Raw genomic sequence first — 55,350 nt, 5'->3', positions numbered from 1 at the left:
AGGCACCGCCTTGCCGACAAGAGTGGAGGTAACGACGCCGAGCACGACCAGCCCGCCCGCAGCGAACAGGTCCATACCCTGCAGCGTCACGCTGTCGGCTTCGGTCAGCCGCATTCCGAGCACCGCGGCAATCGGAGCGGTGCCCGCAAACAGATGCCGCAGCCGCGGTCCGATGGTCGGCGAGACTTTCGCCACCGTGGCGCTGAGCCCGGCGGACATCGCGGCATAGGATGCAGCGAGAAATATGGCGTTGTCGAACATGGCGGTGCGATCCTCCCTTGCAACGTCCCTCTGCCACATCTGCCCCGGACGGCAATGCCCAAAGGGGGCAGGAGGCCTATATCACTCTGCCAACGGCAACGCTTGGCCCCGCCGCGCGTAGGAAGGCCATGAACATCGACGATTGCATCATCGTGGGCGCAGGCCCCGCCGGGCTGACCGCGGCAATCTACCTTGCGCGCTACCACCTCTCGATTCGCATGTTCGATTGCGGCACCAGTCGGGCGGGCTGGATCCCGCGCACGCGCAATCATGCCGGCTTTCCCGACGGCATAAGTGGCGAGGAGTTGCTCGAGCGGATGCGCGACCAGGCGGCCAGATATGGTGCGCTACGCGAACCCAGGCGGGTATCCGACCTGAAACGCGACGGCGACCACTTCACCGTGCGCTGCGACGAGGAGGAATATCGTGCACGCACCGTCCTGCTCGCTACCGGTGTGGTCAACAACCGCCCCGACGGGATCGACGAGCCGTTGCACGGTGAGGCGCTGAGCCGCGGGCTGATCCGCTACTGCCCCGTGTGCGACGGATACGAGGTGACCGACAAGCGGGTGGCGGTCATTGGCAGCGGGGATCACGGCACGGCGGAGGCCCAGTTCATCCGCAGCTACACGCGCGATCTGACGCTGGTATCGCCGCATGGCGATCACGACCTGTCCCCGCAGTGCACCCGTGTACTCGATGATGCGGGAGTGGACCGCGTGGCGGGGCCCTGCGGGAACTTCGCAATCGAGAACGACCGGATCGCCTTCGATACCGCAGAGGGACGGATGGCGTTCGACAGCATCTATCCCGCGCTGGGATCGGTCATCCGGTCGGGCCTCGCCGTATCGGCGGGTGCCCGCGTCAGCGATGAAGGCTGCGTGCTGGTCGACGACCACCTCGAGACGAGCATTCCGGGCCTGTTTGCCGCGGGAGACGTGGTGCTCGGCCTGGATCAGATCAGCCATGCGATGGGACAGGCCGGTGTCGCCGCAACCACGATCCGCAACCACCTCGCCGCGCAGACCCCGCTGCGTCGCTAGCCGCCGCATCCTCCGCAACCGCCGCCGCAGCCGCTGTCGCTGCCGCCCGATCCGTCCGAGCTGTCCGAGCCGTCGGCGGCATATCCGCCCGACCCGTCGCCGCGCGCCGCCTCGCGCATGGCATGCAGTTCCGCATAGGGCGTTCCCGCGAGAATTGCCGTCCCGAACAGTGCCACACCATAACCCACCTCGGGCGTCGTCGGCGCGGTCTTGAGCCGCTTGCTGATGTTGCGCGCATTCGCCACCGCTGCGATCCCGCCGCGTGTCCGCGGGTCGAGTTTGACGAAGCGGATCAACGCGAAGATCGCCGCCACCACCATCAGCGCAGTGAGGTATCCGACAGGCTCTCCCTCGGCCACGCCGGCAGCGCGGCGATGCCAGCCGATCCCCAGCACCACCAGATAGGGCAGCACCGAGACGATCCGTAGCGGCATGCGCTGGCTGCCGGCAAGCAGCAGCCCCTGCCCGATCAGTCGCTGTTTTATGTCCGCGATATGCGGTTCGATCGCCTTGTAGGTTTCGGTCAGGCCGAAAGGCAGTGGCTTGCGCAGCAAGGTTTTCTCGAGCGGGTGTTTCGCTGCCGTTTCACGGATAACGCGGACCTTGCGTTCGCCGGATGGTGCAAGCGCGTCTTCTGCGAGCAATTGCGCCAGCGCGGTCTCGGCGACGCGTTTCCCGCCTCCTGCCAGAAAGGCAGCCTCGTAGCGGTCCTGCACACTACACTCGGCCCCGTCCGCACGCAGCAGCGTGGGCACCCACACGCCCGCCACGATCGCTGCGACGACCAGCAAAGCGTAGAACAACAGGAAATCGCTTCCCGAATAGGTGGAGAAGCCCTCTATCACCGGCACTACCCTCCCCAGATCAATGCCGCCACCGCCGCAGCCAACGCCAGACCGGCCGCGATACCTGCAAACCGGACCGCGCCACGCGGCAATATCACTACATCGTGCGGGTTAACGCGGAAAGACAGCGGGTCGATAACAAAACGGCGGTGCGCCGTGGGCCAGATATCGTCTGGCGGCGGCTCTCCGAAAGCGATCTCGTAACTCGCGAGCGTGGCGGCATATTGGTCGTAATAGCGCGTGCGCTCGGTGCTGCCACCCGCGGTCGGGCCGTGATGCAGTTCGGCTCCGAGGATGTCGGGGCAGAAGCGCTGCCAGTAATCGCGGCTATAGGTGAGATGGAGATGCCACGCCTGGTCGACAGCGTCGGAGGGAGTGACCGGATGCCCCGCAGTCTTCGCGAGATAGCAGAACCTTTTGTATTCGGTGAGCACCCGCGCGGCATGGGCGGCGGACCAGCGGTTTTCGCGTGCAAGCCGCTGCGAGAAAGTAAACGCGCCATCACGGGGACCGACCTCGTAGGCGGCCAGCTTTTGCCACAGGTCTGTCGCAAACGCGCTCATTGCGCGTCTACCTATCCCAGAACCCTTCCGCGATCGTCAATGTCCGCTCGTCCCAGCCGGGCACGGCCTGCTTGGTCAGCGGGACCATGAACTTTTTGCCGTCGGGCTTTTCGATCTCGACGATGTCGGTGGCGCCGAAATTCTCCACTGCGCAGACGCGGCCGACCGCGTCGCCCGTATCGGTGACCACTGCGAGGTCGAGCAGGTCGGAGAAATAGAACTCGTCTGCGTCCAGCGTGGGCAAGGCCTCGCGGGAAACAGAAAGGGCGGTGCCGCGCAGCTGCTCTGCCGCGGTGCGATCCTTCACCTCGGCAAAGCGCGCGACGGCACCGCCCTTGTTGTCGCTGCGGATTTTCCTGAGAGTCAGCGTACCCTCGTTGAAGCTGGCAATGGCCTTGAGTGCATCGACGCCCTCGCCAAACAGCTTCAGTCGGACTTCGCCCGACACGCCATGCGCACCGGTGACGGCAGCCAGCGTGAGGGGCTTGTCCGACATGGGCGCGATTACTCGCCCTTGTCTTCGGTAGCTTCTTCTGCAGCAGCCTCTTCAGCCGGAGCGTCTTCGGTCGCTGCTTCTTCAGCCGGTGCATTGGCTTCTTCCGCGGCAGCCTTGGCGGCTTCTTCGGCTTCAGCGATCTTGGCGGCCTTTTCCTCGGCGCGTTCCTTGGCGGCTTCGCCCGGCTCGGCCTTCTTGGGGTTGTTGCGCGGCGCGCGCTCGAGGATGCCGGCGGCATCGAGGAAGCGGTGGACGCGGTCGCTCGGCTTCGCGCCGACCGACAGCCAGTGGCGCGCACGGTCTTCGTTGAGCTTCACGCGCTCACCCGAATCCTTGGGCAGCATCGGGTTGTAGGTACCGATCTGCTCGAGATACTTGCCGTCACGCGCCGAGCGCGAGTCAGCGACAACGATGCGGTAGTAGGGGCGCTTCTTGGCACCACCACGCGAAAGACGGATTGCAACTGCCATTTGGTATTACCTTTCGAATGTAAACGTCTGAAACTTATTTCTTCTTGAGCATGTCCTGCAGGTCGGGCGGGAGCGTGTTCATATCCACGCCTGGGCCCTTGCCGGCGCCCATTCCGGGCATGCCGCCAGCAGCACCGCCGGGCCCTCCGAGGCCGGGCATGGCGGCACCCATGCCGCCCTTGCCGAACAGCGCGCCGAGCCCCTTGAGGCCGCCCATCTTCTTGATCTGCTTCATCGCGCGGCCCATCTCCTGGTGCATTTTCAGCACCTTGTTGACGGTCTGCACGTCGGTACCCGAACCCGCCGCAACGCGCTTCTTGCGCTTGGCGTTCATCAATGCGGGGTTCTTGCGTTCCTTGGGGGTCATCGAACCGATGATCGCATCCATGTGGACGAGCACCTTGTCGTCCATGCTCGAGGCGGCCATCGCCGCCTTGGCTTTCTTCATGCCCGGCAGCATTCCCGCCAGCATGCCCAGCCCGCCCATGCTCTGCATCTGCTTCAATTGCATGCGCAGGTCTTCGAGATCGAACTGGCCTTTCGCCATTTTCTTGGCGAGCGCCTCGGCCTCGTCGGCCTTGATCGTCTCGGCGGCCTTCTCGACGAGGCTGACGACGTCGCCCATGCCGAGGATTCGGCCGGCCACGCGCTTGGGATCGAACGCCTCGATCGCATCGAGCTTCTCGCCCGTACCGGCAAACTTGATAGGCTTGCCCGTGACATAGCGCATCGACAGCGCCGCACCGCCACGCGCATCGCCGTCCATGCGGGTCAGCACCACGCCGGTCAGCGGCACTTCGCCGGTGAAGCTCTGCGCCACATTGACCGCGTCCTGGCCGGTCAGGCTGTCGACCACCAGCAGCACTTCGGTCGGCGCCGATACGCCTGCGATGGCCTTCATCTCGGCCATCAGCGCTTCATCGACATGGAGGCGGCCCGCGGTATCGAGCAGCAGCACGTCGGCCGATTGCAGCTTGGCGCTTTCCATCGCCCGGCGCGCGATATCGACCGGCTGCTGGCCCTCGACGATCGGGAGTGTCGCCACATCGACCTGCTCGCCCAGCACCTTGAGCTGTTCCTGCGCGGCCGGACGGTTGACGTCCAGCGAGGCCATCATGGCCTTCTTGCCGTGCTTTTCCTTGAGCAGCTTGCCCAGCTTGGCGGTGGTGGTGGTCTTACCCGAACCCTGCAGGCCGACCATCATGATCACGACCGGCGGCTTGGCGGCGAAATTGAGCTCGCGATCCTTGGGGTCGGCATCTCCGCCCCCGCCAAGCATGGCGACAAGTTCATCGTCGACGATCTTGACGACCTGCTGGCCGGGCGTGACCGACTTGAGCACGTCCTGACCGATCGCCTTCTCGGTCACCGCGTCGATGAAACGGCGGACAACCGGCAGCGCGACATCGGCCTCGAGCAACGCGATGCGTATCTCGCGCATCGCTTCGCGCACGTCGTTTTCCGACAGCGCGCCGCGCCCCTTGAGGCGATCGAACACATTGCCGAGGCGGTCGGACAGATTGTCGAACATGACTGCCTAAACTCCTTATCGAACCATGACCGGCCCGATTAAACGCGAAAAACGCCGGCGGACGAGAACTCGTCGGCCAGCGTGGGGAATTCCCCGATGAAACCCAAACTCAAGCCCGGGTGTGGTGGAAGCAAGCCGCAGCCGTCGCCACGGCCTGCTACCAACAAATCCGGTGAAATGGTGGAGCCTAGCGGGATCGAACCGCTGACCTCTACAATGCCATTGTAGCGCTCTCCCAGCTGAGCTAAGGCCCCGAACCATTTTCAAAGGAGCGTCCTGGGAGGCGCTCCAGCCTTGCGGAGGCAGCCCTTTATGAGGCCACCTCGCGCAACGCAAGAGAAAAAATCAGCTTTCGTCGGCGTCGTCGTCATCGCCCTTCGACTTGGTTTCCACGCCGAGGTCGTCATCGCCGCCGAGGTCCACCTCGTTATCGGGCGAATCGCCGTCTTCGTCGATGTCGATGTCGAGATCGTCCTCGTCGTCGTCACCGCCCAGATCGCTGTCGGCCTCGGCGTCCTTCTTCTTCTTGGACTCTTCCTCGGCAAGGATCGGCTGCTTCGATTTGAGCACCGGCTCCGGCGTCCATTCCTCACCGCATTCGATGCAGGTGACGGGATCTTCCTTGTTCAGATCGTAGAAGCGGGTGCCACAGTTCGGGCAGGTCCGCTTGGTGCCCCATTCCGGTTTGACCATGTGTAATCCTTGAGTCTGCCGCCCCGGGCATCGTGCCGCGGAGCCGTGAATTCGTAATCGTATTGATGGGAACCTGCCATGCAGGAATCAACAGCGCGCGCGCCTTGCCAGAACGCATTGCCACTGTCAAAGCGCCGCCTTCCACCACCTTGGCCAATGGGACAATCGCTTGACCGCCCACCGCTTCATGCCCGCCGGACCGCTGACCGGACGAATCCGCGTTCCCGGCGACAAGTCGATCAGCCACCGCGCCCTGATGTTCGGCGCACTGGCAGTCGGGCGCAGCCGGATCAAGGGCCTGCTCGAGGGCGAGGACGTGCTGGCCACCGCCGCCGCTCTGCGCGCGATGGGGGCCGCGATCGCTCGCGATGGTGACGAATGGATCGTCGACGGCGTCGGTGTGGGCGGACTGCTGCAACCGCCGCAAGCGCTCGACATGGGCAATTCGGGCACCTCGACCCGCCTGCTCATGGGCCTCCTGGCCAGCCACGGCATCACCGCCGCCTTCACCGGCGATGCCAGCCTGTCCAGGCGCCCGATGGGCCGCGTCATCGACCCGCTGTCGACGATGGGCGCGTCCTTCACCCCCTCCCCCGGTGGCACGCTGCCGCTGATGATGGAAGGGATGCAACCCGCGGTCCCGATCAGCTATCGCCTCCCCGTCGCCAGCGCGCAGGTCAAGAGCGCGGTGCTGCTGGCAGGTCTCAACACGCCGGGCATCACCAGCGTGATCGAACCCGTGCCCACGCGCGACCATACCGAACGCATGCTGCGCGGTTTCGGTGCCGAACTGACGGTCGAGGAAGAAAACGGGGAACGAATAATCCGGATCCAAGGCCCCGCCGACCTCAAACCCTGCGACATCGACGTCCCGGGTGATCCATCGTCGGCCGCCTTCTTCGCGGTCGCCGCCAGCATCGTCCCCGAAAGCGATCTCGTGATCGAGAATGTCGGGCTCAACCCGACGCGCGACGGCATCTTCCGGGTGCTCGAACAGATGGGCGCAGCGATCGAGAGGCTCGACCCGCGCGAAGTCGGCGGCGAGCCGGTGGCAGATCTGCGCATCCGCCATGCGCCGCTGAACGGCATCGAGGTCGATCCCGCCATCGCTCCGAGCATGATCGACGAATTTCCCGTTCTCTTTGTGGCCGCGACGCTCGCCAAGGGGACCACGGTCACCCGCGGACTCGAGGAATTGCGCGTCAAGGAAAGCGACCGCCTGGCGGCCATGGCCAGCGCGCTGCGTGTCGCGGGCGCGCAGGTGGAAGAGGACGAAGATGGTCTCACCATCGAAGGTTCGGGTGGCACGCCGCTGGCGGGTGGCGGCATCGTCGCCACCCATCTCGACCATCGCATCGCCATGAGCATGGCGGTCGCTGGGATCGCCAGCGAGGCCGGAGTCGAGATCGACAGTGCCGAACCGATCGCCACCAGCTTCCCCAATTTCCTCGACCTCCTCGCCGAGGCGGCGTCGTGAACGGGCTCGACTGGGCCAGCTACGTGGGCTTCTGCGGGACCGCCTGCATCATCGCCGCCTATGCCTATCTGACCTTCAGGGACGAACCCAATCCGTTCATCCTGCACGGAACCAATCTGATGGGCGCGGCGCTGTTGACCGTTTCGCTGGTGTTCCACACCAATTGGCCCAGCCTCGTGCTCGAAGGCTTCTGGGCTTCGATCGCGATCTACGGCATCGTCAAGGCATTGCGCAGCGGCCGCACGACACGGGAGCGTGAAGCATGATCATCGCCGTCGACGGCCCCACCGCTTCGGGCAAGGGCACCATCGCCAAGGCACTCGCCAGGCATTACGGGCTGCCGCATCTCGATACCGGGCTGCTCTATCGCGCGGTCGGCCGTCAGGTATTTCTCGACGGCGGCGACCCGGACGATCCGGGCGATGCTCTGGGCGCAACCGCCTTCCCCGATCACCTGCTCGACGATCCGCAATTGCGCGATGAACAGACCGGCGGGCTGGCGAGCCGCGTGTCGGTCCATCCCGCGGTCCGGCAGGCGCTGTTCGAACGGCAACGCAATTTCGCCACGCAAGCGGGCGGCGCCGTGCTCGACGGGCGCGACATCGGCACGGTGATCGCGCCCGAGGCTCAGGCCAAGCTGTTTGTCACCGCCAGCGTGGAAGCGCGCGCGCAACGCCGCTTCCTCGAAATGCGCGAGCGTGGTGCGGGCGTGAACCTGCTCGAGATCCAGGATGATCTGCGGCGCCGCGACGAACGCGACCGCAACCGCGCAGTGGCCCCGCTGGTCCCCGCCGACGATGCCCGCGTGATCGACACCAGCGCACTCGACCGCGAGGAAGCGATCGCCGCTGCGATCGAGGCGGTCGACCTCGCCATGCGTTGAGCGGCGTTTGTCAGGCGGCGAGAGTGCCGGGTGTCGCGCAGGTCCAATCGGCACTGCGCAGGTTCGCCTCCTCGCAGTCCTCGGCGCGAATCCCGAAATCTGCGGGATCGACCGGAGCGGTAATGCGGCAGTTGCCCCGCGCTTTGCCGATCGGGACTTCGACTGCCGGTAATGCGCTGCGCGTTGCAGTCGAGAAAAAAACCAGCAGACGCGAGCGATGGGCGGCGCTTCTGGGTTCGAGCACCAGCGCGAGTTGGTCGTCATCCAGCGCAAGCACCATGCCGGTCGGGAACACGCCGATGCTGTGCATGAAGGCAAACAGCAAATCGCGATCGAACTGCCCGTCCCAGCCCCACATTGCGGTCACGGCATCGACAGGGGACCAGGCGCTCTTGTAGGCCCGGTCGGAGGTCAGCGCGTCATAGACGTCGCAGATGGCGCCGAGCCGGGCGACCTCGGACAGTGCCTCCCCTGCGAGGCCGAAAGGATAACCCTTGCCGTCGGGACGTTCGTGATGGTGGAGGCAGACATCGAGCGCGGCGTCGGGAAGTCCCGGTGTGGCTCGGAGAATATCGAAGCCGTCCTGCGGATGCGCACGGACAAGGTCGAATTCCTCGGCGCTGAGGCTACCTTCCTTGCCGAGGATCGCATCGTCGACGCGGACCTTGCCGATATCGTGGAACAGCCCGGCAAGGCCGTATTCGTAGACCTCTTGCTCGCTGCGCCCGAGCTGGCGTGCGACATTCACCATCAGCGTCGCGACCGCGACCGAATGCAGATGGGTGTACTCGTCCTTCTGCTTGAGGCGGATCGTCTCGATCAGCGTGCGCGGGCAATGCCCTGCGGTGGACACGATGTCGCCGACGAGTTCCTCGAAAGTACCCAGTTCGATGGTGCGCCCCGCACGGATCCGTGCGAAAGTGTCGCGCATGATCCGAAGCGAACGCGCCACCAGCGTTCTGGTCTGCGCCTTCGCGTCGTTGCGTGCCCGCGAACCGGACCCGGAGGGTATCCTACGCTTGCCCGGATTGCCTCCCCCGGCACGACCATGGGATCGTGTGTTCTTCGGGCGGACCTCGCATATCTCCGCTGCGCGAGGCGCGATCGGCGCCTGCGATGCGCTTGTCGGGCCAATGCCGCGCTCGTCATCGATCACGATATAGGGTACGTCTGCCGCTTGCAGTCGCGCGAGATGCCTTGCCTTGACGGCGAACCGGGCGAACCAGAATGGATGGTCGAGCCAACTTCCCCCGAATCCGCGCACGAACATGCCGACCCTGACATCCTCCGGCGCAATCCTGTATTCCATTCGGTTCGATCCCGTTCGCGCAACGCTCGCATCACGCCGCCCATGCCCCCCTCGGTTATCGCGCCAACCGGAAAGAAAGTGCTAATGCGGTCAGCGTGCCACAACGCAGCATTTGCTTGCCTTTGGCGTAACTTTCGACTAGGCGCGCGCCCGTTCTCTCAATCCCCGATTGAAAGGACTTCCGCGCTGGCATCCGGCCTCGCGGGAGATAGCGGCCCTCTTGCCCCGTTGGCCTGCGTAATGGTGCGCAGAGACGGGTAAAGACCCCGGTAAAACCGGTGGCCGGTAGCAAACGTAAGTTAGGACTACACACACATGGCAACTGCAGCCAATCCCACGCGCGATGATTTCGCGAAAATGCTCGACGAGCAGCTCGGCGGCGCCGATGACGGCGGCTTCGAAGGCCGCGTCGTCAAGGGCACCGTCACCGCCATCGAAAACGGCATGGCGCACATCGATGTCGGCCTGAAGAGCGAAGGCCGCGTCGACCTCAAGGAATTCCAGCGTTCGGAAAGCGAAACCGCTCCCGGCGTCGGCGATGAAGTCGAAGTCTATGTCGACCGCGTCGAGAACGCCGAAGGCGAAGCAATGCTCAGCCGCGACCGCGCCCGCCGCGAAGCCGCTTGGGACAAGCTCGAGAACGAATTCGGCGAAGGCAAGCGCGTCGAAGGCCGCATCTTCGGCCGCGTCAAGGGCGGCTTCACCGTCGACCTCGACGGCGCCGTGGCCTTCCTGCCCGGCAGCCAGGTCGACATCCGCCCCGTGCGCGATGTCACCCCGCTGATGGACATGGCCCAGCCTTTCCAGATCCTCAAGATGGACCGTCGTCGCGGCAACATCGTCGTGTCGCGCCGCGCCGTGCTTGAAGAAACCCGCGCCGAACAGCGCAGCGAGCTGATCGACAAGTTGGCCGAAGGCCAGGTGATCGACGGCGTCGTCAAGAACATCACCGATTACGGCGCTTTCGTCGACCTCGGCGGTATCGACGGCCTGCTCCACGTCACCGACATGAGCTACAAGCGCGTCAACCACCCCAGCGAGATGATCGAGATCGGCCAGACCGTTACCGTCCAGATCATCCGCATCAACGAAGAAACCCAGCGCATCAGCCTCGGCATGAAGCAGCTGGAATCGGATCCGTGGGATGGCGTTTCGGCAAAGTACCCGGTCGGCATGAAGATGACCGGTACCGTCACCAACATCACCGAATACGGCGCCTTCGTCGAAATCGAGCCGGGCATCGAAGGCCTGGTCCACGTTTCGGAAATGAGCTGGACCAAGAAGAACGTCCACCCGGGCAAGATCGTCTCGACCTCGCAGGAAGTCGAGGTCATGGTTCTCGAGGTCGACAGCGAGAAGCGTCGCATCAGCCTCGGCCTCAAGCAGGCCCAGCGCAATCCGTGGGAAGAGTTCGCCGAGAAGCACCCGGTTGGCTCGAAGGTCGAAGGCGAAGTCAAGAACGCCACCGAATTCGGCCTGTTCATCGGCCTCGACGGCGACGTCGACGGCATGGTCCACATGTCGGACATCGCCTGGGGCATCTCGGGTGAAGACGCGCTTGCCCTGCACCGCAAGGGCGAGCAGGTCGAAGCCGTCGTGCTCGACGTCGACACCGACAAGGAGCGCATCAGCCTCGGCATGAAGCAGCTCGAAAAGGGTGCACCGACCGAAGCCGGCGCCGCGGGCACCGTCCGCAAGGGCGAAACCGTCACCGTCACCATCCTCGAAGTCCGCGATGGCGGTCTCGAAGTGCAGGTCGGTGAAGACGGCGCCACCGGCTTCATCAAGCGCAGCGACCTCGGCCGCGATCGCGACGAACAGCGTCCCGACCGCTTCCAGGTCGGCGGCAAGGTCGATGCACTGGTCATCGGCTTCGACCGTTCGAAGAAGCCCAACTTCTCGATCAAGGCGCGTCAGATCGCCGAAGAGAAGGAAGCGGTTGCACAGTTCGGTTCGTCGGACTCGGGTGCCTCGCTCGGCGACATCCTCGGCGAAGCGCTGAAGAAGAAGGAAGACTAAGCTCTTCCACCCTTCTCAAGGGTATTCAGGAAGGCCCGCTTGCCACTCCGGCAGGCGGGCCTTTCCCTTTGGCGCATGGATGCCTAATCTCCCCTCATGCTCCAAGTTCACCAGTTTCCCTGCCTGACCGACAATTACGGTTTCCTGCTCCACGATCCCGACAGCGGCGAGACCGCGGCGATCGATACGCCCGACGGGGCAGAATACCTGAAGCAAGCCGAAGCCAGGGGATGGCGGATCACGCAAATCTGGAACACGCACTGGCATCCCGACCATGCGGGCGGGAACAAGGCGATCGCAGAGGCGACCGGTGCCACCGTGGTCGCGCCGCAGGAGGTGGAGAAGCTGACCCCGATCGACCGCGTGGTCGGCAATGGCGACAGCGTCGCGCTCGGCAAGTGGAACGCACGCGTGATCGATGTGTCGGGCCACACGAACGGGCACGTCGCCTATCATCTTGCCGAGGCCGACATGGCCTTCGTCGGCGACAGCGTCTTCGCGCTCGGTTGCGGTCGCATGTTCGAAGGCGAGCCGGAGCAGTTCTGGAACAGTCTGGACCGTATCCGGCAATTGCCCGATAATACCGTCCTCTATTGCGCGCATGAATACACGCAGGCGAATGCGCAATTCGCGCTCCATGCCGATCCGGACAATCCCGAACTCAGGCTCTACGCCGCACGCATCGACGAGAAGCGCGCGAAAGGCGAACCGACCGTTCCCACGCTGCTCTCACGCGAACTGGCGACCAACCCCTTCCTGCGCGCCGATAAGCCGGACCTGCGCGATCGCTGGGGCGGGACAAGCCCCGCCGAAACCTTCGCCGCGCTGCGTACGGCCAAGGACAATTTCTGAAGCCATGAAAGCGCTCGTCGTTTCGCGGCTTTCACCCGATCTTTCCGGTGTCGCACTCCGCCAAACCGACCAACCGCGGGGCGAGGTTCTGATCCGCGTGCGCGCGGCATCGCTCAATTACCCCGACCTGCTGATGACGCAGGGCAAGTACCAGTTTAAACCCGAGCCGCCTTTCGTATCGGGTCTCGAAATGGCAGGCGAAATTGTCGAGGCCGGAGCAGACAGCGGATTTGTAGCCGGTGACGCCGTTATGGGGGGAGCGAAGACCGGTGCCTTCGCCGATTATGTCGCCCTCCCCGCCGCCTCGCTGCGCAAGATCCCGCAAGGGCTCGACTTCGCGCAGGCCGCTGCGATGGGAGCGGCCTATCACACCGCCTATGTCGCGCTGGTCGAAATCGGCGGGCTTGAGGCGGGGCAGACGGTGCTTGTCCACGGCGCGAGCGGAGGCGTCGGACTCGCCGCCTGCGATCTCGCGCGCGCACTCGGTGCAAAGGTGATTGCCGCCACGCATCGCGAAGACAAGATCGAGGCGCTCGAACGCGTCGCCCGGCCTGACGCTGTCATCGTCAATACCGGCCGGTTCCGCGACGATATCGCGGAACTGACCGATGGCCGGCTGTGCGATCTGGTCTATGACCCCATCGGCGGCGATGTTTTCCATGAGAGCACCCGCTGCGTAGCGTTCGGCGGCAAGCTGCTGGTGATCGGCTTCGTTTCAGGCCGCATCCCCGAAATTGCAGTGAACATTCCGCTGATCAAAGGCTTTTCGGTGGTCGGCGTGCGCGCGGGTGAATATGCGCGACGCTTTCCCGCGCGCGGTGCGCGGGTGGCCGAAGCGATCGATGAACTCGCTACGGGGAAGCGCATCGCCCCGCATGTCGACCGCGTTCTTCCGCTCGATCGCTGGCGCGAGGCGTTCGATGCCATGGCCAATGGAGACATCATCGGGAAGCTCGTGCTCGAGCCCTGATACGAAAAGGGCGGCCCCTAGGGACCGCCCTCTCGATTGCCTCGAGATCGCCGAATATCAGATCCCGGCGATGACCTGGTCGGCCAGCGCCTTGTCGGCTTCGGCATCGTGCTTGTCGGCAATCAGCTTGCGGCTCGCGGTGGTGGCCGCATTCACCGCGCGATTGCGCACGTCTTCGACCGCTTCGCGCTCAGCTGCGGCGATCTTGTCTTCGGCCATGCGCTTGCGGCGCTCGACCATCGCCTTGCTGTCGGCTTCGGCCTTCTCGAGGATGGCGTCGGCTTCATGCTGCGCATTGGCGAGCATGGCTTCGGCATCCTTTTCGGCACCGGCGATCTTGTCGGCATATTCCTGGCGAAGCGCTTCGGCTTCTGCCCGCAGCTGCTTGGCTTCTTCGAGCTGGTCCTTGATCGCGGCGATCTTGCCGTCGATCCCGGCGCCCAACGACTTGTGGACCTTGGCACCGAAGAAGGCGAACAGCAGAAGGACAAGCATCGAGATCGAGACGATCTGGAACGGCGCAAGGCCCCACAGTTCGGGTTCGACATGGACCGGTGCGCCGCCATTGCCATCGTCGACCATGGTCTGCGCGGCTTCGGTAGCGAACACTTCGGGGGCGGGACTAGCCATGGCTCATGGCCTCCTTGACGGCCTTGGTGGCGGCGGGCTTGGTCACCTTCACGCCGGCAAGCCGGGTGACGATGTCCTGCGCGGCCTCGACCGCGACCGATTCCACTTCGGTAAGAGCGGCGTTGCGCGCTTCTGCGATCCGCGTTTCGGCTTCGGCCAGCTTCTTGTCGAGCCGGGTTTGCGCTGCCTTGAGCTTGGATTCGGACTTGGCCGCGGCCTCGTCCTTAGCCTTGGCGACGATCGCCTGCGCAGCCGCACGGTTCTCGTTCTCGCGAACCCGCCAGGCCTCTTCCTGCTCGTCGGCTGCGTCGCGCGCAGCCTTGGCAGCTGCGAGGTCGGCAGCGATCTGGCCGTCACGCTGGGCGACGGTTTCCATCACCTTGGGCACCATGCCACGGCCGATGACGAAGAAGGTGATGCCGAAGAAGACCAGTAGCCAGAAGACCTGGCTGGACCATGTATCGGCAAGCTGTGCTATCTGGGGCATGGCAGCTCTCGAAAGGCGGGTACGATAAAATCACGGCACCGGCCGGGCGAAGCTCCGGCCGGTGCAATTTCGGCAGTCGTGCTTAGGCGACGAAGATCAGGATCATCGCGACGACGAAGGCCAGCAGGCCGAGAAGTTCGGCTGCGGCGAAGCCGATGAACAGGCGGCCCTGCTGACCGTCTGCGGCACCCGGGTTGCGCAGCGCGCCTTCGAGATACTTGGCGAAGACGTTACCGACACCCAGCGAGGCGAGACCGGCACCAACAGCGGCGAGACCGGCTCCGAGCAGCTTTGCAGCTTCAGCTTCCATTTCAAACTCCTTTGGAAAAACGCTAAATTAAAACGATTAGTGAAGGTTCTCGGCGTCGTTGATGTACAGCGACGTCAGAAGAGCGAAGACATAGGCCTGGATCCCGGCCACGAGCAGTTCCAGCGCGCAGATGCCGATCATCAGGATGAAGGCCGGAAGGCCGACCATGAGGCCGAAGGTCGCGCCGGCATTGGTACCGTCGATCACGAAGCTCGACAGGACTTCGAGCAGGACGTGACCGGCCATCATGGCCACGAACAGACGCAGGCCGAGGCTGAACGGACGCACCATGAACGAGATGAACTCGATCGGCGCGAGAATGGGGATCATCGGCAGCGGCGTGCCTTCGGGCACGAACAACGAGAAGAAGTGCAGCCCGTGCTTCCAGAACCCGACCAGCAGGACGATCGAGAAGCTGATGATCGCCAGTACGCCGGTGACGGTGAAGTGGCTGGTGAAGGTAAACGGGTGCAGCCCGACGACGCCGAGCGGCAGCAGGCCGAGCAGGTTGGCGAACAGGATGAACATGAACAGGCTGAAGACATAGGGCACGTACTTGCGCCCCGCCTTGCCGATGTTCGCTTCCAGCATGTCGTCGATAAAGCCGGTGAAGAACTCCACCACCATCTGCCAGCGGCCGGGCACGAGCTCGCGCTTCATGCCACCCAGCACGAACAGGAACAGCACGACAGTGGTGATCAGCATCCACAATGCGCTGTTGGTGAATGCAATGTTGTAGCCTGCGAGTTCCCAGGCGCCCGAACCGGCAAGCGGCTCGATCGTGAACTGGTACATCGGGTCGACTTTGGCCTGTTCGGCTGCCACGTCTCTTACGCCCCTAAATCCTGTAACGAACGCCCCGCAAACCCTTCAGATTGAAGGATCATTCGTCGGGGCGCCGGTTTGCCGCGCGGATGATGTTCCTGAAGGCCACGACTATTCCGAGGAACAGCCCGACCAACAGACCCCACGGGTTGGTACCGGTAAAGAAGCCAATGGCATAACCGATCACCGAACCACCGAGAAGCCCGCCGAGGAGGTCCGCCAGGACCCGGTTGCCACTGCGATAGTTCGCATCGGCTCCGGACACCTGAGGACGGTTGCGCTCCTCTTCGCGCTGCTGGGCGGCTGCAAGCCGCTTCTCCAGCGCATCGATCCGCGCATCCTCCTGTAGAGGCTCTCGTGCGGGTTCGTCGTCGCTCATGCCATGCTCCTTTTCAGGGGGTTGCGCGGCACGGGCACGGACTTGCCCGCCGAGGGCGCCGCCCCCTTAGAAGGGGGGTGGTGGCGAGTCAACACGGACAGGGCCATGCCGCGACCATTCTGTTGCTAAAAATGCAGCCCGCGTTGCAGCGGCGCCGCAGCTCGCATTCGGGTAGACGCGAAGACGTCGAAGCGGAGCGCTTGTCAGCGCCCGCACCGAACGGTCAGGGACACCGCGGATCGCGCAGCGGGGCGCTGGCCCCACGGGTCTGCCAGCTGCCATCGGGAGCCTGGTACTTTTCGCCCGACACGGTTGCCAGGATAGCCTGGCAGCCAGCCGTGAAGGCATATTCCTCGATCGTGGCATTGGTCGCCTTGGCGCGCTCGGAATAGACCGCACGGCGCTTGATGTTGATGTCGTTGACGATCCGGCGGAGCGCGGGCGTTTCCGCCACGACGATCCCGAGATAGCCATCCATGCGTTCACCCACCTGCCCGGCCGAGCGGGCGGCGGCGTAGGCGGGGTCGCGCTGCGCAAAGGCCGGGGTCGCAAGACCGCCGATCGCAGTGGCCGCCGCGGCAATCGCCAGAACCGTTTTCGTCACGCTGTTCATATTCCTACCCATCAGAAGATATCCGCATTGTCTTCGATCGTGTTGCCCGCATCTTCCGCGAGCCGATAGATCACTTCCTGGCGGATGTTGACGTTCAGCTCGATCACGATCGGCTCTTCCGGCGCGTTGACGGTAATGCAACCGCCAAGCGCGACCGTGCCGAACATGGCTGCCGCCATCCTTCCGCTCACTTTGCCATGGTTCATAGCCCTCACCTGCTTTCCTGCTCCTGAATGGGGTTGCCCTCGGGGACGATGTCCTCGGGGTCGATATCGGGTTCGGCCTCTTCGCCGGTAATCGAGCGGCGCAGCAGCCGCGTGCCATCATCCGACAGCAGCCCCAGTTCGCGCGGATCGCGCACCGAGGCGGGATCGTAGAGCGATTTGAGGTTGGTCAGCAATTGGTAGAACTGCGCCTTGATGTTGATGCGGAACTGCAAGGGAAGCGCGGCCAGGCGGCGAGTGACGAAATTGGACTTCGTCCCCTCGCCCTGCCGCACGCCGTCGAACCGCACGCGCGTCACGATTTCGCCGGTGAGCGGCCCTTCCATGATCACCCGCATCTGCGAATAATCGAGACTCTTGAGCGCATCGAATGCGAAATTGGCGAGCGGCGAGAGGTCTTCATAGGTCAGTTCGCCGACGTAGGAGACGGTTCCGCCCGGAGGCCGCGAAATGAGCACCCCCGTATCGATGCGCCCGTTCCCATTCGCATCGAAGACGATCGGCACGGCACCGTCGAACAGGCCTGTCGCCGAAATGTTCTCGAGGTCCATCTCGGTCACGAATGTGCCTGCGTCGAGCCCGACGATCTCGAAAATATAGCGTCGCTCCTCGCTGACCCCCAGATTGAGGTCGACCGCGCGCAGGATCAGTTCGCCGCCCATGAAAGGCCAGCTTCCGCCCGTAACCGCGAGCACCTCGCCATTGCGCAGCTCGAAACCGACCTCGCCGTCGGCCACTTCGATGCCGGGGTTGACCGAGGCCACACGCAGCGTCTGGCCGGGGGCGGTGGTCAACCCCAGCAGATCGGTGAATTCGATCGTGCCGCTGGCGCCCCGGACCGGCCCGAATGCCGCCGCGAAATCGATGCTCTCGCTGGAGAATTGCCCCGTGCTGGTCACTTCGCCGTCGGGCGACCAGACGATCCGCCCCTGTCCGGTAACGACGCCCTCCGCATTCGCCACCACGCCCTTGGCCAGCAGCGACAACTCCAGCGGCTGCAAAGCCTCATCGAATCGCACGCCGGGGATATCGAGATCGGCGCGCCCTGCGCCGCTCGCAAGATCGTGCCGAACCTCGACATCAGTGACCAGCCGGTCGCTCGCGGGATTGCGCAGCGCGGCCTGCGCGGTGATGCGGTTGTCGACCAGGGCCAGCTCGGCATTGCGCGCCAGCAAGGGTTCGAACCGCGCGGGCGATTCGCGATCGCGCAGCAAGAAGCTGCCGTTGTCGAGCAGGAGCCGCCCATCGACAAAACGCCATTCGCCGCTGGCTTCCTGCAGATCGAGCGGGACCGCCGCCAGCGCGATATCGGCGCCGGAGAAGGTCCCCGAAAGCGGGCCTCCAAGGCGCGCCTGCAGATCGGATAGAGTGAATCGGCTGGCGCTTTCTTCCGGCCCGAGGGCTATGTCGAGAGAGCGCGCCTTCATGACGCCGGGATAAGCGAAACCGACCGGGCCGGAACGGATCCGGATCGGCGTGTCACCGAGCGAACCCGCGAGATCGAGGCCGCTGGTACCCGCCGCAATCCGGGTGCCGTCCGGACCGGTTGCGAGGATGGGCTGCCCGCGTGCGGGACACAGCTTTACCGACCGGTTCTCGAATGCGAGATCGGCGAAGGAAAGCCGATCGAAACGGATGTCGGCGCACGAACGCCATAGCGCCAGCCGTCCCGCGCCATAACGTCCTTCGACCGGTAGCAGGAGATTGGTCGCCGATCCGCCGGGCAGCGGCCCGCTGGCGAGCACGCGTCCGGAGAAACCGATTGCCCCGCCCTCGCCCTGCGCGACGACCACCTGCGGTATCGCCAGTTCGCTGTCGCCAGCGGCATAGCGCTGCATCGAGAGACGGAAGATCGACCCTCCCGATTCGCTGCGCTCCATGCGACCGGTGATCCGTGGCATATTAGCGCCCCCGGTGGCGATATTGCCCGCGATCCGAGGTGCCTTGCCTTCTTCGACTGCGATCTCAAGCCGCGAGAGCGATACCAGACGCGCACCGCTTCCGCCCCGCAATTCGGCGCGCGGGGCGAGCACCGAATAGCCCTTCGCATCGCGGCGCAGCCGGATATCGGCGTCGAGCGCGCTGCCGCGGGTTTCGGATTGGAGCGCGCGCGCCAACTTGCGGGTCAGCGGAGCGATGAAAGTCCCCTCGCCGGCACTCGCGAGCGTTTCGACCGATCCTACCATCTCGCGCCCGAGGCGAAGTCCATTGCCTTCGAGATTGCCATCCAGTTGCACCCGCGAGAAATCGTCGTCCGCGCGGATCTGACCCTCGGCCGTGAGCACTGCCGCGAGCGCCTGCGGCGTTTCCACCCCCCGCGCTGCCAGCGAGAACCTGGCGGTAGTCAGCGGCCCACGGGTTTGCGCGCGGATCGTGCCGGTCAGCGCAGCGGCGCTGTTCGCGGCCAGAATGCTGTCACCACCTTCGATACGCGCTTCGATGGTGGCATCGGTAAGCTCGTCATTCCCCAGCAGGTCGAGATCGACCGCATAGTCGGCGAGTGATATCCCCGTCTCCTCGCAGACGAGCGACGCCAGGCGCAGCGGGCCGGAGAAAGCCGGCTCGCCCGAAGTGGTGCGAACATCGCCGAAAGCGCTGACACGTCCGGCAGCGCATCCGGGAAACGCAAGTGACGGTGCTGCTGCGGCAAGCTGCCCCCGCCACCCATGGCTGAGCAAGCCCTCCCCATTAACCGCCACCCCGACCGGACCATAATCGGTTTCTATCAGTCCACGTCCATCGCGCACGGCCAGCTTGCTATTGGGTAGCCCCGCCGGTCCCGATTCTTGCCCGAACACCAGCGGATCGAGACTGCCGAGGCTGAATTCACCCGCATGGTAGCTGCCATAAAGTCGCGGGCGGACCAGCTCCACGCCGCCGATTTCGGGCACGCCGAAGCGATGACGCAAGGTGACGACGATACGCTGCGCGGTGAAATCGGGCCGGGCCGGGTCGCCGAGGACGACATCAGTAAGCACCTGCGTCTGCGCGCCAACGCGTTCGATAGTGTATTGCGCCGGGATCGAATGGGCTTCGAACTGATCGCGGATGATGTCGTCGACAATCCGTTCGCGCGAGAACCACAGCGCCAAGCCGCCCGCAACCACGAGGGCGAGCGCGGCGAGCGCAAAAAGCCGCCACCGCCTGCCACGCCAGCGGGCCTGCCGGACGGAATCGTCGGCCGTCATGGTGTTGTCGCTCGCGGCCCGCTCCATCGATCCCACACTTGCGCGATATGCCTGCTAAAGGCAATGCAAGTGGCTGAAACGCGGCGCATGGGGGATTGGTTGCCGGGCGATGCGAAAAAATCTGCGCCGCAGGCTGGCGCTGGCCATCGTCAGCGGCTGCGCCAACGCCTGCTGAACGGTGGCGCGGAGGCGCTGGCCGATTACGAATTGCTCGAATTCCTCCTCTTCGCCGCCATCCGGCAAGGCGATACCAAGCCGCTGGCCAAGGATTTGATCGCGCATTTCGGATCGTTCTCGGCCGTGCTTGCGGCGGATCCGCAGGCATGGCGCCAGGTTCACGGCATGGGCGAAGCAAGCGCGGCCGCGCTCTACGCCTCGGCTCTCGCGGCACGGCGCATGGCCCGCGGGGCGGTGCAGGACCGACCCGTGCTGGGCAGCTGGCAGGCACTGCTGGACTATCTTTCGATAGACATGGCCCATCTCACGCATGAGCGCGTGCGGGGCCTTTATCTCGACACGCAGAACCGCCTTATCCTCGATCACCTGCTCGCGGAAGGATCGGTCGACGAAGCCGCAATCCACCCACGCGAGGTGATCCGCAAGGCCTTCGATATCGGTGCCACAGCGCTGATTCTCGTGCACAACCATCCCAGCGGCAATCCCGAACCCAGTCGCGCCGACATCGCGATTACCGCGCGCATCGCCGAGGCTGGCCGACTGCTTGGCGTGACCGTGCACGATCACGTCATCATCGGCCGCGAAGGCAATGTCTCGCTTCGGGCCAAGGGCCTGATCTGATCAGTCGGGCATGAGCCCGTACCCTTCGTAGCGGCGGGCGATTTCGGGATTGATCCGCTGTGCATGCAGCAGATCGTCTCGCCCGCGACGGTCGCCTCCTTCGAGCCGGATCAACCCGCGCAGATAGAGGCTGGAAGCCTGCCCCGGCTCTTTCGCAAGGGCTGCATCCAGATCGGCCATTGCCTCTTCCTTCCGGTTCATCCGGTAGAAGGCGAGCGCGCGGCTATCGAGTACGCTCGCCGAATTTCCCGACACCGCGACTGCCCGGTTGCAGACCTCTTCGGCCAGTTCGACCTGGAAATCCCAGATGCCCGCTGTCCAGCATTGCGAATTGAGCAGCACGGCTTCATCGGGCCGCTCATCGAGCCATATCTGCAGGCGGTCCCATGCTTCTGCCGTACGATCGGCATGGCCCGAGATTTCCGTCCAGACGACTTCAGCGTCGACCCCCTGGTCGCCCGACAGGCCCAGCTGGTCGATCAATTCGAGTGCTTCTTCGGCGCGGCCCGCACGCGCGAGGCGGAAACCGTAGGCAGTGGCGTACTGAAGGTCGCCCTGCAGTTCGAACGCCATCTGCGCATCGGCCAGCGCTGCATCGTGATCGCCAACGGCATCGTATGCATCGGCGCGCTTTAGGGCGAAAGCTATGCGTTCCTAGGCAGATCTGCCGGGATGTTGGTTCTCGGTCGTAGAATGTCCGGTCTCCGTCAACGTATCGTATACCCCTACGCGGGAAATTCCGCAGTTGGCGCTTATCCCAAAGACCAGCGCCTCAATGGACATGTTCTATGCTGACTTGCCCATGCCTGCTTCTATGGATGATGCGCTCGACCATTCTTGGTCTGGACGCTTGAGGCTATCGCAGACCACCATAATAAGGGAGCGGAAATGGATGATCCTCGAGCAGTAATAGCAAGGCCAGTTAGCCGCAGATATAGCTATGGCGTGTTCAGCATCCAAGCATCCAAAATGCTTAACTAAGCAAGTCCGATTAATGATGGAGCCAACCCCGTCAGCCACGCCTTGCAGGACGGAGGCTAGGATCTTCGCTCGGGTGGGAAAGCTTCCCAGCGATAAAACGCAATAGCAATGGATGTTGCCAAAATGGTGCAAGCGATTGCATAGCTCCCATCCTCAATTTCATCCATCACATCGTTCAGGATTATTAGGGGGCTCATGCAGTACCAGCCACACATAGATGGCCTAAGGACAGTTGCTGTTCTACCGGTGTTGATTTTTCATCTAGGTAGTCCGCTACTCCCCGGCGGCTATGTGGGCGTCGACGTGTTCTTCGTGATCAGCGGCTTCCTGATCACCGGGATACTGCTGAAAGACATGGAGGTCGATCGCTACTCTTTGTTGGAGTTTTACAAGCGGCGGATTCTTAGAATCCTTCCCGCTCTGGCAGTGGTTTTATTAGCAACATTTCTCGGATCCGGACTTATCTTCTTCGAGACTGAACGCGTAGAAACCGGAAAATCCATTGCAGCCGCCGCAGGCTTTATATCCAATCTGTATTTTTGGAATGACGCGGGCTATTTCACAGCCCCTGCCGAAACGAAGCCGTTACTGCACACATGGTCACTTGCGGTTGAAGAGCAATTCTACATCGTCTTCCCGCCGTTGCTTTTTCTTACCTTCAAGTATGCCCGTCGCAATCTGCTTGCGATTGTTGCGGCGCTGAGTGTTGCTTCGCTCGTGGGATGCATTGTCATTACCACCATACACCAGCCCTCAGCATTCTATCTCCTCCCGTTCCGGGCATGGGAGCTAGGCGTGGGTGCCGCACTGGCGATTGTCGCGGCGCGTGGTCCGATAGTACAGGAAGGCGCATTCCGGCATTTGGGACCGCTCGGGCTCGTCTTGACTGTTGCGCCGATGTTTCTTCTCACAAGCGAGTCTGCTTTTCCTGGGTGGAACGCGATTGCACCAGTCGTTGGTGCAATGTTGCTAATTGGTTGGGGCAGCGGCGGCGTGGTTGGCAAGTTTCTCTCATCACGCCCCTTTGTGGAAGTCGGAAAGATTAGCTACAGTCTATACCTTTGGCATTGGCCTGTAATCGTTTTCTGGAAAGCGTATTCGGGCCACGACCTATGGGTCGGCGAAATGATCGCACTTTTTGGTGTCTCCTGCCTCCTTGGGGCTGTTTCAACCCATCTAATTGAACGCCCTTTTCGCACCCCTGCCGCCCGCTCGCTTTCAGCGCCCCGAGTAGCTGCAGCCGGTGGAGCCGTATTAGTAGGCTTCGCTTGCACTGGTATCGTCGCGGCTTACACGAATGTCGGAGCATTCCGCACATTTCCAGAAAGCGTGACGCAAATCGCAGCGACAGTCGAATACAGGTCTTCCGATGACTATCGGGCGCAATTCAGAAAGGGAACTTGCTTTATCGGAATGGATGAGGGCACGTTTGCAGCATATGATCGAGAGCGATGTGCTGCTCCATCAGCGACCAAATACAACGTACTTTTGATTGGAGACAGTCACTCAGCACAGTATTGGGGCGCGCTGCAGGAAGCGATGCCCAACGCCCATGTAATGCAGGCAAACTCATCTGGCTGCCGCGCCCTGCTTGACGCCGGTGGAGAACGCAGATGCACTGACATGCGTAATTGGATCTTTGACGAGTTCCTCGCAGCAAATCGAGTGGATATGGTGATACTCGGGGGCCGCTGGCATGAGAACGAGATCCAGTTCGTTGGCGCTACCCTCGAAGAACTGAGGAAATTAGCCAGTTCAATAGTCGTGATCGGACCAACCGTCGAATACGATGGGGTATTCCCCGAACTACTAGCGCGCAGCAAACTTACGGGTGATGAGTTCGATGTCAGCGCAAAAAGAAAGGCAGGATTAGGCCGTGTGAACGATATAATGAGAAGCACGGTTGAAGAGCATGGTATTGTTTATGTCGATGCCCTTTTGACAATCTGCCCAACCGAGGCTTGCAAACTTTTTGCCCCAGACGGCATACCCATGCACTTCGATTATGGTCACCTAACCTTATCTGGAGCGCGGTATGTCATCGATCAAAACTTGGGCGATATAGTGTCTGCCATGTAGCTTTGCGCGGTTGGGAACGTGTCGGAGGATACACAGCCGAACTTGCCCCGGCCCGACCTTGCTATTCGGTCGCGCCCGGCCTAGCGGCTGCCACGTTTCCGCCCACAACCGCTATTCGGAGCTTACCATGGTCCCCCGCTACGCCCGTCCCGAAATGACCGCTCTGTGGGAGCCCGAAGCGAAGTATCGCATCTGGTTCGAGATCGAGGCGCACGCGACCGAGAAGCTCGGCGAATTGGGCGTCGTGCCCGAGAGCGCCGCCAAGGCCCTGTGGGACTGGTGGGCGACCGATCCGAAGATCGATGTCGAGGCGATCGACGCGATCGAAGCGGTCACCAAGCACGACGTGATCGCCTTCCTTACCTGGGTCGCGGAGAACGTGGGCGACGAGGCGCGCTTCATGCACCAGGGCATGACCAGTTCGGACGTGCTCGACACCACGCTCGCGGTCCAGCTGATGCGCTCGGCCGACATCCTGCTGGCCGATCTCGACGCGCTGCTGGCGGCCATCAAGCGCCGCGCGGAAGAGCACAAATACACCCCGACGATCGGGCGCAGCCACGGCATTCATGCCGAACCGGTGACCTTCGGGCTCAAGCTCGCGCAGGCCTATGCCGAGTTCGACCGCTGCAGGACGCGGCTGGTCGCGGCGCGCGCGGAAATCGCCACCTGCGCCATCTCGGGCGCGGTCGGGACCTTCGCCAATATCGACCCGCAGGTCGAAGAGCATGTCGCGGAGAAGCTCGGTCTCGCGGTCGAGCCGGTGTCGACGCAGGTCATTCCGCGCGATCGGCACGCGATGTTCTTCTCAACGCTGGCGGTGATCGCGGGTTCGATCGAACGGCTGGCGGTCGAGGTTCGGCACCTCCAGCGTACCGAAGTGCTCGAGGCGGAGGAATATTTCTCGCCCGGCCAGAAGGGGTCCAGCGCGATGCCGCACAAGCGCAACCCGATCCTCACCGAGAACCTCACCGGCCAGGCACGCATGATCCGCGCCTACGCGCTGCCCGCGCTGGAAAACGTGGCGCTGTGGCACGAGCGCGATATCTCGCATTCCTCGGTCGAACGCTTCATCGGCCCCGATGCTTGCATCACGCTCGATTTCGCGCTCGCGCGGCTGACCGGCGTGGTCGACAAGCTGCTGGTCTATCCCGAACGCATGCAGGCGAACATGGACCGCATGGGCGGGCTGATCCATTCGCAGCGCGTGTTGCTGGCGCTCACCCAGAACGGGGTCAGCCGCGAGGACGCCTATCGGCTCGTCCAGCGCAACGCGATGAAGGTCTGGGAATCGGACGGCAAGCTGATGCTGCTCGACCTCCTCAAGCAGGACGAGGAAGTCACCGCGGCGCTCAGCCCCGAACAGCTGGAAGAGAAATTCGACCTCGAATACCACTTCAAGCAGGTGGATACGATCTTCGCGCGGGTCTTCGGCTAGACGCGGCATCGTCCGCGGCCTAGCATCGGATCGAACGAGACAAGAGGGGGCTTCACGCCATGCAGATCGTGCGCACAATCGGTTGGGTCCTGCTGCTGTTTTCGCTGCTCGCATTCAGCTTCTTCAACTGGAAGCCGGTCGAGGTTCAGATCTGGTCGAACCTCGTGCTCGAAACCAAGCTGCCCGCGCTGGTGGTGGTGTCCTTCCTGCTCGGCCTGGTCCCGATGTGGCTGGTCCATCGCGCCAGCAAATGGCGCGCGACGCGCCGGATCAATGCGCTCGAAACCGCGACCAACCGTCTGGCGACGCCAGCTCCCGCGCCTGCCGCGGCTGCGGCCCCCGCCAGCGCCGCGGCTGCAACGCCCGCCCCGCCCAGCCCCGACCTTCCCCCCGAACCGGCCAATCCGGTCGAACCGGAGCCTTCGAAACCCGCATGACCAACCCGATCTATCTCGCACTCGACGTTCCGCACCTGCGCGACGGCCTCGACCTTGCGAAGAAGGTCAAGGGGCATGTCGGCGGCATCAAGCTGGGGCTCGAATTTTTCTGCGCCCACGGCGCACACGGGGTGCACATGATCGGGCAGCTCGGCCTGCCGATCTTCCTCGACCTCAAGCTGTACGATATTCCCAACACCGTTGCCGGCGCAATGCAGGCGATCCACGTGCTCGAGCCGAGCATCGTCACCGTCCATGCCAGCGGCGGTCGCGCCATGATGGAAGATGCCAAGGCCGCGGCCAGCGAGAACACCAAGGTAGTCGGCGTCACCATGCTCACCAGCATGGATGATCAGGACCTGACGCGCACCGGTATCGACGGCAGCGCGCATGACCATGTGATGCGCCTGACCGATCTTTCGCGCGAAGCCGGGCTCGACGGGATTGTCTGCTCGGGCCAGGAAGTCAAATCGGTGCATGATCGCTGGAAGGACGGTTTCTTCGTCGTGCCCGGCCTGCGCCCCGCAGGCAGCGCGGTCGGCGACCAGAAGCGGGTCGTCACCCCCCGGCAGGCGCGCGACGACGGCGCGAGCGTGCTGGTCATCGGGCGACCGATCAGCAGGGCAGCCGATCCGGCGCAGGCCGCGCGCGACATCGAGGCAACGCTGTAGGCTTCCCATGAGTGTCGCAATCAAGATCTGCGGGCTTTCGACGCCCGAAACCGTCGACGCCGCGATCGCGGCCGGCGCCACGCATATCGGACTGGTGCATTTCGAACCCTCGCCGCGCCATGTCCCGCTAGACCTGGCGCGGGAACTGCGCGAGCAGGCCCGCGGCAAGGCCAAGGTGGTGCTGCTGATGGTCAATGCCGATCCCGAACTGACCGGGCGCGCGCTCAACGCGATCAAGCCCGACATCATCCAGTTTCATGGCAGTGAAACGCCCGAATGGATCGGCGGCATCCGCCGCAGCCTGCCCTATGAAGTGTGGAAGGCCGTTGGCCTCAAGGATGCGGGCACGCTGACGCGCAGCAGGAAATACATCGGCAAGGTCGATCGCCTGCTGTTCGACGCCCCGGCAAAAAAACTGCCGGGCGGCAATGGCATCGCCTTCGACTGGTCGCTGCTCGCCGGTCACGAGCATGAGATCGACTGGGCGCTGGCGGGCGGCCTCACCCCCGACAACGTCGCGCAGGCGATCCGCGAAACCGGCGCGCCGCTGGTGGATACGAGTTCGGGCGTCGAATCCGCGCCCGGCGTCAAGGATACGGCACTTATCGCCGCATTCTGCCGGGCCGCACTGGCCGCCTGACCCTGCCGCGGGCCGCCTGACCCCGCCGCCTGCCGCGCGCGTTTCGCAGTCCTGATCACCTGCGAAGAAGCAAAGCTGTCTCGACTTCGCCGCGCGGCATGGGCATGGGGATGGCGATGACCGAGACCAACCCCAATTCCTTCCGCAACCAGCCCGACGACCGCGGCCATTTTGGCGATTATGGCGGCCGCTATGTCGCAGAAACGCTCATGCCGTTGGTGCTCGAACTCGAGCGCGAATACCGCAAGGCGCAGGCGGACCCCGAATTCCAGCGCGAATTCGACGATTTGCTCGAACACTATGTCGGCCGGCCCTCGCCGCTTTACCATGCCGAGCGGCTGACCGAGGCGCTGGGCGGCGCGCAGGTCTGGTTCAAGCGCGACGAGCTCAATCACACTGGGGCGCACAAGATCAACAATTGCATCGGCCAGATCCTGCTGGCGATCCGCATGGGCAAGACGCGCATCATCGCGGAAACCGGGGCGGGCCAGCACGGCGTCGCCACCGCTACCGTATGCGCACGCTTCGGCCTGCCCTGCGTAATCTACATGGGCGCAGAGGATGTGCGGCGCCAGTCGCCCAATGTCTTCCGCATGAAGTTGCTCGGCGCGGAAATCGTCCCTGTGACCAGCGGGCGCGGCACGCTGAAAGACGCGATGAACGAAGGGCTGCGCGACTGGGTCGCGAATGTGCACGACACTTTCTACATCATCGGCACCGCTGCCGGGCCGCACCCCTACCCCGAGCTTGTCCGCGACTTCCAGAGCGTGATCGGCCGCGAGGCGCGCCAGCAGATGCAGGACCGGATCGGTCGCCTGCCCGATTTGCTGGTCGCAGCGATCGGCGGTGGCTCGAACGCGCTCGGCCTGTTCCACCCCTTCCTCGACGATCCCGACGTGAAGATGCTCGGCGTGGAGGCGGCAGGTCACGGCCTCGACGGCGACGAACACGCGGCCAGCCTCCTCGGCGGCTTCCCCGGCGTGCTCCACGGCAACAAGACCTATCTGCTTCAGGACGAGGATGGCCAGATCACCGAAGGCCATTCGATCAGCGCCGGGCTCGACTATCCCGGCATCGGCCCCGAGCATGCATGGCTCAAGGATTCGGGCCGGGTCGAATACACTGCAGTGACCGATGAAGAGGCGCTGGAGGCGTTCCAGCTGCTTTGCCGCACCGAGGGCATTATTCCCGCACTCGAACCCAGCCACGCCATCGCCGCGGTGGCGAAGGTCGCCAAAGACATGCCGAAAGACAGCGTGATTCTCGCAAACCTCTGCGGACGCGGCGACAAGGACATCTTCACCGTGGCCGAGAAACTGGGAGTGGAGATTTGAAGTGCAAGCTGGCGGACCCCCGGTTCGGGGTGGATTGAAGCTGTCCTACACTGCGCATTCCATGCCATGAGAAATGCATGAACCGCCGCGTTTCTCTCCCTACTGCAGCACCCAAGGCAGCCCGCTTGCACCCCTTCGCCTTTTTCTTCCTTGGACAGTGTAACATGCGGTCCATGTCTCAGACTTCTGGCGGATTAGATGAACGAAACTGACCCTATGAGCACTTCGACCCGCCTCTCCAACGCGTTCGCCAAGCCGCACCCGGCGCTCGTCTGCTTCCTCACCGCAGGCGACGGCGATACCGCCGCCAATCTCGATGCGCTGGTCGCGGGCGGTGCCGATGTGATCGAGCTCGGGATGCCCTTCACCGATCCCATGGCCGATGGGCCCGCGATCCAGCAGGCCAATATCCGCTCGCTCGGCAAGGGCACGACAACCGCCGATGTGCTGCGCATCGCGGCCGAGTTCCGCGCACGTCATCCCGACGTGCCGCTGGTGCTGATGGGCTATGCCAATCCGATGATCCGCCGCGGGCCCGAATGGTTCGCCTCGGCTGCGAAGGGCGCGGGCGTCGACGGCGTGATCTGCGTCGACATACCGCCCGAAGAGGACGACGCGCTTGGTCCCGAACTGCGCGCTGCGGGGATCGCCCCGATCCGGCTCGCCACACCGACCACCGACGACAAGCGGCTGCCCGCCGTGGTCGAGGGCTCGCAGGGCTTCCTCTACTACGTCGCGGTCGCAGGCATCACCGGCATGCAGCAGGCAGCGATCGAATCGATCGAGGCCAATGTCAGCCGGATCAAGCGCGCAACCGACATCCCCGTCGCGGTCGGCTTCGGCGTGCGCACGCCCGAGCAAGCAGGCGAGATCGCGCGCGTCGCCGATGGCGTGGTCGTCGGATCGGCACTGGTCGATCTGGTCGCCGAACATGGCACCGACGCACCCGCCAAACTGCGCGAGCTTACCGCGTCGCTGGCCGGAGCCATCCGCGCCGCCCGCTAGCCGTCGCCCCTGCGCAGGCAAGGGCCCAGATAACGCATGCGGTGTGGCCGACGATTGCATACCTGGATCCCCGCCTTCGCGGGGATGACGGTCCTGCTCAGGCTCGCTGTCTATTTGAGCTTTGTGACAACCCGACTATAGGCCCATCGCATGAACTGGTTCACCCGCGTCCGCAATTCGATCACTTCGCTGTCCAAGCGCAGCACCGAGAAAGACCTGTGGGTCAAATGCCCCAGCTGCCAGCAGATGGTCTTCGCGCAGGAATATGAAGACAATTCCTATGTCTGCCCGCGCTGCGGCCATCATGGCCGGATCGGCGCCGACGAGCGGTTGCGGCAATTGCTCGACGAGGGCTTCGATGTCCTCCCCATCCCCGATGTGAAGGAAGACCCGCTCAAGTTCCGCGATACGTCGAAATACACCGACCGTCTGAAAAAGGCGCGCGCCAAGAGCCCGCACAAGGACGCCTTCCTCGTCGGATCAGGCGCGATCGAGGGCAAGCCCGCGGTCGTGGGCGTACAGGATTTCGGCTTCATGGGCGGATCGATGGGCATGGCGGTGGGCACGGCCTTCTGCCAGGGCGCGGAGCGCGCGCTGACGCGGCACTGCCCCTATATCGTCGTCACCGCTGCGGGTGGCGCGCGCATGCAGGAAGGCATTCTCAGCCTTATGCAGATGCCCAAGGCAACCGTGATGACGCGCCGCCTGAAGGAAGCAAAACTGCCCTATATCGTCGTGCTGACCGACCCGACCACGGGCGGCGTCACCGCCAGCTATGCCATGTTGGGCGACGTGCATATCGCCGAACCCGGCGCATTGATCGGCTTTGCCGGCCAGCGCGTCATCCAGGACACGATCCGCGAACAGCTGCCCGATGGGTTCCAGCGCGCCGAGTACCTGCACAAGCACGGCATGGTCGACATGGTGGTGCATCGTCACGACCTGAAGGACACGCTGGCGACGCTGCTCGATTACCTGGCGCCCGCCAAGGCTGCCTGAGCCGCGGCATGCGGGATTTCGCCCGCTCCGAAAGCCCCGCAGTGCAGCGCCAGCTAGACCGGCTGGGCCGCCTGTCGGTGCCCGACGGGCGCCTCGGGCTCGCAACGATCCGCGCGCTGCTTGATCGGCTCGGCAATCCGCACCTGCGCCTTCCGCCGGTGTTCCACGTAGCGGGCACCAACGGCAAGGGTTCGACCTGCGCCTTCCTGCGCGCGATGCTCGAAGCCGAGGGACACCACGTGCATGTCACCACCAGCCCGCACCTCGTGCGCTACAACGAGCGCATCCGCGTCGCGGGCGAACTGATCGACGACGAAAGGCTCGCCGAGCTGCTTGGCGAAGTGCTCGACATCGGCGAGGATCTCGCCCCGAGCTTCTTCGAGGTGACGATCGCCGCGGCGTTCACCGAGTTCGCCCGCGTCCCGGCCGATGCCTGCGTGATCGAAGTGGGGCTCGGGGGACGTTTCGATGCCACCAACGTGCTCGAGCGCCCGGCCGCTGCGGGCATTGCGGCATTGGGGATCGATCACGAGCGCTTCCTGCTCGCGCCCGAAGAAGGCGTGCCGGAGCAACCGCTCGCACGGATCGCCTTCGAAAAGGCCGGGATCGCCAAACAGGGGCGACCGCTCGTCACACTGCATTACCCCGACGATGCCATTGCCGAGATCGAGCGGATCGCCGCAAAGCGCGGCTCGCTCCTTGCGATGCGCGGACGCGATTGGTCATCCGACGCGCTGGGACACATGCTGCACTATTCGGACGCGAAGGGCGAATTGCACCTGCCCGTCCCGTCGATGGTCGGCGCGCATCAGGCAGAGAATGCGGCGCTGGCGATCGCCCTGCTACGCCATCAGAGCATGGTTTCGGTCGGCGAAGAAGCCTTGAAGGCAGGATTGCGCAGCGCACATTGGCCCGCCCGGCTCCAGCGGCTGGCCGACGGACCGCTGACGCAGGAGCACGAGGTCTGGCTCGACGGGGGACACAACCCGAGCGCGGGGGCCGCGCTGGCGCAGCATTTCGAAGGACAGCGGCTGCACCTGGTTCTTGGCATGCTCGAGGCGAAGGACCCCGCCGCGCTGATCGGGCCGCTGGCGGCCAATTGCGCCAGCATCACCGCGGTCCCTGTACCCGATCACGACTTCCACCACGTCGAGGCCTTCGGGCCCGACGCGACCTGGGCCGATTCGGTACCCGAAGCGCTGGCGCGCATCCGCAAGGGCGGACTGCCGGTACTGGTCGCGGGCTCGCTCTACCTTGCGGGCGAAGTGCTGCGGCTCAATGGCGAGTTCCCCGACTGATCACTCGGCCGGGGCGACCTCGCCGGCTTCAGGGGCGACCACCCCCGCCGCCGCCTTGCCGCGGCTCTGGCGATACCATTCGAAGCAAACGAGGACAGCCGCCGCGAGACCGATCCACGTGGTCAGGATGAAGACGTCGTAATAGCCTTGGTCTTCGATCATCTCGCCCAGGGCCCCGCGGCCCAGCGTACCGACAAGCAGCGTAAGCGACGACAGCAAGGCATATTGGACCGCGCTGAACTTCTTCGACACGATCGAGGAAAGCCACGCGACATAGGCCGCGCCCGCTATGCCAATCGCGAGGTTCTCGAACGCGATGGTGATCGTCAGCTTGGCGAGATCCGCATCGCCGATACCCGGTACCTGTTCGATCAAATAGGTAAAGCCGATCGCCCCGCTGAAGGCTTCCATGTAGTGCCCGCCAACGGCCATGTCCGCGTAAAGCAAATTGGTCAGCGCGGCGAGTATCCCGCCGATCAACAGCGTCGCCATGCGCCCGATGGTGGTCAACAGCAATCCGCCCAGAGCCAGCCCGGCGATGATGGCGCCCACGCCGAAGAACTTCGACGCGAATGCGACGTCGTCATTAGTATATTCGAGTTCGCCAAGATAGAACGGATAGGCGAAAGTGCCCCAGATCGCGTCGCAGATGCGATAGGTCAGCACGACCGCCAGGATCAGCACGAGCGACCATCCCATCCGCCCGACGAATTCGACCAATGGCAATACCAGCGCACGGTAGAGGTGATCGAGGACGTAATTGCCGCCGGTGGCGGGTTCCTCGTCCGCTGCCAGCAGGTGTTCTCCGCGGCGCTTCTTCGAGGCCAGCCAACCCGCGATCAGCGCCGGCAGGATGATCGTCGCCACGATGATCCACGGGCCGATGTTGACCGTGAATTCGGTCGGATTGGGTCGATCCTCGGGCGCATAGGTCATCGACATGATCATGAACGCCAAGACGGTGCCGATCGCCCCCGCCCACAGTAGCGCGACGAGCGCCAAGGCGCGATTGCGGATTGCGGGCTCGAGTTCACCCGCCTGGCGCAGCGCGCGCACCTGCCGGTCGCTCTCGCTCGCCAGGTCTGCGGCGTTCTCGCTCGCATTGGGCGCCCACAGGCCGATGAAGCCGACCCCCAGCAGGATTGCCCCCATCATCGCATAGGTTTCGGGCCAGCCGATCCGGGCAGCAATGATCAGCCCCAATGCCCCGCCGACCAGCGACGACAGCCGGTAGCCCATCTGGTAGACGGTGGAGAGGATGTCGATCGTCGCGCGCTCGTCCGCAACGTCGATCCGCCATGCGTTGATGGCGATGTCCTGCGTCGCGCTCGCGAACGCGCCAATACCCGCAAGCAGCGAGAACATGCCGAGCTGCGTACGCGGCTCCAGAACGCTCATCGTGATCAGGATCGCGCCGAGCAGCAACTGCATCGGCACGATCCACTGCTTGCGCCGTCCCAGCCGGCGCAACACCGGGATGTTCACTTTGTCGATCAGCGGCGACCACAGGAACTGGAAGGCGTAGGCGAGCCCGATGAGCGAGAAGATACCCATCGTCTCGAGATCGACCTCGGCCTCGGTCAGCCAGGCGAACAGCGTGCCGAGGAACAGGGCGAACGGGAGCCCGCTGGCGAAGCCGAACAGCAGCATGAAACCGGTCTTGCGATTGCCCAGCGCCATACCGAGCGCGCGCCAGGCGGAGATCTTCTTCTTATCTTCTGCGACCGCAGCCATTCCCTAGCGTCCTTCCAATTCGGCGTATTTTTTGCGACACTAGCGACGAGAGAGAGGAAGGAACAGGCGTCATGAGCGCTGTCGACACCAAACAACCCGCACGTCGCCCGACCGACGGCATGCTGGCGCTGGCCAGGGATATTGCCGAAGGCCGGCAGCGTGATGCCGGCACGGCCACAAAGGTCCCGGCAAGCGTCTATATCGACCCGGAATACTGGGCACGAGAGAAAGCCGCGATCTACGATCGCCTACCGCAAATCCTGTGTCCCTCGGCGCTTCTGCCCGAAGCCGGAATGGCGGTTCCGCATGATGCGACCGGCAGGCCCCTGCTGATTACGCGCGACAAGGACGGTGTCGCGCACGTCTTCCTCAACGTCTGTCGACACCGCGGCACGCGCTTGGTCGAGGGCAATGACGTACAGTGCACCAAAAAGCTGGTCTGCCCCTACCACGCCTGGACCTATTCGGTGGACGGTCGGCTGCTCGCCCTGCCCCGGCCAGACACATTCCCCGGGTTGGAGAAGGACGGTTACAGCCTCGTCGAACTGCCGAGCTGCGAAACCGGCGGGCTGATCTGGTTCTGTCCGCGCGAGGAGACGGCCGATTTCACGCTGGCGCAAACAATCGGTGCCGATTTCGACGCGCTGGGAATGGGAGAACAGGTGCTGTTCCGCCGCAAGACGCATGAGGTGGCGGGAAACTGGAAGCTCATCATGGATGCCTTCCTCGAAAGCTATCATGTCACGCGGCTGCACGCGAAAACCATCGGCCCCTTCTTCAAGGACGGCGCGACCAGCGGCGACATGATCGGCCCGCATGCGCGCAGCGCGGTCGGGCGGCTCGAGGATATGGACGAAGTCGACCTCACCGACATGGCGGCGCTGCGGCGCGTGGTAACCTATGCCTACCAGCTTCTGCCGGGGGCGCTGATCATCCCGAGCCCCGACTATATCAACGTCATGATGATGATGCCGCAGGCGCACGACCGGACGCTGGTCGAGGATTTCATGCTCATTCCCGAACATCCCGCGACAGACAAGGCGCGCGACCATTGGGAGCGCAGCTGGGCGCTGCTCGATGGCGGCGTCTTCGCATGCGAGGATTTCCGCGCGGCGGAACTGGGCCAGCAGGGACTTGCGACCGGCGCCGTGCCCGAATTGACACTGGGTACGCTCGAGGGCGGGATCAGGCGCTATCACGAAACCGTAGAGGCGGCGCTCGCCGCTAACGCCTAGCCAGCTTGCAAGCGCGGAGCATGATCGCGGCTTCCGCAGCGCCTGACTTGTGTGTATTGGCGCGCGCATGGCCGACAAGCGATTACCCGAAGAAGGCGACCGGATCGCCAAGCTGCTCGCGCGAGCGGGCGTTGCCAGCCGCCGCGAAATCGAGCGAATGATTGCCGACGGGCGCGTGGCGCTCGATGGCAAGGTGCTCGACACGCCTGCGGTCAAGCTGACCGGGCTCAAGGGCGTGACAGTGGACGGCAAGCCGGTCGAACAGGCTGAAGCGGCACGGCTGTTCGCTTTCCACAAGCCATCGGGGCTGATTACTGCCGAACGCGATCCGCGTGGACGCCCGACGATCTACACGGCCCTGCGCAATGCATTGCCGAAAGGGGCAGGCCGCGTGATGCCGGTCGGCCGGCTCGACTTCAACACCGAGGGGCTGCTGCTGCTCACCAATGACGGCGAGCTTAAGCGCGCAATGGAGCTTCCGTCTTCGCGTGTCCCGCGCACCTATCGCGCGCGCGCTTTCGGCGACATCACGCAGGCGCAACTCGATGCGCTGATCGAGGGCATCGAAATCGACGGGGTGCGTTACGGGCGAATCGAGGCCGATCTCGAACGTGGGTCGGGCAAGAACCGCTGGATCGAGATGACGCTGACCGAAGGCAAGAATCGCGAGGTCCGCCGCGTGCTCGAGCATCTCGGGCTCAAGGTAAACCGGCTCTTGCGGACGGCGTACGGCCCGTTCGAACTCGCCGACCTTCCGCGCGGGCAAGCGGTCGAGATCCGGCAGGCGGATGTCGAGCGATTCCGCAAGCAGCTCAAACGCGGCGGCCGGCTGTGAGAATCGTCGCAGGGGAATGGCGCGGTCGCAGGCTTGTTGCTCCTGCCGGGGACCTGACGCGCCCGACGGCCGACCGGACGCGCGAAACCATGTTCAACATGCTCGCCAGCCGGGTCGGCAGTTTCGAAGGGCTGAGCGTCGCGGACTTGTTTGCGGGCTCTGGCGCGCTGGGTCTGGAGGCCTTGTCGCGTGGTGCGGCTTCCTGCCTGTTCGTCGAACAGGACGCGCAGGCCACCAAGGCGATCCGCACGAACATCGAGGCGCTCGGCGCGCGTCCGAAATGCGTCGTCCAGCAGGCATCGGTAATGGGTCTGGGCCCGGCGAAAGTTCCGCATGATCTGGTGTTGCTCGACCCGCCCTACGACACGGGCGCAGGCCATGTCGCGCTCGATCGCCTGGCGCGGCTTGGCTGGATCGGAGAGGCGACGTGGATCGCGCTGGAGATCGGTGCGTGTGAGGATCGCGAATTGCGCGCGTTCGAGATCGTCGCCGAACGCAAGACGGGCAAGGCGAAGATCCTGTTGCTCCGCCTTGCCCGCTAAAACTTGCTGAGACTTACATTCCGTCAGTTTCGGCCCCGGCAGTTGCCGCCTGTGCCGCGGCCTGCCCCTCGATCTGGGTCCAGGCTTGCGCCTGCTGTTCCGCCGACAGTCCGGCCAGCGTCACCTTGTTGGCGTCAGAGATACGCCAGAACAGGCTTTGCCGCTCGGGCGTGAGCGTCCAGTAGTAGGTCTGCACTTCGCCGGGCCACGTGTCGAACTGCGCCTGCTGCTCGGCCGGCCAGCCATCGTAGGAGGCCTGCTGTTCCGCGCTCAGCGCAGCAGTGCTCTCCGCGGCGACTTCAGAAGAAGCGTCCTGCATGGGGGCGTCCTGTGCGAGCGCAGGGATGGAAATGGAGGCGAGCGACCCGCCGACGATGTAGTAAATGGTGTTACGCATAGTCAGTCCTTTCATTGGGGCGTGACGAAAAGCCCAAGGGCCCAATTCGCATGGGCTCAAAGTGTTTGAAGACTAACGGTTCCATTCGCGGCTGGCCCCTACCCCCAACCCTTCTGGCGCACGTCCCGGCGCCAATTGTGCCGCAAACAAGGCGGAGCGCAAAGTGTCGTACGCGCAAAGTGAAAGGGCGGGACCGTTTGCACGGTCCCGCCCCCTTTCCAGGCAGTCGGCCAATAGGCGCCGAGTGCGCGGAGTTCGCTTACGTGCCCGGCTTGGTCGCCGGAAGCTTTTCGGGGATTTCGCTGGCGGGCTTGCCCGGCCAGTATTCCAGCGGGCGGTTGCCCGTCTTGTTCTTGGCCCAGCTATTGATGCATCCATCCTGCTGCATGGCGGAGCATACCGGCAGGTTGTCTCCCGAGGCGGCGGTGTATTCGGCAGGCGTCGCCTGAACCATTTCCTTGCTCTGGAAACGCGGCGATGCGTCACCTCGCGTCGGGGCGGTCGGCGTTGCGCTGCTCATCTGCGACGCAATCTGCGTCCACGCCTGGGTGCGCGCATCGGGCGTCATCTCGTAGATCCGCACACGCTGCTCATCGGTCAGCACCCACCAGCCCTGCTTCTGCGACGGGGTCAGCGTCCAGTAGTACTTCTGAACGTCGGCAGGCCAGCCATCGTAAGCTGTCTGGCGATCGGCGGGCCAGCCGTCATAGGCTGCTTCCTGTTCGGCGGACCAGCTGAAGGCTTCGCCTTCCATGTGATGGTCGGCAAGAGCGGGAGTGGCGGTGAAAGCCAGCGCGGCGGCGCCGGCGAGGATCATGTTACGCATGGGATAGGTCTCCATTCGTCGGTGTCATGCCCCATCTACGCAGCGGCGCGGGGCAATGTTCCGCAGGCCCGTCGGACCGCGGGACTTGTCTAGCGCCCCCGCGTTCCCTAGCTGTTCCCCACTGCATGACCGATCTCCCCGCCCCGTCCGCCGCGCCCCAAGATGCGCAGATTCCCGCCTATGCCGCGCGTTTGAATGCTCCGCAGCGCGAAGCCGTTCTGACCACGGAAGGTCCGGTGTTGATGCTGGCTGGCGCTGGCACGGGCAAGACCGCGGCTTTGACCGCACGATTGGCACACCTCATCGCAACGCGCCGGGCCTGGCCGAGCGAGATTTTGTGCGTCACCTTCACCAACAAGGCGGCGCGCGAGATGCGCGAACGCGTCGGCCGACATATCGGGGATGCCGTCGAGGGGATGCCGTGGCTGGGCACTTTCCATTCGATCGGCGCGAAGATGCTGCGGCGGCATGCCGAACTCGTCGGCCTGCAGAGCAATTACACCATCATCGATACCGACGATCAGTTACGCCTGTTGAAGCAGTTGATCCAGCAAAACGATCTCGACGAGAAGCGCTGGCCGGCGAGACAACTCGCCGGGTTGATCGACCGCTGGAAAAATGGCGGGCTGAACCCCGGTGATCTCGATGCGGTGGAGAACGAAAGTTACGCCAATGGCCGCGGCGCCCAATTCTACAAGCTGTATCAGGATCGATTGATCGCGCTGAATGCCTGCGATTTCGGTGACCTTTTGCTGCATATCCTGAACATCTTCCGCAAGCACCACGATGTGCTCGCTCAGTATCAGCAGCGCTTCAAATACATCCTTGTAGACGAATATCAGGACACCAATCAGGTCCAGTACCTGTGGCTTCGGTTGCTGGCGCAGGCGCGCAAGAACATCTGCGTGGTGGGTGACGACGACCAGTCGATCTATTCATGGCGCGGCGCAGAAGTCGCCAATATCCTCAAGTTCGAAAAGGATTTTCCCGGCGCCGCAGTGGTCAAGCTCGAGCAGAACTACCGCTCGACACCGCAGATCCTCGCCGCCGCATCCGGCCTGATCGGCGCCAATAGCGAGCGGCTGGGCAAGACCCTTTGGACCGAGTTGCCCGCAGGCGAAAAGATCCGCGTAATCGGCGTCTGGGATGCCCCGGAAGAGGCCCGCCGCGTCGGCGAAGACATCGAACGGCTCGAAAGCGAAGGTGCCCCGCTCGACCAGATCGCCATCCTTGTGCGCGCGCAATACCAGACTCGCGAATTCGAGGACCGCTTCATCCAGATCGGGCTCAACTACCGCATCGTCGGCGGATATCGCTTCTACGAGCGCGCCGAAATCCGCGATGCGCTCGCTTATCTGCGCACCATCGCGCAGCCTGCCGACGACCTTGCTTTCGAACGTATCTACAACCAGCCCAAGCGCGGTCTCGGCGCTAAGACGCTGGAGGCAATGCGCCGCCATGCGCGGCAGGTGCAAATGCCATTGGCGGCAGCCAGCCTCGACCTGTGCGAAACCGACGAGCTTCCCGCCCGCGCGCGCAACAACCTTGTCGGACTGCTGGGTCAGTTCGTGCACTGGCGCGAACAAGCCGAGAAGGTAACGCCGTCCGAACTGCTGCGCATGGTGCTTGCCGAGAGCGGCTATGAGGACATGCTGCAGAAGGATCGCAGCGCGGAAAGCGCAGGTAGACTGGAAAACCTGACCGAACTGGCGCGCGCGATGGAGGAATACGAAACGCTCGGCGATTTCCTCGAACATGTCAGTCTCGTGATGGACAACGACCGCGCCGACGATGGCGAGAAGGTCACCATCATGACCATGCATGCGGCGAAGGGTCTCGAATTCGACCATGTCTTCCTGCCCGGTTGGGAAGAAGGCGTCTTTCCCAGTCAGCGCGCGATCGACGAAGGTGGCTTGGCCAGCCTCGAGGAAGAACGCCGCCTCGCTTACGTCGCGATCACGCGTGCCAAGCGGCGCTGCACGATCCTGCACGCGGCCAACCGGCGCATCTTCGGCCAGTGGACGAGTTCCATCCCGAGCAGGTTCATTGAGGATCTGCCTGAGGAATACATCTCTACCGAAAGCACGATGACCGGCGGCGCTTCGCTGTGGCGCGCCAATTGGAGCGAGAGCGAGGATCCCTTCGCGCATGTCTCGTCGAACCGGCCAGACCGGTCGGGTGCGCGCGGCCCCGGCTGGCAAAGAGCGCTTTCAGGTGGCTACGATACCACGCCCAAGCGCCTCGCCGAGCCGGGGCGCAGCGCCGCGAGCTTCGCCGCGCAGCCACGCACGGACATCGCGCTCGGCGCGCGCGTCTTTCACGACAAGTTCGGCTATGGTTGCGTCACCGGGCAGGAAGGCAACAAGTTGACGATCGAATTCGAGAAAGCGGGCGAAAAGCGCGTTCTCGACAGCTTCGTATCGCTGGCCGATTAGCGGGCGGTTTTCACCTGCGCGGTGAGCGGTGTGCGCCCCTTCCCGGGCCAATAGCGGCGCTCGAACGGACGCCCGAGTTCGCCGAGCAGCCCGCGCGTTCCCTCGGCAATACCGGTTTCGCAATCGAGATGCTCGGCCGGATCGACATACGTGCCGAAAAGGCGATCCCACAGCGTCACCGTATTGCCGAAGTTCGCCCCCATCAGCGCTTCGTCGCGAATGTGATGCAGCCGGTGAGCCGCGGGCGAGATCAGCACCTTGCCCAGCGGTCCCAACGTCCATGGTACATCGGCGTGGATGAAGAACCCCCACCAGCTCCGTAGGAAAATCGCCCCCGCGACAGCCCATTGCGGGAAGCCGAGCAGGAACAGCAGCCAGACATCGACCATCACGCTGAGCAGCTTGCTGAGCGGGTGTTTGCGCTGGACGGAAAGCCAGTGAAGCGCGGTATCGGCGTGGTGTGTCGCGTGGATCGGCCACAACAGGCGTGAATGCTCTGCACGGTGACGCCAGTAGACGACCAAATCGAACAGCAGGATCGCCAAAACCAACACGACGAGTTCGTTCTGCCGGCTCCAGAAGTCGGTCAGCGCAGCGTCCGCGACGATCCGATCTCCGATGATGCCCTCGGGCAGCGCGAATAGCGGAGCCAGGATGACCAGATTGACGAACAGGAGGCCGAGATTGGTCGAGAACTCGCCGCGCACACGCCTGATCGCCGCGCCGATCGCCTCCTGTTTGACCACCAGAGCGAGCACACCGAATACCGTGCCGGTCAGAGCCAGCATGGTCAGCGTCACCTGTGCGTGCGGAGCGAAGAGTTCCATGGCGAGACTGCCATGGCGCGCGCGTGGTTATTAAGCGGTTAAATCAGGTCGCCGAAATATCGAGGAAGCCGGGACGCGGACCATTCCACTCGCCCGCAGGAACGGGGGCGTCGTCCTCGTTGCGGCGTCGGCGCGGTTCGCGCGCTTCGCTGCGGGGCTTGTCCTTGGCCGACCGCGAAGGCTTCTCGCGCGGAGGCTCGCCTTCTGCATCGTCGCGCTTGCGGCGTGCCCGTCGCGGCTTCTCGCCACGGTCATCGCTGCCCGCGTCCTCGGTATCAGACCGCGTTTTCTTGTCCTGTTCGACGAGTTCGACGCGAACGTCCTTCTTGCCGAAGACGGGAACTTCGGCACCGGTCAGTTTCTCGACATTGGCGATCGCTTCGGCATCTTCGTCGGCGACGAAGGTGAAGGCACGTCCCTTGGCGCCCGCACGGCCGGTACGCCCGATGCGGTGCACATAATCGTCGGGGTGCCACGGCGTGTCGAAGTTGAACACGTGGCTCACGCCCTTGATGTCGAGGCCGCGCGCGGCGACATCCGAGGCGACGAGGATATTGACCTCGCCCGCCTTGAAGCGATCGAGCTCCTTTAGACGGTTCGACTGGTCCATGTCGCCATGGATCTCGCCGCTTCGGAACCCATGGCTTTGCAGGCTCTTGTTGAGCTCGCGCACCGTGGTCTTGCGGTTGGCAAAGATGATCGCAGTTTCGACATGATCGTTGTTGAGCAGCCAGCGCAACGTCTCGCGCTTCTGGCGGCTCTTCACCGGCACTTTGAACGCAGTGATGTCCTTGTTGGTCGTCGCCGCCCGGCTGACCTCTATCCGCTTCGGATTGTTGAGGAACTTCTTGGCCAGCTTCTCGATCGGCGGCGGCATGGTCGCCGAGAACAGCATCGTCTGCCGCGCTTCGGGAAGCTTCGAACAGATGAACTCGATATCGGGGATGAAGCCCATGTCGAGCATGCGGTCGGCTTCGTCGACGACGAGCAGTTCGCAGCCATTGAGCAGAATCTTGCCGCGCTCGAACAGGTCCATCAGGCGGCCCGGCGTCGCGATCAGCACGTCGACGCCGTCATTCAGCGCCTTGACCTGGTCGCCCATCTGCACGCCACCAATCAGTAGCGCGAGCTTGAGATCGTGGTTCTTACCGTACTTCTCGAAATTCTCCGCAACCTGCGCGGCGAGCTCGCGCGTCGGAGCGAGGATCAGCGAGCGCGGCATCAGCGCACGGCGCCGGCCGCTGGCCATGATGTCGATCATCGGCAGGACGAAACTGGCGGTCTTGCCGGTCCCGGTCTGCGCGATCCCGATGATGTCCTTCATCATCAGGACCGGCGGAATCGCCTCGCGCTGGATGTCGGTCGGCTCTGTATAGCCGGCTTCGCTTACTGCCTTGAGCAAGTCTTCGGAAAGGCCGAGATCGGCGAAAGTCATGCGGTTCGAAACTGTCCCTGGAACAAAGGCCGACTAAATCGTCACGCGTCCGCGACATCGGCTGCGCGCGCCCTTCGCCGGAAATCGAGGAAAAGTCAAGAAATCGCCGGAGCCCGCCACCCGGCTAATCGGTCACGGCCACCAGCCGATGGAAATCGGAGACGCGGCATTTCGCCCCGGCGCGCGACATCAAACGATCGCGGCCTACGCACAGCTTCCCGTCATCGTTCCGTTCGACATAGAAGCCGAGATAGAAATCGCGCGGGCTGCAGGCCTTCTCCAGCTCGGCAGAAATGATCTGACGGTTACGCATATACATGACCAGGCGGCTGCCACGATCGGCCACTCCGACAATCTCGGCGGCCGATACGCAATCGCCATGCGGACGCTCGGTCATGCGGACCGGTGCCTGTCGGGGCAGTTCCGCCGTGAACCCGCGACGCATGGCGCTCGGCTGCGGGCTGATGCGCAGGATCACGCGACGCTCGATCCGGACCTGGTTCGCCACCGGAACCGTGCGCGGATCGAGGAAACCGCGCCAATCGATGCTGCGCGAGGAAAGGGTTGCATCCGCCGCCTCGTTCTCGACCGGCGCATGGCGCACCGCCGTATCGCCCGCATCGGCCTGCGGAGAACCCAGGACAATCAATAGGGAAACGAGAGGCGACAGTAGAGACATCGGGCTGCGTTACGGCTCCTGAGCGACGGCTCGATAAGGGCAGAAAACTGTATGTGTCGTCATTGCTGCCCTGCGCTTGAATGCGGGCTTAATTGTTCTGCGGCGCTTGGCAAGTGGTGCAATGCCGCGCGCGAATGTGGCATACGGCCCGCGATGACCGATACGGAAACCTTCTGCCGCGCGGCTGCCGCCCTGCTGGGGCCGCGCGGTTTCACGCGCGATGTCGATACAATGGAGCCATGGCTGACCGACTGGCGCGGACGCTATACGGGCATGGCGCTTGGGCTCGCCTCGCCCACCTCGACGATCGAAGTCGCACAATTCGTGGAGCTTTGTGCGAACCATCGGGTCCCGATCGTTCCTCAGGGTGGCAACAGCGGCATGTCTGGCGGCGCGACGCCCGATCCGGATGGGACTTCGGTGATCCTGTCGCTACGCCGGATGGCGAAGATCCGGTCATTCGACCCCGATTCGGAGCAAATCACTTGCGATGCCGGGGTGGTGCTCCAAACGCTTCATGAGACGGCTGCGGAGAAAGGACTGCGCTTTCCGCTGACGCTAGGGGGCAAGGGCTCGGCAACGATCGGCGGCCTTATCTCGACCAATGCCGGGGGCACGCAGGTGCTGCGCCACGGGACGATGCGGGCACAGGTGCTCGGGCTGGAGGCGGTCCTCGCCGACGGAAGCGTTTTCTCGAATCTCGTTCCGCTCAAGAAGGACAATCGCGGCTTCGATCTCAAGCAGATGCTGATCGGATCCGAAGGCACGCTGGGCATCGTGACCGCCGCCACGCTGCGGTTACTGCCCGACATCGCTGACCGCCGTGTGGTCTGGGTTGGCCTGGAAAACCTGACCCAGGCAGGCGCGCTGCTGCGCCATTGCGAGGCCGCCGCTGGCATAGCGCTCGAAGGGTTCGAGGTCCTCCCTGCACATTGCCTCGACGCAGTGCTCGATTACCTGCCCGATGCGCGCGCGCCGCTGACATCGCCCCACCCCTGGTATGCACTGATCGAACTGGTCGCCACGCGCGGTGCAGCCGATCGCCTGGACCAATTGACCGAGACGGTGTTCACCGAGGCGATGGAACGCGAATTGCTGGCCGACGCGGTAATCGCATCGAGCGAACAGCAGGCCGAGGATTTCTGGCAGTTGCGCGAAAGCATCTCACCTGCCGAGCGTGCGATCGGTCCGGCGATGCAGCATGATATCTCGGTTCCGGTCGATCGGATGCCCGATTTCGTCGATAGCGTTTCGCCCGAGATCGAGCATGCGTTTCCCGGAACGCTCGCGCTCGGCTTCGGCCACCTTGGCGACGGCAACATCCACTATCACGTCCTTGCACCCGCAGGTGTGATCCCCGGCGAATGGGAAGCGGGCGACGGCAAGGCCATCAGCGCCATGGTCCACGATCGGGTGACAGAGTTCGGCGGATCGATCAGCGCCGAACACGGAATCGGCCGGATGAAGCGCGACGAACTGGGCCGGCTGGGCGATCCCGTGGCGTTGGGAATGATGCGCGCGGTAAAGCAGGCACTCGATCCGCAGGGGATACTCAATCCCGGGAAACTCGTGCCGCTTGCGCCTTCCGCGGCGAGCACGTAAAGCCCGCGCTTCGCGCGCATGTCCTTTGCCGGGCGTGCTGCTCAATCCAATCGAATTTCGGAGAAATCCATGGCCAGCGCGCCGCAGCCCAACCTGCCCCTGTTCTTCAATGACCTGATGCCGCTCAACAGCAAGGACCATGCGAACTATCGCTCGCGTCCGATGACCAAGGCGCCCTGGCTCGCCAAGCAGCATGCCGTGCCGCTTACGGTCGACGAATTCGTCCAGGCGCAGCGCGACATGCCGATCGTTTTCTCGACCGGTTCCGAAGCGGTTCCGCTGGCACTGATGGGCCTCAACGACGGGGTGAACACCTTCGTCGACGAAGAAGGCACCGTGACCGAGCAGGTTTACATCCCCGCCTACGTCCGCCGCTATCCCTTCATGCTTGCCCGCCTCAAGCAGGACAGCGACGAACTGTCGCTGTGCTTCGACCCGACCGCCGAGAACATCGGCGAATTCGATGACGGCCAGCCGCTGTTCGAGAACGGTGAAGCCAGCGAGGGAACCAAGCAGATCCTCGAGTTCTGCGAGCAGTTCGAACATGCCGGCCAGCGCACGCAGAACTTCATGAAGGAACTGAAGGATCACGACCTGCTGATGGATGGCGAGATCTCGATCACGCAGCAGGGCAATGAGAAGCCCTTCGTCTATCGCGGTTTCCAGATGATCAACCAGGACAAGCTGCGCGAACTGCGGGGCGACCAGCTGCGCAAGTGGACCGAGAACGGCCTGCTGCCGCTGATCTGGGCGCAGATCTTCTCGATGGACATGATGCGCACGATCTTCGGCCGCCAGCTGCAACAGGGCAAGGTTCCCCTGCCCGATGCCGCGACCGCCGGTGTTCCGACTGCATAATCACTCAGGCAGGGCTGCGCGGTTCTCGAATATGCGCGCAGCCCTGCACCTCCCCCTGCGCGCGCTCGTCGCGGGCGCGATGCTAGCGGTTGCCCTCCCCTGCTTACCCGCGCAGGCTGCGCAAGCTTCTGCGGAAGCCCGCGAGCGCTACCCTCTCGAGATATTCCAGAATAGCGAGGACCGGCTGTTTCGCGTCGGTTATCGCTTGGCCACCGCCAATGCGGCTTTCTGTCCGCAAACGGTGCCGGTTGCCGGGCTGATGATTCATGATGCGGAAAGCTATGGTGACCCGGAGGCCGTACGCAAACTGTTCGGCCTGGACGGCGACATCGGCATCCAGGCGGTCGCGCCCGGCTCGCCCGCGGCCAAGGTAGGCTTAAGCCAGAATGATACGCTCTTGGCCCTCGATGGCCAGAGAATCGCACCGCATTGGCCAAGGACCGAACCGCGCTGGCAGCGAGTGTTCGCGCTGCGCGATGCGATCGATGCTGCATTGGCACGCGGCTCGCTCGAACTGACCTGGCAAAATTCCGACGGCATCGAACGAACCGCGGTTATCGAGGGCATTCCTGCCTGCCCTACCCGGTTCGAACTCGTCGATACGAAGGCCAGCGCTGCAGCGGATGGCGAAAGGGTGCTGGTCGGCGAGCGCTTTCCCGGATTGGCCTATGACGAGTCCGCCTTTGCTGCCGCGATCGCGCATGAAATGGCGCACAACATAATGCGACATCCTCAGACGTTCAGGAAGATCGGCTGGAAGCGCAAGCTGGTTCGCCTGTCCGAACGTGATGCCGACCGTCTCATGCCCTGGCTGCTGCACAATGCGGGGTACGATCCGCGCGCGGCGGTCGCCTTTATGCGCGAATGGGGACCTAAGCACGGTGGCTGGATCTTCCGCAAACGCACGCACGACGGTTGGGATGAACGCGTCGAATTCATCGAGGCGGAACTGCACAAGCTCGAGGCTGCGGTCGCCGCCCATCCCGAAGGCCTTGCCGACTGGTCCAGCGGCTTCACTCCCGAATTGTACGTAAGCGACGGGTAAAGTGAAATAATCGGTCGCTCTTATAGGTCGGGTTCAGAGCACCCTTGATTGCCGGAATACATCTGGCAGGTGGGAAACAAACCGCAAGATGGAGAGCCAGGTGACCAAGATCGTTCCAGTCGTACTCTGTGGAGGAAGTGGAACCCGTCTCTGGCCTCGCAGCCGGGCAGCCAAACCCAAGCCCTTCATTCCCCTGTTGGGTGACGAGACGCTTTATCAGGCGACGCTCAAACGCTGCTCGGACCGCGACAGGTTCGCTCCTCCCATGGTGGTGATCGGAGAAAAACATCTCGAATTCGCCAAGCCGCAGGCGGCGCAAATCGCCCCCGACGCGCAATTCGTGGTCGAACCCATGGGCCGCAACACCGCACCGGCGATTGCTCTGGCCGCGCTGGCGCTGGACGAAAACGACGTGATGCTGGTCTGCCCGAGCGATCATCACATCGTGGACACGCAGGCTTTCCAGAATGCGGCGCGAGCTGCCGGCAAGCTGGCCAGCGACGACTGGCTCGTCGCCTTTGGAATAGCCGCAACGGCGCCCGAAACCGGCTATGGCTATATCCGCCGGGGCGATCACTTGGGCGAAGGGCACCAAGTGCATAGCTTTGTCGAGAAGCCCGATCTCGAAACCGCGCTCGGCTTTCTCGCGCAAGGCGGCTATGCTTGGAACGGCGGTATCTTTGCGTTCCGCGCCGGTTTCTTCCTCTCCGAACTGACCAAATACCGCCCCGACATGGCCGCGGCGGCACGCGCGGCCTTCGAGCAGCGCGATCCGGAAAGCGAAGACATTCGTCCGGCGGCCACGCAATTCGGCACGATTGCGTCCGAATCGGTCGACTATGCATTGATGGAGAACACCGATCGCGCAGCCATGGTCGATGTCTCGATGGGCTGGTCGGATATCGGCAATTGGGACGCCCTGCTACTACAGCGCAAATCGCTCGATGCCGACAATGTGATCGTCGGTCCCGGGGAAATCATAGGCGCAAGCGGTTCGATGATTGACAGCGATGGTCCCCATGTCACCTTGATCGGCGCGGACGACATCGTGGTCGTCGTCGACCGAGACGATGTGCTCGTGACATCGCGCAACGCGGTTCAGAGGGTCGGCGAAGCCAGCCGGTGCAAGAAGGCATGATGCGCAAGCTGCCCACCCAATTCGTCCACAAGGTCTGGGGTGTCGACCGCCTGCCGTCCCCCTTCCCGCACCCGTCCGACCAGGCGATCGGCGAAGTGTGGTTCGAGCCACCCGCCGAACTCGACCAATTGCTGGTCAAATACATATTCGCCAGTGAACGCCTTTCGGTGCAGGCGCATCCCGATGATGCGCAGGCGCAGGCGATGGGCCTGGGGACCAACGGCAAAAGCGAATGCTGGGTCATCACCCATGCCGAGCCCGGGGCCACGATCGCTGTCGGCTTTCACGAACAGATCGACGCTGGAACGATGCGCGAAGCCGCGCTCGACGGCAGCATCGTCGATCTGCTGGTGTGGCACGAGGTGCAGCCTGGCGACGCCTTCTACATCCCTGCTGGCACCGTCCACGCCATCGGCGGCGGGGTCAGCCTGATCGAGGTTCAGCAGAACAGCGACGTCACCTTCCGACTGTTCGATTATGGCCGTCCGCGCGAATTGCACCTCGATCAAGGTGTCGAGGTATCCGAAACCGGACCCTACCCATCCCGCCTGCGCAATCGCATGGATGGCGATAGCGGTTTGCTGGTGGATGGTCCGCATTTCCGGCTGCACTATTGGCGCTGTGGGAGTGCGGCCGATTTTCCGGCCCTCAAACCGGACAATGCTTTGGTCATTCCCTATTCGGGCACAGTGAGCGTTGACGGCGAAGATCTGGCCGTCGGCGAATGCGGGCTGGTCTCCGAACCTTGCAAATCGGACCTTGTTGGCGACGCCTTGTTGTTGATCGCGCAGCCCGTTTGACGCCGCGCGGGCGGCCTGACCATCGTCGTTTCAGCGACAAACCGTTACCGGATGGCGACCGACCGCCTCTTGAAATCCACGCACCTCGCGCCCATTTTCAGCGTGTCGGACGACGCTTCCCCTCATGGCTCGTCCGGCAATGCACGCGAGTGCATTTCCTCCCTGAACCTTGGCCACCCCGCGCGATCAGCGTGGGGTGGTTTTTTGTGTGACGCCTATTCGGCGGCTTGCGCCATTCGCTCGCCGCGCCCCATCGAACCAACCTCGGTGCCCAGCATACGGACCAGTCCGCCAAGCAGCTTGACGATTGCCCCAGCGCGAGCACTCGGCTGGTCGAGCCGCGCATCGAGATAGGTGCTGCGGCACACCTCGATTTGCAATGCATGGATCCCGCGTGTGGTCTGGCCGTACCGGTCGAGCACATAGCCACCCGAATAGGGCCGATTGTGCGCCACGCGGCGTCCCTGGTTGGCCAGGTAGCGAATAGCGAGATCGACGAGACCGGGGTCGCATGAGGCGCCAAACCGGTCGCCGATAACGAATTCGGCCGGTCGATCCTGCGGATGGCTCTTTCGCAGTGGAGGCATCGAATGCAAGTCCACGAGCAAGGCCACGCCCCAGCGATCGCGCAACCGCTCCAGTTCGCGGCCGAGCGCCGCGTGGTAGGGGGTGTAAATGCCCGCGATCCAGTCCTCGAGCTGTGCTTTCTCCAGCGGCCTTCGCCAGATTTCGCCCATCCCCGGGATCCGGCGGGGCACCAGCCCCAGCCCATTGCGCGACCGCCGATTGGCGAGCGAATGGCGCACCGGACGCATGCTGGCGCCACGCACCATACCCCAATCGATATCCTCGACCGAACGATTGAGATCGATCATCGCGCGTGGTGCTTCCGCGACCAACAGGCTTGTTTGCGTTTCGGCCGCGACCGGCTTGGCTACCAGATCGATATAACGATCCTCGAGCCGCAATTGGGCTTCACCGCTGTCGCGCAACGCGGCGAGGACGTCCGGAGGATAGCAGCGGCCCGCATGCGGAACGGATATGAGTACCGGCGTGCTGTCACATGGCATACGCCACAAGGAATAGGATGGCCCCGCGACGCCGGGAATGGCCCCGCCCTGCTCGGGCTCTCCCGCCCCCATCGCGTCTGTCGTGGACGTATCCATCTAGCCATGGTCGGGATGCCGTCGCGGTTAGGCAAGCCCAGAATTGCTACGTGCGGCCATCATCCTTCCTTATTCGGCTTGCTGCAGTCCGCAGCCCGGGCGCACCGGCGCGCAACCGTTCCGCAATGATACGCAGTGAACATTACCGGGTCTCGCTACATGCTTTTTTAAAGCGCCCGCGTTACGCAAGCGGCATGACGGATTACCCCACCCAGCGAATCCTGCTCGCCGAGGACGACGACGCGATGCGCGTCTATCTCGAACGGGCACTCGTCAACGCCGGCTATGCGGTGGATGCGGTGGATCGCGGCACGGATGCGCTGCCGCTGCTGGAAAGCGGCGATTACGAATTGCTGCTCTCCGATATCGTCATGCCCGAGATGGACGGGATCGAGCTCGCGCAGCGCTGCAATGAACTCAGCCCGCGCACGAAGGTCATGTTCATCACCGGTTTTGCGGCCGTTACGCTCAAAGCCAGCCGCGAACAGCCCAATGCCAAGGTTCTGTCCAAACCCTTCCACCTGCGCGACCTCGTGATGGAGGTCGAACGCGTGCTGGAAGACCGTGTGAGCATGCAATTGTAAAACTGCGAAATAGGGTCTTGCGCGGCTCTAAGAGCCCCGCTATTGGGCCCGCCTGCCCCGCGAAAGGGGCGCTCGATGGTGCGGGCGTATAGCTCAGTGGTAGAGCACTATGTTGACATCGTAGGGGTCCCAAGTTCGAACCTTGGTACGCCCACCATCGAAGCCTCTGAGGCATGAAAAAGCCCGCCGGAAACGGCGGGCTTTTTTGATTGTAATGTGTTGTCGATTAACGGCGTGAAGCGGAGGGCATCACTCGCCGTGGCGGTCGAGCCGACACAGCGTGCAGAGAAAGGTGCCCCTTCGCCTTGCGTAGGCTCAGCGCCGGACGACCCTGATTGCCTCAATTTCCTCGTTCACAGCCGAACGTCCGCTCCAGGCACGGGCCTCGAGGCCAATCTCGATAAAATTACATTCGTCCGGCAGACTATCGATCCGGTACCCACCGTTCTGCCGCACGAGATTTGCATTGAGTATCTCATCGCTTTGCCCGGCGCATCTGACGGTAATATCGATATCCTGCAGGGCCTGCTGCCGCTCGATAGTGTGATCGACGGCGATCGCGAAAGGGGTCGCAGGAGCGCGCATCAGGCGACGGGCGACCACGCCACCCTTGCCGGGCTTGACCGAGATTTCCAGCCCTTTGCCGCTTAGGCTTGGTTGCGCGCGCAATCCGGCATCGTCCGTCAGGCTCCAATCGAAGGGCGGGTAATCACTGGACCATGCGCCAACGGCATCGGTTGCGTCTGCACCGGCGATCCGTTGGTATAGCGAGTAGGCCGTAGCGACGTCGCCTTCGCGTACAAGACTTCTCAGTAGCGCCCGATCGGTGACTTCATCGTCAAACGACATCTTGCTGCGAAGTTCTGCCATATTACGTAACGCAGAGGGCTGGCTCGCCGCAAAACGGAAGAAGCGTCCGTGCCATTCCGAAGATCCGTCGAGGATCTTTGCGAACTCGTCGGTTGCGCCCTCTTGCGCGAAGACGTTGATGAGGACCGGGAAAAGTTCGTTATATTGGCTCGGTTTTACACGAAGGATACGGTCGAGCGACGCGATCGCCGCAGGGTAATCCGCGTCGGCAACCTGCTGCTGCAAGACCACCGCCTGAAGACGAGGTTCGCGCCGGTTCAAGGCCAAGGCCGCGTCGAGGATCTGCTTTCGCATTTCCGGATCTTCCTCAGCAAGCGCAAGAATTGCATGTGCCTTGGGCACTAGGGGTTCCAGGCGATAGGCTTCGAGAGCCCACGGCCGGGCAGCCCTTGCGCCTTCCTCTGGCGAGCCGGTCGCCTCGGTCGTGGCCAAGAATATCGCAGACGCGATGTTCTCGTAGGCCAACCCATTTAGCGGGAACGCCGCGATAGCCGTGTCCGGCGCCTTCTTCGTTAGTGCGATCCCTGCGGACTGCGCACCGAGCGCAGCCGCGAGCACCAACCCCAGCGTGATTGAGACACCGAGGCGAACGGAACGAGCGACCGTCATTGCGCCGCCTTATGCCGGTTCCGAGTCACGCTCTTCACCATAGCCATAGCCGTAACCGTAGCCATAGCCGTAGCCATAGCCGTAAGCCGAATTGTTCTGGCTGACTTTGGTGACGATCGCGCCATAGACCTTTGCACCCGAACGTTGCAGACGACCCAAAGCGTTCTCGATCCCGCGTAGCTTGATACGCTCGGTCTGGATCACGAAGATCACACCATCGACGGCCTTTGACATTTCGATCGCGTCGGCGAGTGCAAGCATCGGTGCGCCATCGATCAACACCTGGTCGTATTGACCACGCGCCGCCTCAATGATCTGCGAGAAGCGGTCACCTGCCAAGAGTTCAACCGGGTTCGGCGGCGTCCGTCCCATCGGGAGGAAATCGAAGCCGAAGTCCTCGAGATGAATGATCTGCGATGCAATATCGGTTTGCTGATTGGCGAGCAGTGGCACCAGCCCGCCCTTGTCGTAATCATGCAATTCGAGCGTATCGCGGAGCTTCGAATTACGCAGATCGGCATCGATCAATAGGACACGCTTGCCCAATTGCGCGAAGCTCGTGGCGACACCGAGCGACGAAATGGACTTACCTTCCGAAGGCACAGAGGAGGTGAACATAAGCACCTCGGGCGCGCCTTGCGGGGTGAGGAAGTTCATGTTCGTCCTCACCGTCGTATAAGCCTCGTTGATATGCGACGAACGCTCGGTGATGCGGTCGACCATAGCACCCTCGGTGTTACGTGGGATGGCCCCGAGCAACGCGAGATGCAGACGACGGCGAACGTCCTCCGGATCCTTGAGCGTCTGGCTTAGGGCGACCTTCAGATAGACAAGGCCAGCGGCAACCAACAAACTGACGGTGACGGAAACCAAAACGTTCTTGATTAAGGAAGGTGCGTAAGGCTCACTCGGCACACTTGCTTCATCGATGATCTGAATGTTGTTTTGCCCTGCTCCTGACGCTTCAAGCTCTTTAAAACGCTGGAGGAGCGCATCGTAGATTTCCCGGTTAGTGTCGACCTCTCGCTTGAGAATACCGTAGCTTATTCCTTGGCCCTGTTGGCTGAGAAAACGCTGCTTCACTTGTTCGACTTGTTCGCGAAGTTCAGCTTCTCGGATTCGCGCCGACTGCAGAAGACCGCGAGCACCACCGGAAATGGCTGAGCGCAAAGAACTAACTTCGGCCTTTTTCTCCTGAACTTCAGGATACTCAGGTCCAAAATTTGCTTGCAAGACAGCCAACTCGGACTCGGCTTCGCTAAGTTTTGTTAGCAACTGGTTGCGCGGATCGTTGTTGGGGAAATTCCCACCAACGACCGCGGCTTGGGCACTGACACGATCTGCAACAGCAGCTGCGAGCGCCAAATTCAATGCTTGCAAATCCGCTCCGACAAGAGTTTGCCCCGCGCTTTCTGAACCAGAATCCCCACCTGCGTTAAGAACGAGGATCTCGTTGGCATTCGCATATTCGACAAGCTCACGTTCGGAGTCGGAAAGCCGCTCCCGCAATTCTGCAATCTGGCTTTGAAGGAAATCCCGGGCCTCTATATTCGCGCCAAAGCGCTTCTCGTAGTTCGCGGCGACGAATTCTTGAACCCAAAGGTTTGTAATCTCGGCCGAAACCACCGGGTCGGGGCTCGAAAATGTCACGTCAACAAGGCTTGACTGCGCAATCGGACCAATATTTACGTTCTCGAATAGTATTCGTTCGATACTCCTGCCTTGCACCTCTCCTTCTTCGAATCCAAATGCCGCGCGAAAGGCTTCGTCCCTAGAGAGATTACCAGCGTCCATGACACGCTTGGCCATGAACCTAGACACTAATAGCTCATATTGCGTGTTGAGATATTGAAGCTCCGACACTTGACTGTCGACTTCAAGTGAGTCGAGATTGGTCACATCGGCTGTTACCTGAGACACTTCCAAGCGCGCACTGGCTTGATAGAGTGGGGTCGCCAAAAGCGTGATAAGAATTCCGATCAGGAAGCCAAGCGTGATTAGCCCTGCCAGCCAGTATTTCAGACCGATAGCCTCATGCCAATATCGCTCTAGGTCCAGGTTGAATGCGTCCACATCGGATGGGCGACCACGGGCAGTTTCGTGATGATCGCTAACTTCCGAGGCCCCTTGCGACGCAAAGTTTGAATTGTTCAACGGCCAATCCGATCAATTAAAATAGCTGAAGTCGAGAGCAATGGAGCAAAGCGCAGTATGCTGTCCAATCGCCGTCGGCTAGGCGAATCCCCGACAACAACGATGTCATTAGGATAAACAACCGGATCATCGTAGTTACCGCGCTGTATCGCCTGAATATTATAGGCACCTATGTATCGCTGCCCTGCAACAGTCCGAAGAATCAACACATCGTCCAACTTAGCGTACTCGGCCAAGCCACCTGCTTGATTAACGACCCGCAGAAGCGACTGACGACCCAAGACAGGATACTCTCCGGGCGAATTCACTTGGCCCCCGACTGAAACCGTCGGAGGAGGAATCTCGGACGGAATGACACGAACCTGAGGATTGAGGAGATAGCTACCGCGCAGGTAGTCTTCGATAACCTCGGCGGCCTCGTTGGGAGCGAGCCCGCCAAGATCAAGAAGTCCGACCAAGGGAAAAGAAATGCGCCCCTCGCCGTCAGTCAGGTAGGTTCCGCTGAGGCGTTCTGCACCCACCACCTCGATTTCAAGCGCCTTTTGAGGTCCGATAACATACAGATTTTCGAGACGAGGTGCCGGAAGTTCCTCCAATTCTGCAACCTCGATACCTGGCGCTTCGCCATAGGCGCGATCTGTCGCACAAGCTGAAAGAGCTAGAGGCAACATCAAGGCGCCAGTCGCCAGAGAGACGAATCTGATAGATCTCGAGTTCTTCATGATGCGCGCCTAGACGCTACTCCATATTGATGAAAGCCGCCCCGCCACAAATTTGAACAGCAAGCGAGTTAGCGTGCTCCTATGCCTACCGCGCGCCTATATTCCGAGCATCGCGTGATAGGGCGACCAAGAGCCAGGCACTGACTAGCTGGAAAAGTGGGGTTCTCAAGGGATAATCGATAAGAGAAGCTGCACCAACAACAGCAAAAATGCTAATCCAGAAAATGGCGTCGGCTCTGAGCGCGCGATGCGCCGCTATGGCGGCTATTCGCTTGGCACCCCAAGCGAATAGTCCGATAGCGAGAAAGCCAGCCATCGCCCCTCCTTCAATAATCAATTGAGCCCAATCGTTGTGTGCTTGGTTTACATACGAAGGCATCAACAACTTTGGCGGCTCAACAATGTAATAGATTTGTTCGAACGCTCCGAAACCGGCTCCAAAAATCCAGTAGTCCCCTAGCATTTTGGCGATAACAGGCCAAATTGACCATCGAAGATCCTCGAAGCTATCTTGAGCGAGGAGGTCGCGAAAGGCGGGAACCCGATCAAGCGCAAAGAAAGCAGCTACCGTTAGTGATACTACACCAATCGGAATAACCAATATCACACCTGGAATACTATCGAACCAGCGACGCGCTCCTACCGGACCCGGGGATCGCCCCCGTCGATGGTGTGGCGACAGTGCTAACATGAAAAGCGAAACAAGGATTGCACCGACTGCGGCTACTAGCCCCGCCCTTGAACCTCCAACCAACGAAACGAAAAGTATCAAAAGAAATGCAGCTGAATAGAGCATTCGTTCGAACAATGCGCCAGACCTGTGCGTCACCTTCAAGCCGAGAAAAACAATCACCAACATCGAACAGGCCGCGAATATAGCAGCGTGATTCTCGTTCGCAAAAAGGCCAACCGGAGAACCCCTGTTAGTTACTTCATAAAAATAGAGTAAGCTGGACCTCCCTGTCACAATTTGAAGGAGGCCCAACAACGCATTTAGAACACCCAACCCAGCTACCACACGCAAAATAGTCTTGGAAGACGTGCTAAAGGCTATTGCCGCCAATAAAGCGGCTACAGGGACGACGATGCTGCCAAGCATATTCGAAGTG

The 55,350-nt window shown here is 62.8% G+C and carries 55 protein-coding genes and 2 tRNA genes (2 of these 57 cut by a window edge); 28 read left to right on the top strand and 29 right to left on the bottom strand.

Annotated elements, in window-relative coordinates:
• A protein-coding gene (locus FHS69_RS01415; protein ID WP_166775967.1) for a hypothetical protein crosses the window boundary here: on the bottom strand, positions 1–261 show its 5' portion. The gene continues 54 nt to the left of window position 1, outside the view; the window shows 261 of its 315 coding nt (coding positions 1–261); it begins with the start codon at positions 259–261; the stop codon falls past the left edge of the window.
• Positions 262–389: 128 nt separating this feature from the next.
• Between FHS69_RS01415 and FHS69_RS01410 the strand changes: the two genes are divergently transcribed.
• A complete protein-coding gene (locus FHS69_RS01410) occupies positions 390–1,304 on the top strand; it encodes an NAD(P)/FAD-dependent oxidoreductase (protein ID WP_208380054.1) in 915 nt (304 codons plus the stop codon).
• Here the strand turns inward: FHS69_RS01410 and FHS69_RS01405 are convergent.
• The 7 genes from FHS69_RS01405 to FHS69_RS01375 all read right to left on the bottom strand — a co-directional run bounded on the left by FHS69_RS01405 (position 1,301) and on the right by FHS69_RS01375 (position 5,902).
• Entirely contained in the window at positions 1,301–2,155 is an 855-nt protein-coding gene (locus FHS69_RS01405; protein ID WP_166775965.1) for a TIGR04222 domain-containing membrane protein, read from the bottom strand. The two genes, FHS69_RS01410 and FHS69_RS01405, sit on opposite strands and share 4 nt — an antisense overlap.
• Positions 2,155–2,712, bottom strand: a complete 558-nt coding sequence (locus FHS69_RS01400; RefSeq protein ID WP_166775963.1) for a glycine-rich domain-containing protein — start codon at positions 2,710–2,712, stop codon at positions 2,155–2,157. Before FHS69_RS01400 ends, FHS69_RS01405 begins: the two co-directional genes overlap by 1 nt.
• Positions 2,713–2,719: 7 nt before the next feature.
• Positions 2,720–3,208: a ribosome maturation factor RimM gene (rimM, locus tag FHS69_RS01395; protein ID WP_166775961.1), complete on the bottom strand. Its 489-nt coding sequence runs from the start codon at positions 3,206–3,208 to the stop codon at positions 2,720–2,722.
• Positions 3,209–3,216: 8 nt separating this feature from the next.
• Positions 3,217–3,678 (bottom strand): 30S ribosomal protein S16, encoded by a 462-nt coding sequence (gene rpsP / locus FHS69_RS01390; protein WP_166775959.1) that lies wholly within the window; start codon positions 3,676–3,678, stop codon positions 3,217–3,219.
• A 34-nt stretch (positions 3,679–3,712) separates the two neighbouring features.
• Positions 3,713–5,209: a signal recognition particle protein gene (ffh, locus tag FHS69_RS01385; protein WP_166775957.1), complete on the bottom strand. Its 1,497-nt coding sequence runs from the start codon at positions 5,207–5,209 to the stop codon at positions 3,713–3,715.
• Between the two features lie 178 nt (positions 5,210–5,387).
• A tRNA-Ala gene (locus FHS69_RS01380) sits at positions 5,388–5,463 on the bottom strand.
• A 91-nt stretch (positions 5,464–5,554) separates the two neighbouring features.
• Positions 5,555–5,902, bottom strand: coding sequence for a TIGR02300 family protein (locus FHS69_RS01375; protein ID WP_067469057.1), 348 nt, complete (start codon positions 5,900–5,902; stop codon positions 5,555–5,557).
• 187 nt (positions 5,903–6,089) lie between these two features.
• On the opposite strand from FHS69_RS01375, the gene aroA reads away from it, so the two are divergent.
• The 3 genes from aroA to FHS69_RS01360 are packed head-to-tail and all read left to right on the top strand — an operon-like array spanning position 6,090 to position 8,262.
• Positions 6,090–7,379 carry a 3-phosphoshikimate 1-carboxyvinyltransferase gene (gene aroA / locus FHS69_RS01370; RefSeq protein WP_166775955.1) on the top strand — a complete coding sequence of 430 codons (1,290 nt, stop codon included), beginning with the start codon at positions 6,090–6,092 and terminating at the stop codon, positions 7,377–7,379.
• A complete protein-coding gene (locus FHS69_RS01365) occupies positions 7,376–7,645 on the top strand; it encodes a CBU_0592 family membrane protein (protein WP_067469063.1) in 270 nt (89 codons plus the stop codon). The genes aroA and FHS69_RS01365 overlap by 4 nt, the downstream gene beginning before the upstream one ends.
• Complete coding sequence (locus FHS69_RS01360; RefSeq protein WP_067671073.1) at positions 7,642–8,262, top strand: (d)CMP kinase; 621 nt, start codon at positions 7,642–7,644, stop codon at positions 8,260–8,262. The genes FHS69_RS01365 and FHS69_RS01360 overlap by 4 nt, the downstream gene beginning before the upstream one ends.
• A gap of 10 nt (positions 8,263–8,272) precedes the next feature.
• On the opposite strand, the gene FHS69_RS01355 is transcribed toward FHS69_RS01360, so the two are convergent.
• A complete protein-coding gene (locus FHS69_RS01355; protein WP_166775953.1) occupies positions 8,273–9,571 on the bottom strand; it encodes an HD-GYP domain-containing protein in 1,299 nt (432 codons plus the stop codon).
• Positions 9,572–9,886: 315 nt separating this feature from the next.
• Between FHS69_RS01355 and rpsA the strand changes: the two genes are divergently transcribed.
• The 3 genes from rpsA to FHS69_RS01340 all read left to right on the top strand — a co-directional run bounded on the left by rpsA (position 9,887) and on the right by FHS69_RS01340 (position 13,412).
• Entirely contained in the window at positions 9,887–11,590 is a 1,704-nt protein-coding gene (gene rpsA, locus FHS69_RS01350) for a 30S ribosomal protein S1 (RefSeq protein WP_067500662.1), read from the top strand.
• Between the two features lie 96 nt (positions 11,591–11,686).
• The gene (gene gloB / locus FHS69_RS01345; protein ID WP_166775951.1) at positions 11,687–12,442 is read left to right on the top strand and encodes a hydroxyacylglutathione hydrolase; all 756 of its coding nucleotides are present in this window, start codon (positions 11,687–11,689) and stop codon (positions 12,440–12,442) included.
• A 4-nt stretch (positions 12,443–12,446) separates the two neighbouring features.
• Positions 12,447–13,412 carry an NADPH:quinone oxidoreductase family protein gene (locus FHS69_RS01340; RefSeq protein ID WP_166775949.1) on the top strand — a complete coding sequence of 322 codons (966 nt, stop codon included), beginning with the start codon at positions 12,447–12,449 and terminating at the stop codon, positions 13,410–13,412.
• Positions 13,413–13,469: 57 nt separating this feature from the next.
• On the opposite strand, the gene FHS69_RS01335 is transcribed toward FHS69_RS01340, so the two are convergent.
• The 8 genes from FHS69_RS01335 to FHS69_RS01300 all read right to left on the bottom strand — a co-directional run bounded on the left by FHS69_RS01335 (position 13,470) and on the right by FHS69_RS01300 (position 20,095).
• A complete protein-coding gene (locus tag FHS69_RS01335; protein WP_094062919.1) occupies positions 13,470–14,042 on the bottom strand; it encodes a F0F1 ATP synthase subunit B family protein in 573 nt (190 codons plus the stop codon).
• Positions 14,035–14,529 (bottom strand): F0F1 ATP synthase subunit B family protein, encoded by a 495-nt coding sequence (locus tag FHS69_RS01330; RefSeq protein WP_067464462.1) that lies wholly within the window; start codon positions 14,527–14,529, stop codon positions 14,035–14,037. The genes FHS69_RS01335 and FHS69_RS01330 overlap by 8 nt, the downstream gene beginning before the upstream one ends.
• An 82-nt stretch (positions 14,530–14,611) precedes the next feature.
• Positions 14,612–14,839 carry a F0F1 ATP synthase subunit C gene (locus FHS69_RS01325; protein WP_050601089.1) on the bottom strand — a complete coding sequence of 76 codons (228 nt, stop codon included), beginning with the start codon at positions 14,837–14,839 and terminating at the stop codon, positions 14,612–14,614.
• Positions 14,840–14,875: 36 nt separating this feature from the next.
• Entirely contained in the window at positions 14,876–15,664 is a 789-nt protein-coding gene (locus FHS69_RS01320) for a F0F1 ATP synthase subunit A (RefSeq protein WP_264154822.1), read from the bottom strand.
• Between the two features lie 58 nt (positions 15,665–15,722).
• Positions 15,723–16,043, bottom strand: a complete 321-nt coding sequence (locus tag FHS69_RS01315; RefSeq protein ID WP_166775947.1) for an AtpZ/AtpI family protein — start codon at positions 16,041–16,043, stop codon at positions 15,723–15,725.
• A gap of 223 nt (positions 16,044–16,266) precedes the next feature.
• The gene (locus tag FHS69_RS01310; protein ID WP_166775945.1) at positions 16,267–16,656 is read right to left on the bottom strand and encodes a YdbL family probable chaperone protein; all 390 of its coding nucleotides are present in this window, start codon (positions 16,654–16,656) and stop codon (positions 16,267–16,269) included.
• A gap of 11 nt (positions 16,657–16,667) precedes the next feature.
• Entirely contained in the window at positions 16,668–16,835 is a 168-nt protein-coding gene (locus FHS69_RS01305; RefSeq protein ID WP_370301215.1) for a YnbE family lipoprotein, read from the bottom strand.
• 32 nt (positions 16,836–16,867) lie between these two features.
• The gene (locus FHS69_RS01300; protein ID WP_243844499.1) at positions 16,868–20,095 is read right to left on the bottom strand and encodes an intermembrane phospholipid transport protein YdbH family protein; all 3,228 of its coding nucleotides are present in this window, start codon (positions 20,093–20,095) and stop codon (positions 16,868–16,870) included.
• A 60-nt stretch (positions 20,096–20,155) separates the two neighbouring features.
• Between FHS69_RS01300 and radC the strand changes: the two genes are divergently transcribed.
• Complete coding sequence (radC, locus tag FHS69_RS01295) at positions 20,156–20,866, top strand: RadC family protein (RefSeq protein WP_208380139.1); 711 nt, start codon at positions 20,156–20,158, stop codon at positions 20,864–20,866.
• On the opposite strand, the gene FHS69_RS01290 is transcribed toward radC, so the two are convergent.
• Entirely contained in the window at positions 20,867–21,439 is a 573-nt protein-coding gene (locus tag FHS69_RS01290) for a tetratricopeptide repeat protein (RefSeq protein ID WP_166775941.1), read from the bottom strand.
• A gap of 603 nt (positions 21,440–22,042) precedes the next feature.
• On the opposite strand from FHS69_RS01290, the gene FHS69_RS01285 reads away from it, so the two are divergent.
• The 9 genes from FHS69_RS01285 (at position 22,043) to FHS69_RS01245 (ending at position 31,748) form a co-directional block, all read left to right on the top strand.
• Complete coding sequence (locus FHS69_RS01285; protein WP_166775939.1) at positions 22,043–23,926, top strand: acyltransferase family protein; 1,884 nt, start codon at positions 22,043–22,045, stop codon at positions 23,924–23,926.
• A gap of 127 nt (positions 23,927–24,053) precedes the next feature.
• Complete coding sequence (gene purB / locus FHS69_RS01280) at positions 24,054–25,364, top strand: adenylosuccinate lyase (RefSeq protein WP_166775937.1); 1,311 nt, start codon at positions 24,054–24,056, stop codon at positions 25,362–25,364.
• A gap of 59 nt (positions 25,365–25,423) precedes the next feature.
• Positions 25,424–25,801 carry a lipopolysaccharide assembly protein LapA domain-containing protein gene (locus FHS69_RS01275; protein WP_166775935.1) on the top strand — a complete coding sequence of 126 codons (378 nt, stop codon included), beginning with the start codon at positions 25,424–25,426 and terminating at the stop codon, positions 25,799–25,801.
• Positions 25,798–26,472 (top strand): orotidine-5'-phosphate decarboxylase, encoded by a 675-nt coding sequence (pyrF, locus tag FHS69_RS01270; RefSeq protein WP_166775933.1) that lies wholly within the window; start codon positions 25,798–25,800, stop codon positions 26,470–26,472. The genes FHS69_RS01275 and pyrF overlap by 4 nt, the downstream gene beginning before the upstream one ends.
• Before the next feature lie 7 nt (positions 26,473–26,479).
• Positions 26,480–27,112, top strand: a complete 633-nt coding sequence (locus FHS69_RS01265; protein WP_166775931.1) for a phosphoribosylanthranilate isomerase — start codon at positions 26,480–26,482, stop codon at positions 27,110–27,112.
• 116 nt (positions 27,113–27,228) lie between these two features.
• Positions 27,229–28,446 (top strand): tryptophan synthase subunit beta, encoded by a 1,218-nt coding sequence (gene trpB / locus FHS69_RS01260; protein WP_166775929.1) that lies wholly within the window; start codon positions 27,229–27,231, stop codon positions 28,444–28,446.
• A 216-nt stretch (positions 28,447–28,662) separates the two neighbouring features.
• Positions 28,663–29,451 (top strand): tryptophan synthase subunit alpha, encoded by a 789-nt coding sequence (gene trpA, locus FHS69_RS01255; protein ID WP_166775926.1) that lies wholly within the window; start codon positions 28,663–28,665, stop codon positions 29,449–29,451.
• A 150-nt stretch (positions 29,452–29,601) separates the two neighbouring features.
• Positions 29,602–30,450 carry an acetyl-CoA carboxylase, carboxyltransferase subunit beta gene (accD, locus tag FHS69_RS01250; protein ID WP_067464494.1) on the top strand — a complete coding sequence of 283 codons (849 nt, stop codon included), beginning with the start codon at positions 29,602–29,604 and terminating at the stop codon, positions 30,448–30,450.
• Between the two features lie 8 nt (positions 30,451–30,458).
• Positions 30,459–31,748, top strand: a complete 1,290-nt coding sequence (locus FHS69_RS01245) for a bifunctional folylpolyglutamate synthase/dihydrofolate synthase (protein WP_166775924.1) — start codon at positions 30,459–30,461, stop codon at positions 31,746–31,748.
• Here FHS69_RS01245 and FHS69_RS01240 read toward each other — a convergent pair whose 3' ends face one another.
• Positions 31,749–33,482, bottom strand: a complete 1,734-nt coding sequence (locus FHS69_RS01240; RefSeq protein ID WP_166775922.1) for an AmpG family muropeptide MFS transporter — start codon at positions 33,480–33,482, stop codon at positions 31,749–31,751.
• 71 nt (positions 33,483–33,553) lie between these two features.
• Here FHS69_RS01240 and FHS69_RS01235 point away from each other — a divergent pair, with 71 nt between their 5' ends.
• The 3 genes from FHS69_RS01235 to rsmD all read left to right on the top strand — a co-directional run bounded on the left by FHS69_RS01235 (position 33,554) and on the right by rsmD (position 36,094).
• A complete protein-coding gene (locus FHS69_RS01235) occupies positions 33,554–34,717 on the top strand; it encodes an aromatic ring-hydroxylating oxygenase subunit alpha (RefSeq protein WP_166775920.1) in 1,164 nt (387 codons plus the stop codon).
• A 67-nt stretch (positions 34,718–34,784) separates the two neighbouring features.
• Entirely contained in the window at positions 34,785–35,552 is a 768-nt protein-coding gene (locus FHS69_RS01230; RefSeq protein ID WP_151886037.1) for a pseudouridine synthase, read from the top strand.
• The gene (gene rsmD, locus FHS69_RS01225) at positions 35,549–36,094 is read left to right on the top strand and encodes a 16S rRNA (guanine(966)-N(2))-methyltransferase RsmD (RefSeq protein ID WP_166775918.1); all 546 of its coding nucleotides are present in this window, start codon (positions 35,549–35,551) and stop codon (positions 36,092–36,094) included. Before FHS69_RS01230 ends, rsmD begins: the two co-directional genes overlap by 4 nt.
• A gap of 13 nt (positions 36,095–36,107) precedes the next feature.
• Here the strand turns inward: rsmD and FHS69_RS01220 are convergent, their stop codons facing one another.
• A complete protein-coding gene (locus FHS69_RS01220; RefSeq protein ID WP_166775916.1) occupies positions 36,108–36,491 on the bottom strand; it encodes a hypothetical protein in 384 nt (127 codons plus the stop codon).
• A 259-nt stretch (positions 36,492–36,750) separates the two neighbouring features.
• Positions 36,751–37,317, bottom strand: a complete 567-nt coding sequence (locus tag FHS69_RS01215; protein ID WP_166775915.1) for a hypothetical protein — start codon at positions 37,315–37,317, stop codon at positions 36,751–36,753.
• 125 nt (positions 37,318–37,442) lie between these two features.
• Between FHS69_RS01215 and FHS69_RS01210 the strand changes: the two genes are divergently transcribed.
• A complete protein-coding gene (locus FHS69_RS01210) occupies positions 37,443–39,752 on the top strand; it encodes an ATP-dependent helicase (protein ID WP_166775913.1) in 2,310 nt (769 codons plus the stop codon).
• On the opposite strand, the gene FHS69_RS01205 is transcribed toward FHS69_RS01210, so the two are convergent.
• The 3 genes from FHS69_RS01205 to FHS69_RS01195 form a co-directional block, all read right to left on the bottom strand.
• Positions 39,749–40,579: a sterol desaturase family protein gene (locus FHS69_RS01205; RefSeq protein ID WP_166775911.1), complete on the bottom strand. Its 831-nt coding sequence runs from the start codon at positions 40,577–40,579 to the stop codon at positions 39,749–39,751. The genes FHS69_RS01210 and FHS69_RS01205 overlap by 4 nt on opposite strands.
• 43 nt (positions 40,580–40,622) lie before the next feature.
• Complete coding sequence (locus tag FHS69_RS01200; protein ID WP_166775910.1) at positions 40,623–42,014, bottom strand: DEAD/DEAH box helicase; 1,392 nt, start codon at positions 42,012–42,014, stop codon at positions 40,623–40,625.
• Positions 42,015–42,138: 124 nt separating this feature from the next.
• Complete coding sequence (locus FHS69_RS01195) at positions 42,139–42,663, bottom strand: hypothetical protein (RefSeq protein WP_166775908.1); 525 nt, start codon at positions 42,661–42,663, stop codon at positions 42,139–42,141.
• A 183-nt stretch (positions 42,664–42,846) separates the two neighbouring features.
• Between FHS69_RS01195 and FHS69_RS01190 the strand changes: the two genes are divergently transcribed.
• The 5 genes from FHS69_RS01190 to FHS69_RS01170 all read left to right on the top strand — a co-directional run bounded on the left by FHS69_RS01190 (position 42,847) and on the right by FHS69_RS01170 (position 48,136).
• A complete protein-coding gene (locus FHS69_RS01190; RefSeq protein WP_166775906.1) occupies positions 42,847–44,295 on the top strand; it encodes an FAD-binding oxidoreductase in 1,449 nt (482 codons plus the stop codon).
• Between the two features lie 69 nt (positions 44,296–44,364).
• Positions 44,365–45,153, top strand: a complete 789-nt coding sequence (locus FHS69_RS01185; protein ID WP_166775904.1) for a SapC family protein — start codon at positions 44,365–44,367, stop codon at positions 45,151–45,153.
• Positions 45,154–45,184: 31 nt separating this feature from the next.
• Positions 45,185–46,198 carry a M48 family metalloprotease gene (locus FHS69_RS01180; RefSeq protein WP_166775902.1) on the top strand — a complete coding sequence of 338 codons (1,014 nt, stop codon included), beginning with the start codon at positions 45,185–45,187 and terminating at the stop codon, positions 46,196–46,198.
• An 88-nt stretch (positions 46,199–46,286) separates the two neighbouring features.
• Positions 46,287–47,336, top strand: a complete 1,050-nt coding sequence (locus tag FHS69_RS01175) for a mannose-1-phosphate guanylyltransferase (protein ID WP_208380053.1) — start codon at positions 46,287–46,289, stop codon at positions 47,334–47,336.
• Complete coding sequence (locus tag FHS69_RS01170; RefSeq protein WP_166775898.1) at positions 47,333–48,136, top strand: class I mannose-6-phosphate isomerase; 804 nt, start codon at positions 47,333–47,335, stop codon at positions 48,134–48,136. Before FHS69_RS01175 ends, FHS69_RS01170 begins: the two co-directional genes overlap by 4 nt.
• Before the next feature lie 215 nt (positions 48,137–48,351).
• Here the strand turns inward: FHS69_RS01170 and FHS69_RS01165 are convergent, their stop codons facing one another.
• Positions 48,352–49,302: an N-formylglutamate amidohydrolase gene (locus tag FHS69_RS01165; protein ID WP_166775896.1), complete on the bottom strand. Its 951-nt coding sequence runs from the start codon at positions 49,300–49,302 to the stop codon at positions 48,352–48,354.
• Between the two features lie 194 nt (positions 49,303–49,496).
• Here FHS69_RS01165 and cpdR point away from each other — a divergent pair, with 194 nt between their 5' ends.
• Positions 49,497–49,886: a cell cycle two-component system response regulator CpdR gene (gene cpdR, locus FHS69_RS01160; RefSeq protein ID WP_166775894.1), complete on the top strand. Its 390-nt coding sequence runs from the start codon at positions 49,497–49,499 to the stop codon at positions 49,884–49,886.
• 82 nt (positions 49,887–49,968) lie between these two features.
• Positions 49,969–50,043 (top strand) — tRNA-Val (locus FHS69_RS01155).
• Positions 50,044–50,201: 158 nt separating this feature from the next.
• Here the strand turns inward: FHS69_RS01155 and FHS69_RS01150 are convergent.
• The 4 genes from FHS69_RS01150 to FHS69_RS01135 all read right to left on the bottom strand — a co-directional run.
• Positions 50,202–51,365 carry a hypothetical protein gene (locus tag FHS69_RS01150; RefSeq protein WP_166775892.1) on the bottom strand — a complete coding sequence of 388 codons (1,164 nt, stop codon included), beginning with the start codon at positions 51,363–51,365 and terminating at the stop codon, positions 50,202–50,204.
• A gap of 9 nt (positions 51,366–51,374) precedes the next feature.
• Positions 51,375–53,519 carry a GumC family protein gene (locus FHS69_RS01145; RefSeq protein ID WP_166775890.1) on the bottom strand — a complete coding sequence of 715 codons (2,145 nt, stop codon included), beginning with the start codon at positions 53,517–53,519 and terminating at the stop codon, positions 51,375–51,377.
• The gene (locus tag FHS69_RS01140; RefSeq protein ID WP_166775888.1) at positions 53,516–54,241 is read right to left on the bottom strand and encodes a polysaccharide biosynthesis/export family protein; all 726 of its coding nucleotides are present in this window, start codon (positions 54,239–54,241) and stop codon (positions 53,516–53,518) included. The genes FHS69_RS01145 and FHS69_RS01140 overlap by 4 nt, the downstream gene beginning before the upstream one ends.
• Positions 54,242–54,326: 85 nt before the next feature.
• Positions 54,327–55,350, bottom strand: partial view of an O-antigen ligase family protein gene (locus tag FHS69_RS01135; protein WP_166775886.1) — the 3' portion only. It continues 218 nt past the right edge of the window; only the last 1,024 of its 1,242 coding nucleotides appear in the window; its start codon lies off the right edge, out of view — the gene reads right to left on this strand; the stop codon is at positions 54,327–54,329.

This window comes from Qipengyuania flava, assembly GCF_011762005.1.
Classification (GTDB): Bacteria; Pseudomonadota; Alphaproteobacteria; order Sphingomonadales; family Sphingomonadaceae; genus Qipengyuania; species Qipengyuania flava.
Note: the sequence above shows the minus strand (reverse complement) of the source record. Positions and strands in the feature narration are given on the sequence as shown.

What these genes read in the sequence shown, in the direction of transcription:
- FHS69_RS01410 (WP_208380054.1), top strand. Translation starts at nt 390, where the DNA reads ATGAACATCGACGATTGCATCATCGTGGGCGCAGGCCCCGCCGGGCTG.
- FHS69_RS01400 (WP_166775963.1), bottom strand. Translation starts at nt 2,712, where the DNA reads ATGAGCGCGTTTGCGACAGACCTGTGGCAAAAGCTGGCCGCCTACGAG.
- rimM (WP_166775961.1), bottom strand. Translation starts at nt 3,208, where the DNA reads ATGTCGGACAAGCCCCTCACGCTGGCTGCCGTCACCGGTGCGCATGGC.
- rpsP (WP_166775959.1), bottom strand. Translation starts at nt 3,678, where the DNA reads ATGGCAGTTGCAATCCGTCTTTCGCGTGGTGGTGCCAAGAAGCGCCCC.
- ffh (WP_166775957.1), bottom strand. Translation starts at nt 5,209, where the DNA reads ATGTTCGACAATCTGTCCGACCGCCTCGGCAATGTGTTCGATCGCCTC.
- FHS69_RS01375 (WP_067469057.1), bottom strand. Translation starts at nt 5,902, where the DNA reads ATGGTCAAACCGGAATGGGGCACCAAGCGGACCTGCCCGAACTGTGGC.
- aroA (WP_166775955.1), top strand. Translation starts at nt 6,090, where the DNA reads ATGCCCGCCGGACCGCTGACCGGACGAATCCGCGTTCCCGGCGACAAG.
- FHS69_RS01360 (WP_067671073.1), top strand. Translation starts at nt 7,642, where the DNA reads ATGATCATCGCCGTCGACGGCCCCACCGCTTCGGGCAAGGGCACCATC.
- FHS69_RS01355 (WP_166775953.1), bottom strand. Translation starts at nt 9,571, where the DNA reads ATGGAATACAGGATTGCGCCGGAGGATGTCAGGGTCGGCATGTTCGTG.
- rpsA (WP_067500662.1), top strand. Translation starts at nt 9,887, where the DNA reads ATGGCAACTGCAGCCAATCCCACGCGCGATGATTTCGCGAAAATGCTC.
- gloB (WP_166775951.1), top strand. Translation starts at nt 11,687, where the DNA reads ATGCTCCAAGTTCACCAGTTTCCCTGCCTGACCGACAATTACGGTTTC.
- FHS69_RS01340 (WP_166775949.1), top strand. Translation starts at nt 12,447, where the DNA reads ATGAAAGCGCTCGTCGTTTCGCGGCTTTCACCCGATCTTTCCGGTGTC.
- FHS69_RS01335 (WP_094062919.1), bottom strand. Translation starts at nt 14,042, where the DNA reads ATGGCTAGTCCCGCCCCCGAAGTGTTCGCTACCGAAGCCGCGCAGACC.
- FHS69_RS01330 (WP_067464462.1), bottom strand. Translation starts at nt 14,529, where the DNA reads ATGCCCCAGATAGCACAGCTTGCCGATACATGGTCCAGCCAGGTCTTC.
- FHS69_RS01325 (WP_050601089.1), bottom strand. Translation starts at nt 14,839, where the DNA reads ATGGAAGCTGAAGCTGCAAAGCTGCTCGGAGCCGGTCTCGCCGCTGTT.
- FHS69_RS01315 (WP_166775947.1), bottom strand. Translation starts at nt 16,043, where the DNA reads ATGAGCGACGACGAACCCGCACGAGAGCCTCTACAGGAGGATGCGCGG.
- FHS69_RS01310 (WP_166775945.1), bottom strand. Translation starts at nt 16,656, where the DNA reads ATGAACAGCGTGACGAAAACGGTTCTGGCGATTGCCGCGGCGGCCACT.
- FHS69_RS01305 (WP_370301215.1), bottom strand. Translation starts at nt 16,835, where the DNA reads ATGGCGGCAGCCATGTTCGGCACGGTCGCGCTTGGCGGTTGCATTACC.
- FHS69_RS01300 (WP_243844499.1), bottom strand. Translation starts at nt 20,095, where the DNA reads ATGGAGCGGGCCGCGAGCGACAACACCATGACGGCCGACGATTCCGTC.
- radC (WP_208380139.1), top strand. Translation starts at nt 20,156, where the DNA reads ATGGGGGATTGGTTGCCGGGCGATGCGAAAAAATCTGCGCCGCAGGCT.
- FHS69_RS01290 (WP_166775941.1), bottom strand. Translation starts at nt 21,439, where the DNA reads ATGGCGTTCGAACTGCAGGGCGACCTTCAGTACGCCACTGCCTACGGT.
- FHS69_RS01285 (WP_166775939.1), top strand. Translation starts at nt 22,043, where the DNA reads ATGCAGTACCAGCCACACATAGATGGCCTAAGGACAGTTGCTGTTCTA.
- purB (WP_166775937.1), top strand. Translation starts at nt 24,054, where the DNA reads ATGGTCCCCCGCTACGCCCGTCCCGAAATGACCGCTCTGTGGGAGCCC.
- FHS69_RS01275 (WP_166775935.1), top strand. Translation starts at nt 25,424, where the DNA reads ATGCAGATCGTGCGCACAATCGGTTGGGTCCTGCTGCTGTTTTCGCTG.
- pyrF (WP_166775933.1), top strand. Translation starts at nt 25,798, where the DNA reads ATGACCAACCCGATCTATCTCGCACTCGACGTTCCGCACCTGCGCGAC.
- FHS69_RS01265 (WP_166775931.1), top strand. Translation starts at nt 26,480, where the DNA reads ATGAGTGTCGCAATCAAGATCTGCGGGCTTTCGACGCCCGAAACCGTC.
- trpB (WP_166775929.1), top strand. Translation starts at nt 27,229, where the DNA reads ATGACCGAGACCAACCCCAATTCCTTCCGCAACCAGCCCGACGACCGC.
- trpA (WP_166775926.1), top strand. Translation starts at nt 28,663, where the DNA reads ATGAGCACTTCGACCCGCCTCTCCAACGCGTTCGCCAAGCCGCACCCG.
- accD (WP_067464494.1), top strand. Translation starts at nt 29,602, where the DNA reads ATGAACTGGTTCACCCGCGTCCGCAATTCGATCACTTCGCTGTCCAAG.
- FHS69_RS01245 (WP_166775924.1), top strand. Translation starts at nt 30,459, where the DNA reads ATGCGGGATTTCGCCCGCTCCGAAAGCCCCGCAGTGCAGCGCCAGCTA.
- FHS69_RS01240 (WP_166775922.1), bottom strand. Translation starts at nt 33,482, where the DNA reads ATGGCTGCGGTCGCAGAAGATAAGAAGAAGATCTCCGCCTGGCGCGCG.
- FHS69_RS01235 (WP_166775920.1), top strand. Translation starts at nt 33,554, where the DNA reads ATGAGCGCTGTCGACACCAAACAACCCGCACGTCGCCCGACCGACGGC.
- FHS69_RS01230 (WP_151886037.1), top strand. Translation starts at nt 34,785, where the DNA reads ATGGCCGACAAGCGATTACCCGAAGAAGGCGACCGGATCGCCAAGCTG.
- FHS69_RS01220 (WP_166775916.1), bottom strand. Translation starts at nt 36,491, where the DNA reads ATGCGTAACACCATTTACTACATCGTCGGCGGGTCGCTCGCCTCCATT.
- FHS69_RS01215 (WP_166775915.1), bottom strand. Translation starts at nt 37,317, where the DNA reads ATGCGTAACATGATCCTCGCCGGCGCCGCCGCGCTGGCTTTCACCGCC.
- FHS69_RS01210 (WP_166775913.1), top strand. Translation starts at nt 37,443, where the DNA reads ATGACCGATCTCCCCGCCCCGTCCGCCGCGCCCCAAGATGCGCAGATT.
- FHS69_RS01205 (WP_166775911.1), bottom strand. Translation starts at nt 40,579, where the DNA reads ATGGAACTCTTCGCTCCGCACGCACAGGTGACGCTGACCATGCTGGCT.
- FHS69_RS01200 (WP_166775910.1), bottom strand. Translation starts at nt 42,014, where the DNA reads ATGACTTTCGCCGATCTCGGCCTTTCCGAAGACTTGCTCAAGGCAGTA.
- FHS69_RS01190 (WP_166775906.1), top strand. Translation starts at nt 42,847, where the DNA reads ATGACCGATACGGAAACCTTCTGCCGCGCGGCTGCCGCCCTGCTGGGG.
- FHS69_RS01185 (WP_166775904.1), top strand. Translation starts at nt 44,365, where the DNA reads ATGGCCAGCGCGCCGCAGCCCAACCTGCCCCTGTTCTTCAATGACCTG.
- FHS69_RS01180 (WP_166775902.1), top strand. Translation starts at nt 45,185, where the DNA reads ATGCGCGCAGCCCTGCACCTCCCCCTGCGCGCGCTCGTCGCGGGCGCG.
- FHS69_RS01175 (WP_208380053.1), top strand. Translation starts at nt 46,287, where the DNA reads ATGGAGAGCCAGGTGACCAAGATCGTTCCAGTCGTACTCTGTGGAGGA.
- FHS69_RS01170 (WP_166775898.1), top strand. Translation starts at nt 47,333, where the DNA reads ATGATGCGCAAGCTGCCCACCCAATTCGTCCACAAGGTCTGGGGTGTC.
- FHS69_RS01165 (WP_166775896.1), bottom strand. Translation starts at nt 49,302, where the DNA reads ATGGATACGTCCACGACAGACGCGATGGGGGCGGGAGAGCCCGAGCAG.
- cpdR (WP_166775894.1), top strand. Translation starts at nt 49,497, where the DNA reads ATGACGGATTACCCCACCCAGCGAATCCTGCTCGCCGAGGACGACGAC.
- FHS69_RS01150 (WP_166775892.1), bottom strand. Translation starts at nt 51,365, where the DNA reads ATGACGGTCGCTCGTTCCGTTCGCCTCGGTGTCTCAATCACGCTGGGG.
- FHS69_RS01140 (WP_166775888.1), bottom strand. Translation starts at nt 54,241, where the DNA reads ATGAAGAACTCGAGATCTATCAGATTCGTCTCTCTGGCGACTGGCGCC.